Source organism: Mesorhizobium sp. M0802, assembly GCF_040320115.1.
Classification (GTDB): domain Bacteria; phylum Pseudomonadota; class Alphaproteobacteria; order Rhizobiales; family Rhizobiaceae; genus Mesorhizobium.
Genome location: NZ_JAMYOY010000003.1, coordinates 284,536 through 339,321 on the forward strand (window position 1 = coordinate 284,536; position 54,786 = coordinate 339,321).

A 54,786-nucleotide genomic window follows, 5' to 3' on the forward strand; every position below is an offset into this window, starting at 1 on the left:
TTCCTGTCCAAACAGGACATCCGTCCTGTTTGATTTCTGCGACCGCCTCCGGCCGGCAAGTTGCGTTGTCCTTAGACGAGGCCCCTCGCCCCGTCCATGCGTCAAATGTCAGCGGTAGGGCGAGTCCAGCGAGATGTTGCGCGCCAGTTCGCGCTCCCAGCGGTCGCCATTCGCCAGCAGCCTGTCCTTGTCGTAGTAAAGCTCTTCGCGCGTCTCCGTCGCGAACTCGAAATTCGGCCCCTCGACGATGGCGTCGACCGGGCAGGCTTCCTGGCAGAAGCCGCAATAGATGCACTTCACCATGTCGATGTCGTAGCGCACGGTGCGGCGAGTGCCGTCATTGCGGCGCGGGCCGGCCTCGATGGTGATCGCCTGCGCCGGACAGATCGCTTCGCACAATTTGCAGGCGATGCAGCGTTCCTCGCCATTGGGATAGCGGCGCAGCGCATGCTCGCCACGGAAGCGCGGGCTGGTCGGCCCTTTCTCGTGCGGATAGTTGATCGTTTCCTTCGGCGCGAAGAACTGGCGCATCGACAGGAAGAAGGCGCTGACGAAATCCTGCAGCAGCAGCGATTTTGCGGCCTGGCCAAAAGCGGACATCACGCAAACCCCGTGATTTTGAGGAAGGCCGCGGTGGCAACGACCATGAACAGGGAGATCGGCAGGAACACTTTCCAGCCCAGCCGCATCAGCTGGTCGTATCGGTAGCGCGGCACGAAGGCCTTCACCATGGAGAACATGAAGAACATCAGGCAGATCTTGAGCACGAACCAGATCACGCCGGGCACCCAGGTGAAGGGGGCGAAGTCGAAGGGCGGCAGCCAGCCGCCGAGGAACAGGATGGTGGCCAGCGCGCACATCATCACCACGGCGACATATTCGCCGAGGAAGAACAACAGGAACGGCGTCGAGGAGTATTCGACCATATGGCCGGCGACGAGTTCCGACTCGGCTTCCACCAGGTCGAAGGGCGGGCGGTTGGTCTCGGCCAGGGCCGAGATGAAGAAAATGACGAACATCGGGAACAGCGCCAGCCAGTGCCAGTCGAGGAAGCTGTTGGGCAGGCCAAGCTTGGTGCCCAGCCCATCCTGCTGCGACAGCACGATGTCCGACAGGTTGAGCGAGCCGACGCAGAGCAGCACGGTGACGATGACGAAGCCGATCGAGACTTCGTAGGACACCATCTGCGCCGCCGAGCGCAGCGCGCCGAGGAACGGGTATTTCGAGTTGGACGCCCAGCCGCCCATGATCACGCCGTAGACCTCGAGCGAGGAGATGGCGAAGACGTAGAGGATGCCGACATTGACGTTGGCGATCCCCCAGCCCGCATTGACGGGAATGACCGCCCAGGCCGAGATTGCCAGCACGGCCGACACCAGCGGCGCCAGCAGGAACACGCCCTTGTTGGCGCCGGACGGAATGACCGGTTCCTTGAAGACGAATTTCAGCAGATCGGCGAAAGCCTGCAGCGTGCCCCACGGGCCGACGACGTTCGGGCCGCGGCGCAATTGCACCGCCGCCCAGATCTTGCGGTCGGCGTAAAGCAGGTAGGCAACCCCGATCAGCAAAACGACGATCAGCACGACCGACTTTAAAAGGATGATCAGCGTCGGCAGCACGTAGAAGGAGAAGAAGGTGTCCATGTCTACTCTGCCGCCTGCCTGAAGCCGTTTTTCGCCAGCGCCGAGCATTCCGCCATGACGGCGGAGGCCCGCGCAATCGGGTTGGTCAGATAGAAATCCGTGACCGGCGAGGTGAAAGTGCCCTTGTTCAGCCGCCCGCCGAGCTTCGCCACCCTAGCGACGTCATCGGCATTGCCGGCTTCGACATGATCGATGCGGGCGAGATGCGGGTATTCGCCATAGAGTTTGGCGCGCAACTGCTGCAGCGAATCGAAGGGTAGTTTCTTGCCCAGCACATCGGACAATGCCCTCAGGATCGCCCAGTCTTCGCGCGCGTCGCCCGGCGCGAAGCCCGCGCGGTTGGTCTGCTGCACGCGTCCCTCGGTGTTGACATAGGTGCCGGACTTTTCGGTGTAAGCGGCTCCCGGCAGGATGACATTGGCGCGGTGCGCACCGGCGTCGCCATGCGTTCCGACATAGACGACGAAGGCGCCGCCGGTCTTGGACATGTCGATCTCGTCGGCGCCGAGCAGGAACAGAACCTCGCTCTCACCCAGCATGCCGGCAACGTTCTTGCCGCCCCTGCCAGGCACGAAGCCGACATCGAGACCGCCGACGCGCGCGGCTGCAGTGTGCAGCACGGCAAAGCCGTTCCAGTCGGCGCGGGCAGCGTTGACGGCGGTGGCGAGTTTCGCCGCCTGGCCGAGCACCGCCGCGCCGTCGGCACGCGACAGCGCGCCCTGGCCGACGATGATCAGCGGATGCGTCGCCTTCTTCAGCACCTGGAAGAACTTGCCATTGCCGTCGGCCAGGTCTTTCAGCGACTCCGGACCGGCGCCGAGCTGTTCGTAGTCGTAACGCGTGTCGCCGACCTCGCCGATGACGCCGACCGGCAGATTGCCGATCCGCCAGCGTTTGCGGATGCGGGCATTGAGCACCGAGGCCTCGAAGCGCGGATTGGCGCCGATGATCAGCACCGCGTCGGCCTGCTCGATGCCCTCGATGGTCGGGTTGAAGATGTAGCTGGCGCGGCCGAGCGCGGGATCGAGTGCGGCGCCGTCCTGGCGGCAATCGGTGTTCCTTGAGCCCAACGCAGCCATAAGCTGCTTCAGTGCGTAGATTTCCTCGACGGCGGCAAGATCGCCCGCAATCGCGCCGATTTTCTCGGGCGCAGCATTCGACGCCGCATCCCTGATCGCAACGAACGCTTCGGCCCAGCTGGCCGGCGCCAACTTTCCGTCCTTGCGGACATAGGGGCGGTCGAGGCGCTGCGTGCGCAATCCGTCCCATATGAAGCGGGTCTTGTCGGAAATCCACTCCTCGTTCACCGCTTCATTGACGCGCGGCAGGATGCGCATCACCTCGCGGCCACGGCTGTCGACGCGGATTGCCGAGCCGACGGCGTCCATGACGTCGATGGATTCTGTCTTGGTCAGCTCCCACGGCCGTGCCTGGAAGGCGAAAGGCTTGGAGGTCAGCGCGCCGACCGGGCAGAGGTCGATGACATTGCCCTGCAGCTCCGAGGTCATGGCGCTTTCGAGATAGGTGGTGATCTCGGCATCCTCGCCGCGGCCGATCAGGCCAAGCTCGGAAATGCCCGCAACTTCCGTGGTGAAGCGGACGCAGCGCGTGCAGTGGATGCAGCGGTTCATAACCGTCTTGACCAATGGGCCGATATACTTGTCTTCGACCGCGCGCTTGTTCTCGTGATAGCGCGAGGAATCGACGCCGAAGGCCATCGCCTGGTCCTGCAGGTCGCATTCGCCGCCCTGGTCGCAGATCGGGCAATCCAGCGGATGGTTGATCAAGAGGAATTCCATCACGCCTTCGCGGGCCTTCTTGACCATCGGCGTGTTGGTGAAGATTTCAGGCGCCTCGCCATTGGGTCCCGGACGGAGGTCGCGCACATTCATGGCGCAGGAGGCCTGCGGCTTCGGCGGCCCGCCCTTCACCTCGATCAGGCACATGCGGCAATTGCCGGCGATCGACAGCCGCTCATGGAAGCAGAAGCGCGGCACTTCCGCGCCGGCGTCCTCGGCTGCCTGCAGCAGCGTGTAGTGGTCGGGTACAGTGATCTCTTTCCCGTCGACCTTGAGCTTTGCCATCAATTGCCCCCGGCGGTCTGCGCCGTCTCATATGCCTGAAACAGATCGCTCAGCCTGATGCCATTGATCATCATGCCGGCGACTTCAGCGTTTTCTATCTTCAGATTGCTCATATTCACATTGCCGAAAAACGCGTTCGAGAGGTTCGCGTCGTCCACCACGGCCGCCGACAGGTCGACGTTGTGAAACTGCGTGTTCGACAAGTTCACATCGTCAAATCTGGAGTTGCTGACGATGGCATTGCGCACATCGAGAACATCGCTCCTGTCGTGGATCTCCATGCCTGCCACCCCTACTTCTTCGCCTTGGCGGCCAGCGTCAGCGCCGCGGCCTGGCGGGTCCACTCGTCGCGGCCGATACGGCCGGTGAGCGACAGGTAGTCCTCGACCCAGGCGATCTCTTCCGGCGCCCAGGCGGCGATCTGGGCAAAGGTCCAGATGCCGAGGCCGTTCAGCACTTTTTCCAGCTTCGGTCCAACGCCGGTGATCGCCTTGAGATCCGACGGCTTGGCCGGACGAGCCACGGCCTTGGGCTGTCTGAAATCCTCCGGCATCAATCCGATCGTCGCGCCTTCGGCGACGGCATCGGTCTTCTCCGGCTCGGCATCGACGGTGCGAGCGGCAATATCGGTCACATCCTGGGCAAAACTCTGCGCCTCGGCGATCAGGGTTCTGGTCGCCGCGCGCGCCTTGGTGGCGGGGGCGGTCTCGGCGAACCCTTGGCTGCGCTGTTCGAAATCGTCGATGATCGGCTGGAAAATCCGCTGCGATGCCTCGGCAGCACCCGACAAGGCGCCTAGCCACACGCCAAAGGCATGGTTGGCAAGGCCGAAGCCCAGCGCCGACATCGCGGCGGCACCAGCGACAGGATGCGCGAGAAGGTTGACGGCGCTGGCCATCTCCTTCGGCATCATCCTTGTCAAATCCTGGTTCATCTTCTCAAGCTGGTCCAAATTGGGCATCAAAGGGTTCGAATAGGGCGCCATAGACATCTCCTGGTCGTTTCTTCGTCAGCCCCGCCCCTATATTTCCGTCCGGGGCTTGCGCCCGATTTCAATCTACTCAGCAGCCACCATCACCGGTTCGGCCCGGTGCGCGTTGCGCGAAAACTCGTCGATGCGCCGCTCCACCTCGCCGCGGAAATGCCGCATCAGGCCCTGGATCGGCCATGCCGCGGCATCGCCCAGCGCGCAGATCGTATGACCCTCCACCTGTTTGGTGACGTCGAGCAGCATGTCGATCTCGCGCTTCTGCGCCTCGCCGCGCACCAGCCGCTCCATCACCCGCCACATCCAGCCGGTGCCTTCGCGGCATGGCGTGCACTGGCCGCAGCTCTCATGCTTGTAGAAATAGGAAAGCCTGGCGATCGCCTTCACGATATCGGTCGATTTGTCCATGACGATGACAGCCGCCGTGCCGAGGCCGGATTTCAGGTCGCGCAAAGCATCGAAATCCATCGGCGCATCGATGATCTGCTCGGCCGGCACCAGCGGCACCGAAGCGCCGCCCGGAATGACCGCCAGGAGATTGTCCCAGCCGCCGCGAATGCCGCCGCAATGGGTTTCGATCAGCTCGCGGAACGGGATCGACATCGCCTCTTCGACGGTGCACGGATTGTTGACGTGACCCGAGATGCAAAACAGCTTGGTGCCGACATTGTTGGGCCGGCCAAAGGACGAGAACCAGGCGGCGCCACGGCGCAAAATGGTCGGCGCCACCGCAATCGACTCGACATTGTTCACGGTTGTCGGACAACCGTACAAGCCGACATTGGCCGGGAATGGCGGCTTCAGCCGGGGCTGGCCCTTCTTGCCTTCGAGGCTTTCCAGAAGTGCTGTTTCCTCGCCACATATATAGGCGCCGGCGCCGTGATGCATGTAGATGTCGAAATCGTATCCGGACGTGTTGTTCTTGCCGATCAGCCTGGCCTCGTAGGCCTCGTCGATGGCGCGCTGCAGCGCCTCGCGCTCACGGATGAACTCGCCGCGCACATAGATGTAGGCGGCGACCGCGCCCATGGCGAAGCCGGCGATGAACGAGCCCTCGACCAGGGTGTGCGGATCGTTGCGCAGGATATCGCGGTCCTTGCACGTGCCGGGCTCGGATTCGTCGGCGTTGACAACGAGATAACTCGGCCTTCCATCGCTCTGCTTGGGCATGAACGACCATTTCAGCCCGGTCGGGAAGCCGGCGCCGCCACGGCCGCGCAGGCCGGACGCCTTCATCTCGTTGACGATCCACTCGCGCCCCTTGGCGATGATGCCGGGCGTGTTGTCCCAGGCGCCGCGCGCCATGGCGCCGGCCAGCGACTTATCGAACAGGCCGTAGATGTTGTTGAAGATGCGGTCTTTGTCAGCCAGCATGACTTACCTCTTTCCCCGCAAGACGATCGAGAACCACACCAGCACGCCCATGCCGGTCGCGGCCATCGATTCCAGGGTATCCGAAAACGGCAATTCGACGAGGCGCCGAAGCCCCTCCAGAAGGATGTTGGCAGCAGCGATGCAGACAACGCCGATGACAATGCTGCGCAGCGTCAGCAAAGATCCGGTGCTTTGCGCTTCAGCCATCAACGTGGCTCCTTGCCGAAGACGCGGATGTATTCGGCGACGCCGCCCTTGGCGAGCGCCTTGGCCTGCTTGCCCCAGTCGTCGCGCTCGATGCGGCCCTGGAAAGCGAGATATCCATCCACCCAGTCGCGCTCGGCCTTATTCCAGGATGCGACCTGTGTGAAGGTGAAGATGCCAAGGGAATGAAGGATGCCCTCGATCTTCGGGCCAATGCCCGAGATCAGCTTGAGATCGTCGACCGCAGCCGGCCTGTCGATTCCGGCCGGACGGTTCTTGTCCTCGAGCGACGGCTTTGCGGGCCTGGCTGCCGGCGCCTTGACGGCCGGGGCCACCGCGGCCTTGACCGCTGGCGCCTTGAATTCCGGCGCAGTGAAGGCAGTTGCCGGCGTGGCGGTGGTCTTCGGGCCATTACGCTGCTTGGCGACCTTCTCGACTTCAGGCGCCGCGGTGTTGGCGTTGGCGGCCGAATGCAGGGGCGCCGGGACGCTCGCCGCTTTTTCCGCCGCCGGTGCAACCTTGGCCCTGGAGGGCGACTTCAACGCCGAGCTGGTTTCCGGCGCATCGGTTTTCGGCTTGCCGGCGTTGGATGGCGCCACCGGGGCGGCCGCTGCAGGAGCGGCAGGCGCCGGAACAGGCGCTGCAATGATCGCGTCGGGCGCCGCGTGGGCAGCCTTGCTCGCCGCCCTGGCTTCCTTGTCGCGCGTCGCTTTGAGGATCGCCTTTTCGCTCTTCAGCGTCGTCAGGCCAGGCGCCGGCTCCGAGCCGGTTCTGCCGTTTTGCGGTCCCGTGGGAACCGAGGCGCCCTTGCCTGCATCATAAAGATCGATGATTTCGGCCAGCCGCTCAGGCGTCAGATCCTCGAACGTGTCCTTCAAGACCATCACCATCGGCGCGTTGACGCAGGCGCCGAGGCATTCGACCTCCTCCCACGACAGCGTGCCCTTGTCGTTGGTGTGGAACTGGTCGTGATGGATTTTCGAGCGGCACACATCCATCAGCGCTTCCGAGCCGCGCAGCATGCAGGGCGTGGTGCCGCAGACCTGGATATGCGCGCGCGTGCCGACCGGATTGAGCTGGTACTGCGTGTAGAAGGTCGCGACTTCGAGCCCGCGAATGCGCGGCATGCCGAGCATGTCCGAAATCGTCTCGATCGCCGCCTTGGTGACCCAGCCTTCCTGCTCCTGCGCAATCATCAGCAAGGGAATGATCGCCGACTGCTCGCGGCCCTTCGGATATTTCTTGATCCATTGCTTCGCAACCGCCGCATTCGCCCGGTTGAAGGCGAAGGTGGCTGGCTGGACGCTTGCTTCTGCGAGACGGCGGACTGACATTTAGCGATCGACCTCACCAAACACGATGTCGAGGGAACCCAGGACGGCAGTGACGTCGGCCAGCATGTGGCCACGGCAGAGGAAATCCATGGCTTGCAGATGCGCGAAGCCGGGCGCGCGCAGCTTGCAGCGGTAGGGCTTGTTGGTGCCGTCGGAGACGAGATAGACGCCGAACTCGCCCTTCGGCGCCTCGACCGCGGCATAGACCTCGCCCGCCGGCACGCGGTAACCCTCAGTATAGAGCTTGAAATGATGGATCAGCGCTTCCATCGAGCGCTTCATCGCCTGGCGCTTGGGCGGCACCACCTTGCCGTCGAGGTTCGACACCGGCCCGGTGCTCTCCTTGCCGAGCAGAAGGTCGACGCACTGACGCATGATCTTGGCCGACTGGCGCATTTCTTCCATGCGCACGAGATAACGGTCGTAGCAGTCGCCGTTCTTGCCGATCGGGATGTCGAAATCCATCTCGGAATAGCATTCATAGGGCTGCGACTTGCGCAAATCCCAGGCAGCACCCGAGCCGCGCACCATGACGCCGGAAAAACCCCAGGCCCAGGCGTCGGCCAGCGACACGATACCGATATCGACATTGCGTTGCTTGAAGATGCGGTTGCCGGTAAGCAGCTTGTCGAGGTCGTCAAGCGACTTCAGGAACGGGTCGATCCACTTGCCGATGTCCTCGACCAGCTTCGCCGGCAGATCCTGGTGCACACCGCCCGGACGGAAATAGGCCGCGTGCATGCGCGAACCGGAAGCGCGCTCATAAAACACCATCAGCTTTTCGCGTTCGACGAAACCCCACAGCGGCGGCGTCAGCGCGCCGATATCCAGCGCCTGCGTCGTCACATTGAGGATGTGCGACATGATGCGGCTGAGCTCGGAATAGAGCACGCGGATCAGCTGGCCGCGCTTCGGCACCTCGATGCCGAGCAACCGCTCGGTGGCGAGCGCGAAGGCATGCTCCTGGTTCATCGGCGCGCAATAATCGAGCCGGTCGAGATAGGGCACGGCCTGCAGGTAGGTCTTGTGCTCGATCAGCTTTTCGGTGCCGCGATGGAGCAGGCCGATATGCGGATCGACGCGATCGACCACTTCGCCGTCGAGCTCCAGCACAAGACGCAAAACACCGTGCGCCGCAGGGTGCTGCGGTCCGAAGTTGATGTTAAAGTTGCGGACGGAGGTTTCAGCCATTCTGGCGCCTCTGGCGAAGAGTCAGTAGTGAGTAGTGAGTAGTGATCATCAATCTCAATGCCTGCTTCATTCCGCCTGCTTGGCCTGCACCGTTGGGATAAGAGATCTCATCATTTTTCCAATCTCTTCGCATCGCAGCAGCAGCTCAATCTCATTGTCTTTTCGCAGCAGGCCAACCCGACATGCCAGCAGTATGTGCGTCTCCAGTTCCTTCAACGAGCCTTGCGCCATGCGCAAAAATTGAACGAACGACCCTCTGTTCTCCCGACCGTATCCCTCCGCGACGTTCGCTGCGACCGAAACCGCCGATCGGCGCATCTGAGAGGTCATGCCGTAAATCTCATCCCTCGGAAACTCTTTGGTGAAACGGTAGCAATCCTCAGCAAGCGTCATCGCCGATTGCCACACCTTCAAGTCGCGATAAGATTCGATCCGTTGCTCCAAATCTTTTCCTACTGACTACTCACTACTTCCTACTCACTGTTTCGCCTTCTCATCGCCCGGCAGGACGTAGTCCGTCCCTTCCCATGGCGAGAGAAAATCGAAGTTCCTGAATTCCTGCTTCAATTCCACCGGCTCGTAGATCACGCGCTTGGCTTCGTCGTCGTAGCGCACCTCGACGAAACCTGTCAGCGGGAAGTCCTTGCGCAGGGGATGGCCCTCGAAACCGTAATCCGTGAGGATGCGGCGCAGGTCCGGATGGCCGGAGAACAGCACGCCATAGAGATCGTAGGCTTCGCGCTCATACCAGTCGGCGCCGGGATAGACAGCGGTGAGCGACGGCACCAGCGTCTCTTCGTCGGCCTGCACCTTGATGCGGATGCGCAAATTCTGCTTCGGCGAAAGCAAATGATAGACGACATCGAAACGCTTGACGCGCGACGGGTAGTCGGCGCCGCAGATATCGATGATCGAAATGAACTGGCAGCCCGAATCGTCACGCAGGAAGCTTGTCACCTCGATCAGATTGTCTGTAGCAACCGAGATCGTCAGTTCGCCATAGGCAAGCACCGCATCGGTGACGCGGCCCGGCAGCTTTTCGCCGAGATAGGTCGACAGTTCGCTCAGGGATGCGGCCATGGGTCTACCGTTCGATCGTGCCGGTGCGGCGGATCTTCTTCTGCAGGAGAAGAATGCCGTAGAGCAGCGCTTCGGCGCTCGGCGGGCAGCCGGGCACATAGATGTCGACCGGCACGATGCGGTCGCAGCCGCGCACCACCGAATAGGAATAGTGATAATAGCCGCCGCCATTGGCGCAGGAGCCCATCGAGATGACGTAGCGCGGCTCCGGCATCTGGTCGTAGACCTTGCGCAAAGCGGGGGCCATCTTGTTGGTCAGCGTTCCCGCCACGATCATTATGTCCGACTGGCGCGGCGACGCGCGAGGAGCCACGCCAAACCGCTCCGAATCATAGCGCGGCATCGAGGTGTGGATCATCTCGACGGCACAGCAGGCGAGACCGAAGGTCATGAACATCAGCGAGCCGCTGCGTGCCCAGGTGATCAGCGCCTCGGTCGAGGTGACCAGAAAACCCTTGTCGGCCAGTTCATTGTTGATCTCGAGGAAGAACGGATCGTCGGAACCGACCGGACGTCCGGTATTGGGGTCGATCAGGCCTTTGGGCTTCGGCGCGACGAGCGTTCCGGAACTGTCGTTCAATCCCATTCCAGCGCTCCTTTTTTCCACTCATAGGCAAAGCCGATGGTCAGCACCGCCAAAAACACCATCATCGACCAGAAACCGAGCATGCCGATCTTCGAGAACGACACCGCCCACGGAAACAGGAAGGCCACTTCCAGATCGAAGATGATGAACAGGATCGACACCAGGTAGAAGCGGATGTCGAATTTCATCCGGGCATCGTCGAACGAGTTGAACCCGCACTCGTAGGCGGAAAGCTTCTCCGGATCGGGATTGCGATAAGCCACCAGAAACGGCGCGATGATAAGCGCCAGGCCTACAACCGCGGCCACGGCGATGAAGAGGACGATGGGCAGGTATGAACTGAGGAGTACGTTCATGCTCGGCTTTCCGTTGGCGGCCAATCCACTTTGATTACAGCAACCAACCCTAATGCGGAAGCGCGACAGTTTAACCGCTGAACCGTTTTAGGTGCCTTTGCTGCAACGCGGCGAGGGTTAGCGCACGGCTTTCAGCGAAGCAAGTCAAACCTTGTTCAAAAGACAGTGCTGGACGGCAGGCCGGGAAAAACTGGTCCGATCTCCTCCTGTTTGATTTCCTTCATCTTTCACTCCACTTTTGTCTCCTGACACATCTCCCGCCATTTGCCTGCTAGCATCACCGGAATCGCCGGCTAAAGTCGGGAAAATGGTTCGAGGCAAGACACTTTGACGAAGGACAAAATCTCACTCCCGACGGCCAGGCGCATCGCGCTCGCCGCGCAAGGATTTCTCGATCCGCGCCCGGGCGGCACGCCCGATCGCCGCCACCTCGCCCGCGTGCTGTCGCGCACCGGCCTGCTGCAGATCGATTCCGTCAGCGCCGTGGTGCGCGCCCACTATATGCCGCTCTATTCGCGCCTTGGCCCCTACCCGCTCACCCTGCTCGACAATGCCGCAATCACCCGCAAGCGCACCGTGTTCGAGTACTGGGCGCATGAGGCCTCGTTCCTGCCGGTCGAGACCTACCCACTGATGCGCTGGCGCATGCAGCGCGCTGAAAGCGGCGACGAAATGTATCTGGGCCTCGCCAAATGGGGCCGCGAGCACGCCGCCTATATCGAAGAGATCTACCGCGCGGTCGCCGAGCGCGGCCCGATTGCCGCTTCGGCACTGGAGGGCCAGAAAGGTTCGGGCGGCTGGTGGGGCTGGAGCCACGCCAAGCACGCCTTCGAATGGCTCTTCTGGGCCGGACGCATCACCACGGCGCACCGCCGTGGCTTCGAGCGTTTCTACGACCTGCCCGAGCGCGTGCTGCCGCAGGCGATCCTCGACCTGCCGGTGCCGGCGGCCGAGGACGCGCACCGCGAATTGCTGCGCATTTCCGCCCGCGCCCACGGCATCGCGACGTCGGGTGACCTGCGCGATTATTTCCGCTTGTCGCCGGCCGACATGAAGGGCCGGTTGGAGGAACTGGTCGAGATGGGCGAGTTGCTGCCGGTAAACGTCGAAGGCTGGGACAAGCCGGCTTACCTCTATAGGGACGCCCGCCTGCCGCGAAAGATCGAGGCCCGCGCCTTGCTGGCCCCCTTCGATCCGGTGGTCTTCGAGCGCGCGCGCACCGAGCGTCTCTTCGATTTCCGCTACCGCATCGAGATCTACACCCCGGCCGACAAGCGGCAATATGGCTATTACGTGCTGCCTTTCTTGCTCGGCGACAAGATCGTCGCCCGCGTCGACCTCAAGGCCGACCGGCCTGCGAGTGTCTTACGCGTCCACGCCGCCTATGCCGAAGCAGGCGCACCGCCTGAGACCACCGCACAGCTTTTCGAGGAACTAAAGGAGATGCAGGGCTGGCTTGGCCTTGAGCGCATCGAAGTGACGCCGGCCGGCAATCTGGGGCCGGCATTGGCTAGCGAGAGAGATGGCCAACCCTTGCAGCGTCTGTCATAGACGCCTCAATAAGCCTCGTAGGTTGTGCAATGGCATCGGACAAAGTGCTCGACATGATCCATGGCGCCCTCATTGCGCATGGAATAGATGCAGTCCGCAGAGATAGGGACGTCATGCTCCAATCGAAGCAGCTTCGGTTTGAGGCTGAGGTGTTCGAGACGAGTTCTGACCGGCTGGTCCTGGAAATCTACATTTTTTCTCCGCTGCTTGATGTTCAGCCGGTCATTGAATCCTTTGCTGGCTTCGGCGACACGCGCGAACAGGAACTGAACCAGGCGTTTGAAAAGTTTCTCCGTGGTGTTTTCCATGTGGCCATTGAGGGACTGGCCGATCACGTCTGCGAGAACATGCAGGCCGAAATAGAGCTTTGGCAGCGAAGCAGCGCCAGTTGGAAGATCTGGCGAAAAGATGCCCGCTGGAAAATCTATAGCGGCCCGGTCATTTCCCAGGCCACAACCGAGCTATGCTCGCTGACACCAGGCTATCCAGCATTCTATGCCAAGCTGGAAAAGCTGTTCACAGCTTCGGTACCCCCCGGAAGCCATTTTGTCCGGACCTTTCTGGCAGGCTTGAAGGGCACGCTGATTAGTGCCGAAGTCCTTCTGGACAACGCGGTTTGGCATGAGGGACAGAATCTGGCTGTCGGTCATGACTGGGACTATAGCGATGGCTATCAAGCTATCCGACAGGTCATCCTGGCACTGCCGGAAGCCGGGACATGACAGCCCCTGCCGACATCGCCATGTCGTAGCCGTGCGTTGACACCGCCGCCCGCAAAAGCCTAAATCCGCTGCAGACGGTCCCCTGCCCGCAACGGCAAGGGCCAAGAGGGAATGCGGTGCGGGATTTCGGTCCCAAATCCGCGGCTGTCCCCGCAACTGTAAGCGACGAGCCAAGGCCGAAAGCCACTGGGTAACACCGGGAAGGCGGCTAACCAAGGCGACGACCCGCGAGCCAGGAGACCTGCCGTCTGAGACAAAGTATCCGATCGCCTGGCGGGTTTCCGGGCAAGGAGCACGGTTTTTGGACCAGAACAGCAGTTTTTCGGCTGGCACAGCGGACATTGCGTCCGGGGACAACGACGCCCTGACCGGCGTGACCGTCATCGTCTGCGCCTCCTGCCGCGATGAGACCGGTTCCGACGCCCATCCGCGCGCCGGCGAATTGCTGGCTGAGGACACACGCCGCGCCGCTGCCGGCGATATCCGGGTCCGCACCGCCGAATGTCTCGGCAATTGCAAGCGCCGCCTCAGCGCCGCGATCCTGCGCGATGGCTGCTGGAGCTATGTCTTCGGCGATCTGACCGCAACCAGCGGCGCCGACCTCGTTACCGGCGCAAAGCTCTTCGCGACTTCGGCCGACGGCCTCATCCCGTGGCGCAGCCGGCCCGATAGCCTCAAGCGCGGCCTCGTTGCCCGCATCCCACCCCTCGACATGCTGAAGGACTGACGATGAACGCTTCAAACCCGGCCGCCAACCTCTCCCGTGTTCCCTGCACTGTCGTTACAGGCTTCCTCGGCGCCGGCAAGACGACGCTGGTCCGCCATCTCCTGGAAAATGCCGGCGGCAAGCGCATCGCCATCATCGTCAACGAGTTCGGCGACATCGGCATCGACGGGGAAATCCTGAAAGGCTGCGGCATCGACACCTGCCCCGAGGAAAACATCGTCGAACTGGCCAATGGCTGCATCTGCTGTACAGTCGCCGACGATTTCGTGCCCGCCCTCGACAAGATCCTCGCGCTGACACCGAAGGTTGACCACATCCTGATCGAGACCTCGGGCCTGGCTCTGCCCAAGCCGCTGGTCCAGGCGTTCCAGTGGCCGAGCGTGAAGAGCCGGGTAACCGTCGACGGTGTCATCGCCGTGGTAGACGGCCCGGCGCTGGCCGAAGGCCGCGTCGCCAACGACATGGACGCTTTGCAGGCACAGCGCGCTCAGGACGAGACGCTCGACCATGACGATCCTGTCGAAGAAGTGTTCGAGGACCAGATCGCCTGCGCCGATTTGATCATCCTGTCGAAGAGCGATCTGATGGACGCCCCCGGTTCGGCCCGCGCCAACGCCATCATCAATGAACATTCCGCCCGCGCGGTAAAAATCGTGCCGACTGCGCATGGCAAGGTCGACCCGTCGGTGCTGCTTGGCCTCGGTCTCGCCGTCGAAGACGACATCGAGAACCGCAAGTCGCATCACGACGGCGCTTTCGATCATGAGCATGACGATTTCGACACCTTCATCGTCGACATCCCCTCGATCGCCAATCCCGACGACCTGGCCAAGCGCGTCGCCACCGCCGCCGAACAGGAAAACGTGTTGCGTGTAAAAGGCTTCGTCGACGTCGGCGGCAAGCCGATGCGGCTTTTGCTGCAGGCCGTCGGCCCACGCGTCAACCATTACTATGACCGCGCCTGGACGGCCGAGGACGATCGCCGCTCGCGTCTCGTCGTCATTGGCCTGAAGGGGCTGAACCGTCCGGCGATCGAGCGTATACTCGCCGGTTGATCTCAGGCACGAGCCGCGATGCACATACTCACCACGACCTCCGCCTCGCTCGACGATCTCGCCGAGCCGGTTGATCTCCGGCAGACGCCGGCGGATATCGTGGCGCTGTCCTTCACCGACAGCGACCTCGCCGGCCTCGCGGCGGCCTGGAAGGCCGATGCCGCCCGCCTGCCGTCGATGCGGCTGGCGGCGCTGCGCGACCTGCGCCATCCCATGTCCGTGGACCTCTGGTTCGACAGCGTCGCCCGCCACGCCAAGGTGATTTTGGTGCGCATCCTCGGCGGCTACGACTGGTGGCGCTATGGCTGCGACCAGCTTGCCGCGACTGCCCGTGCGAACGGCATCAAGCTGGCGCTGCTGCCTGGTGAAAGCCACGACGAGGATCTCAGGCTGATCGAAGCCTCGACGCTGCCGCGCGAGGAGTTGGACGGCCTGCTTGGTTATTTCCGCGAGGGTGGCCCGGAGAATATGACGGCGCTGGTGCAGCGGCTAGCGGGGTTGGCTGGGTCCGATGTGGCGGCGGCTGAGCCGGTCAGCGTGCCGAAAGCTGGCTATTACGAGCCAGGCTGCGGCGTCGTAGGCAAGTTGGATTTGGCCGATGTCGGCGTTCCTTCACACCCCCCTCTGTCCTGCCGGACATCTCCCCCGCAAGGGGGGAGATCAGCCGGCGCGGACCTCGGCACTTTTTCTGCCCAGCCGATAATAGATTCCTCTGCAACATCCCCGATTGGCGAAAGCGTCGATGAGAGCACAATCTCCCCCCTTGCGGGGGAGATGTCCGGCAGGACAGAGGGGGGTGGGCGGGAACTCGGCGCAGACAACATCAACTCTCCCATCATCCCCATCCTCTTCTACCGCTCGATGCTGCTGGCCGCCGATGTCGCGCCAATCGATGCCCTCTTTGATGCACTCCGCCAGCGCGGCATGAGACCGGTCCCGATCTTCGTCTCCAGCCTCAAAGACCCGACCTCCCTGGCCTTCGTCGAAACTGCTCTGGCCGCGCTCAACCCCGCCGCCATCATCACCGCAACCGCCTTCGCCTCCGGCGCCGAACCCGGCGTCCAAACCCTGTTCGACCGCGCCGGCGTGCCTGTCTTCCAGGTCATCGTCGCCACCACCCGCCGCGACGTCTGGGACAACAACCAGCGCGGCCTGGCGCCCGCCGACCTCGCCATGCATGTCGTGCTGCCCGAACTCGACGGCCGCATCCTCGCCGGCGCGATTTCCTTCAAGGGCGAGAGCGAGACCGACCCGGCGCTCGGCCACCGCGCCTTCGCCAACCGCCCGGAACCGGATCGCGTGGCGCAAGTGGCGGAGCGCGTGGCGGCGTTCATCAAGCTGCAGCAGACGCCCCGGGCGACGCGCAACTTGGCGATCCTCATACCGGATTACCCGAGTGCGCCCGGCCGCACCGGTTACGCCGTGGGTTTGGATGTGCCGTCGAGCGTGCTGGCGATGCTGCATGACCTGAAGGAGCAGGGCTATCGGGTTGAAGGGATTCCGCAAACGCCGCGTGGGTTGCTGGATTCGTTGGAGCGGGGCGATGGTGGGCTGGGGCTGGAAGAGTATCTGGACTTCTCAAAGGATTTGCCGGCTGACGCACTGGCTGCAGTCGAGGCGGCATGGGGCGCTCCTTCACCCTCCCCCTTGTGGGGAGGGTCGGTTCGCGACATTCGCGAAGCGGATGGCGCGAAACGGGGTGGGGGTAGCGGTGCACCACCCCCACCCGGCCCTGCGGGCCACCCTCCCCACAAGGGGGAGGGTAAGAGCGGCTTCCCCTTCCGCGCCGCCACCTTCGGCAACATCACTGTCGCTCTCGCCCCCGACCGCGGCCGCTCGGCCGACCGGCGCGCCGATTACCACGACCCGACGCTGCCGCCGCGCCACGATCTGCTGGCCTTCGGCCTGTGGCTGCGCAAATCGCTCCGCATCCATGCTCTCATCCATGTCGGCGCCCATGGCACGCTGGAATGGCTGCCCGGCAAGACGGTTGCGCTCTCACAAAACTGCTTCCCCGAGATCGTCACCGGCTCGCTGCCCGTCATCTATCCCTTCATCGTCTCCAATCCCGGCGAAGCGGCGCAGGCGAAGCGGCGTATCGCCGCCGTCACGCTTGGCCATCTGCCGCCGCCGCTGACCGGTGCCGGCCTCGACGAAGGGCAGCACAAGCTCGAACGCCTCGTCGACGAATATGCCCAGGCCGACGGCCTCGACCGCCGTCGCCGCGACCGCCTGGCAAAACTGATCGTCGACACGGCGCAAAAGACCGGCCTCGCCTCCGAAGCAGGTGTCGCCCAAACCGATGCGCCCGACGAGGCGCTGCGCCGCATCGACGCCTGGCTCTGCGACCTCAAGGATTTCGCCATCAAGGACGGCCTGCACATCTATGGCCGCGCTCCCGACGACGAGCCCGACGCCATGCGCGTGCAAAGCGCGGAGGCCGAGAAAGCAGCACTTCTTGCCGCGCTCGACGGCCGTCACATCAAGGCGGGTCCGGCGGGCGCACCGGCGCGTGGCCGCTCCGACGTGCTGCCCACCGGCCGCAACCTGTTCACCTCCGACCCGCGCACCATGCCGACGCCGACCGCCTACGATCTGGGAAAGGCGGCGGCAGAAGAAGTCGTGCGCGGCTATATGCAGTCGCATGGCGACTGGCCGCGCTCGCTGGTCATCGACCTCTGGGGCTCGGCCTCGCTGCGCACCGGCGGCGAGGAGATCGCGCAAGGCCTGGCGCTGATGGGCTGCCGGCCGCAATGGGATTCGGCCACCGGCCGCATCACCGGCATCGAAGTGCTGCCGCCGGCCACGCTCGGTCGCCCGCGCGTCGATGTCACCTGGCGGATTTCGGGTCTGTTCCGCGACATGTTCCCGACCCAGATCGCGCTGATCGACGCCGCCGCCAACGCCGTTGCCGCCCGCGACGAGGACGATACGGAAAACCCGCTCGCCGCCAGAACCCGCGCCGACGGCAAGATCAGCCCGCGCATCTTCGGCACCTCGCCCGGCACTTATGGCGCCGGCGTCGAGGACCTGCTGTCCAGCGGCGACTGGGTCGGGCGCGAAGAAATCGGCCGCGCCTATCTCGGTGCGACATCACATGCTTATGGCGGCGCCGAGGGCGAAGGCATCGCCTCCCCCGGCGCTTTCGAGACCCGCGTCGCCGAGGCCGATCTGCTGGTCCACACCGGCGACGATCCCGGCCGCGACATTCTCGAGGGCTCCGCCGACGTCGCCTTCATCGGCGGCTTTTCGGCAGCGCTGGCGGCGCTGGGCCGCAATGCCGATGTCATCGTGCTCGACACCACCGACCCGCAAAAGCCGAAGCCGCGCTCGGTCGGTGAGGCTGTGTCGCGGGTTGTGCGGGCGCGAGCCGTCAATGCGCGTTTCATCGCCGGCCAGATGCGGCACGGCCCGCGCGGCGCCTCCGAATTCGCCGAAACGGTCGACCGCCTCATCGGCTTCGCTGAAACCACGCACGCCATTTCAGGCGCGCTGATCGAGGCCGTGCATGATGCCTATGTCGGTGATCCCGATGTCCGCGCCTTCATCCTGCGCGAAAACCCGGCCGCAGCCAAAGTCATCGCCGAACGCTTCCTGTCGGCGCGCCGGCGTGGTCTCTGGCATCCCTTGCGCAACTCGGTCGACGACGATCTCGCGGCGTTGATCGCCGAGGCCGAGGCGCTCGGGGTCGCGGCATGAACGCCTTCTCGCGCCGCGGCGCCTGTCCGGCTCTCTCGGCGCCGATGCAGACCGGCGATGGCCTGCTGGTGCGGCTCAACCCGGTTGCTGGAGGGCTTTCCCCCAAGTCGCTGATCGGACTCTGCGAATCCGCCTTGAAGCGCGGCAACGGCATCATGGAAGTGACCGCACGCGGCAGCCTGCAGATACGCGGGCTTACGGCGGAAAGTGCTGGGCTGCTGGCGGCGGAGGTCGATGCGCTTGGCGTCGCCGTGCGCACCGGCGTGCCGGTCGAGGCCGGGCCGCTGGCCGGCATCGATCCGCGGGAGATTGCCGATCCGCGAGCTTTGGCTGAGCGGGTTAGGGCTGCGGTCGAGGAAGCTGGGCTGACGCCAAGGCTCGGACCGAAGGTGTCGGTGGTTGTCGATGGTGGTGGGCAGCTGACGATGGAGGGGGTGACGGCCGATGTCAGGCTGAAGGCGGTGCGGGACGGCGGCAACGTTATGTGGGCTTTGTCTGTTGCCGGCGATGGCCAAAGCGCGAGGCCGCTTGCGACGGCCGATGAGGATGCAGCGCGCGATATTGCGGTTGCTGCCCTCAGGATGACCGCGGAGAAAGGCCGGGAGGCACATGCGAGGGATTTGTCGGAGAGGCAGCTAGCGTCTCTCGCAGGTTGGCATTCCTTCGCGCCCCCCTCTGTCCTGCCGGACATCTCCCCCACAAGGGGGGAGATCAGCAGCTTCGCTGTCAGCTCTTCGCCTTCGACGTTGAAAACTGGCGAAACCGGCGGCGACAGCACAATCTCCCCCCAAGTGGGGGAGATGTCCGGCAGGACAGAGGGGGGCGCCGTAGAGCGCTCTCGCTCGCCGATTGGCCTCTTCGACTTGAACACCGGCCACGCCCTCGGCATCGGCCTGCCCTTCGGCAGCATGCCAGCGCAAAACCTTATCGACCTTGCCAGCCGAGCGTCGAACCTCGGCACCGCCGAAATCCGCCTCGCCCCCGGCCGCGCCTTGCTGTTCCTCGGCCAACCGTCGTCCGCAAACCACCCCCTGCGAGCCACCGCCGCCGCCCTTGGCTTCGTTACCACCGCCGCCGACCCGCGCACCCGCATCGCCGCCTGCCCCGGCACTCCTGCCTGCGCATCCGGCCGCATCACCACGCGCGATATTGCCGAGACAATCGCCGCCGAAAACGCTGATATCCTCGACTTCACACTGCACATTTCCGGCTGCGCCAAGGGCTGCGCGCACCCAGGCCAGGCGGCGCTGACATTGGTCGGCGGCGAAAACGGAGCCGGACTTGTCGTGAACGCGACGGCAAAGGCCCTTCCTGCGGGCTACAGGCCGGGCTATGACGCCGCACGCGGCGTCAGTAGCGTCGCGGCGATGGTCCGCAGCGCACGATTTCAGGGCGAAACCGCCGCCGCTTGCCTGACAAGGCTCAGGCCGGCGGCAATCGCCGAAAGCTACCGACAGGAATAAGCATGGCCGCCTACGATTACATCCATGACGGCAACGCCATCTATGAGCGCTCTTTTGCCATCATCCGCGCAGAGGCCGACCTGTCCCGGTTCTCCGAGGCGGAAGCCGACGTCGCCATCCGCATGATCCATGCCTGCGGCCAGGTCGAAGCATCAAGTCATTTTGTCTTCTCCAGCGATTTCGTCGCCGCTGCCCGCAGCGCCTTGGCGGCCGGCGCACCGATCTTCTGCGATGCCGAAATGGTCTCGCATGGCGTCACCCGCGCCAGGCTGCCGGCCGGCAATGAGGTGATCTGCACCTTGCGCGACCCGCGCACGCACGACATCGCCAAGCAGATCGGCAACACCCGCTCGGCCGCCGCGATCGACCTCTGGGGCGAACGCATGGCCGGTTCGGTCGTGGCCATCGGCAATGCGCCGACAGCGCTCTTCTATCTCCTGGAAAAGCTGCGCGATGGCGCGCCGAAACCGGCCGCCATCATCGGCATGCCGGTCGGCTTCGTCGGTGCCGCCGAATCCAAGGATGCGCTGGCTGAAAACTCCTACGGCGTGCCCTACGCCATCGTGCGCGGCAGGCTTGGCGGCAGCGCCATGACTGCAGCCGCCCTCAATTCGCTGGCGAGGCCCGGCCTGTGAACGCAGCCGTCAAAGAAGATCTGGCAAAAGGCCGTCTTGTCGGCGTCGGCACGGGGCCTGGCGACCCCGAGCTGCTGACGCTGAAGGCCGCGCGCGTTCTGGCCGAGGCCGATGTCGTCGCCTACTTCGCCAAGCGCGGCAACAACAGCAATGCGCGCGCCATCGTCGAGGCGCGCTTCCGGCCGGATATGCTGGAACTGCCGCTGCTCTACCCCGTGACCACCGAGATCGACAAGGATCACGACGACTACCGTTCGCAGATCACCGATTTCTACGAGGAGTCGGCCGAGAAGGTCGCCGAACACCTCGAAGCCGGCCGCATGGTCGCCGTGCTCTCCGAAGGCGACCCGCTGTTCTACGGCTCCTACATGCACCTGCATGTCCGCCTCGCCCATCGCTTCCCGACCGAGGTCATCCCCGGCGTCACCGCCATGTCCGGCTGCTGGTCGCAGACCGGCGTGCCTATCGTCCAGGGCGACGATGTGCTGACGGTTTTGCCCGGCACGATGAGCGAGTTCGAGCTGACACGCCGTCTCGCCGACACGGATGCCGCCGTCATCATGAAGGTCGGCCGCAATCTGTCCAAGATCAGGCGGGCACTGGACGCCACCGGCAAGCTCGCCCGCGCCGTTTATGTCGAGCGCGGCACCATGGCCGGCAGCATCTCGATGAAGCTTGCCGACAAGCCGGACGACAAGGCCCCCTATTTCGCCATCGTGCTGGTCGCCGGCTGGTCCGGCCGGCCTGGCGTCATGGGAGCCAAGCCATGAGCGGCCGCCTCACCGTCATCGGCCTTGGGCCCGGCAATGCCGATCAAGTGACGCCGCAAGCCAGCCGCGCCGTCGCCGAGGCAAAGTTCTTCTATGGCTACAAGCCGTATCTCGACCGGCTTGATCTTCGCCCGGATCAAACCCGCGTCGCCTCGGATAATCGCGAGGAACTCGCCCGCTCCAAGGACGCGCTGGTAAAGGCGGCGGACGGCCATGACGTCGCCGTCGTCTCCGGCGGCGATCCCGGCGTGTTCGCCATGGCGGCCGCCGTCTGCGAGGCGATCGAGGCCGGTCCGGCCGAATGGCGCACCGTCGATGTCACTGTCGTGCCCGGCGTCACCGCCATGCTGGCGGTTGCCGCCCGCATCGGCGCGCCGCTCGGCCATGATTTCTGCGCCATCTCGCTGTCCGACAATCTGAAGCCGTGGGACTTGATCGAACTGCGCCTGCTGGCGGCGGCCGGCGCCGGCTTTGTCATTGCGCTCTACAACCCGATCAGCAAGGCGCGCCCTTGGCAGCTCGGCCGTGCCTTCGAATGCCTGGCCGCCATCCTGCCCGGCACCACGCCGGTCATCTTCGGCCGCGCCGCCGGCCGCCCGGACGAGCGCATCGAGGTCTTTTTGCTGGCCGATGTCGACGCGCAAAAAGCCGACATGGCGACCTGCATCATCATCGGTTCGCCGGAAACACGGATCATCAAGCGCGGCGACAAACCGGCGCTGGTCTACACGCCGCGCTCCGCGACGGGGTCGAGACCATGATCGATCATCGCGGCCAATGCTTCGACAGTTTCGGCCGACGGCACCTCCGGCAGGATGGGCCTGCGCACCATCACCACCTCGATACCGAGCGCCCGCGCCGCCGCGATCTTGCCGTAGGTGGCCTCGCCGCCGCTGTTCTTGGATACGACGACATCGATGCGGTGCTCCTCGAGCAGCGCGCGTTCATCCGCCTCGCGAAACGGCCCACGCGCCAGCAGGTAGGTCGCATCAGGCACCGCCAGTTTCGGCTCGACCGGATCGACGCTGCGGACAAGGTAATGATGCTGCGGCGCCGCCTCGAAAGCCGCGACCTCCTGCCGGCCGAGCGCCAGGAAGGCGCGGCGCGGCGGCGATCCAAGCGCGTGCACCGCATCGCCTGTCGTATCGACCTGCGTCCAGCGGTCGCCATCTATTGGCTCCCAGCCAGGGCGGCGCAAAGCAAGGATAGGCACGCCGGTCATTTGCGCGGCTTGCGCCGCATTGGCGGAAATTCGCGCGGCATAGGGATGCGTCGCGTCGATCAGCAGATCGGTTCGCGTCTCCTTGAGATAGGCCGCCAGCCCGTCGGCGCCGCCAAAGCCGCCGCTGCGCACCGGCACGCCTTGCGCGACCGGGCTTTCGGTACGGCCGGCCAGCGACAGAGTGACGAGGAAATCTTCCACCAGTTTTCCGGCCAATTGGCGCGCTTCTGTCGTGCCGCCAAGGATCAGAATCTTCTTCATGAGCACCATGTTGAACAGCGTCTGCGCTGCCCCTCACCCCTACCCTCTCCCCCTGAAGAACGGGGAGAGGGAGGCGTCAGCGCCGGAGCGTCTCCCTTCTCCCCGTCACTACACGGGGAGGTGAGGAGTGGTCTGGCTGGCAGACGAAAAGTCAATTGCTTGACTTTTCGAACGACGAACGCCTCAGGCGGATGAGGGGCGGCGCGACATGTCAAAAAAACAGCCCACGCCAAAATGGCTTACAATCGTCGGCATCGGCGAGGACGGTTTAGCGAGTCTCGGCGACGAGGCCAAGCGGCAGATCGCTGACGCCGAGACCGTCTTCGGCGGCAAGCGGCATCTGGCGCTGGTGGCTTCGCTCATCAAGGGTGAGCAGCGCCCATGGCCGGTGCCATTCGATGCCGGCATGGCAGACGTGCTGGCGCTGGCCGGCCGGCGCGTCTGCGTGCTCGCCTCCGGTGATCCATTCTTCCACGGGGTCGGCGCCACCCTTGCCCGCAAGGTCAAGCCTGAAGAGATGCATGTCATCCCCGCGCCATCGGCGATTTCGCTGGCTGCCGCCCGGCTCGGCTGGGCGTTGCAGGACATCGAGACGATCTCGCTGCATGGAAGGCCGCTCGACCTGATCCGGCCGCTGCTGCATCCCAGGGCGCGCATCCTGGCGCTGACATCGGACGGCGACGCACCAGCGACAATAGCGCGCCTGCTCGTAGAGCTCGACTTCGGCGGTTCGCGGCTGACCGTTCTGGAAGCGCTGGGCGGACCGAACGAGAAGCTTCGCTCGGCACGTGCCGACGCTTTCGATCTCAGAGACATCAATCCGCTCAACGTGCTGGCGCTTGAGCTTGAATCGACACAAGAGGCCCGCATCCTGCCGCTGACCGTTGGCCGCGCCGACCATCTGTTCGAGCACGACGGCCAGATCACCAAGCACGACATCCGCGCCATCACGCTTGCGGCGCTGGCGCCGAGGCGTGGCGAATTGCTGTGGGACATCGGCGCCGGTTCCGGCTCCATCGGCATCGAATGGATGCTCGCTCACCCCTCGATGCGCGCCATCGCCATCGAGGCCAACAGCGACCGCGCCGCCCGCATCGTCCGCAACGCCGCGCATTGCGGCGTGCCCGGTCTTGTCGTGGTGGAAGGGTCGGCGCCCAAGGCACTGGCCGGGCTGGACACGCCGGATGCGATCTTCATCGGCGGAGGTGGCAGCGACGCCGGCGTACTGAACGCCGCCATCAAGGCGCTGCCATCCCGTGGCCGTCTCGTTGCCAATGCGGTGACGCTGGAGATGGAGGCGCTGCTTCTCGCGGAGCACATCAAGCGCGGCGGCGACCTTACCCGCATCACCATTTCCCGCGCTTCTCCTGTCGGTTCGATGCAGGCCTGGCGCCCGGCCATGCCGGTCACCCAGTGGAGCTGGGTGAAGCCATGATGGTGGCGGGCATCGGCAGCCGGAAGGGCGTGAGCGTCGAAGACGTGCTCGCGGCGATCGAAACCGCCCTCGAAGCGCACGGGCTGGCGATAACGGCGCTGTCGGCCTTGGCGACCGCCGCGCTCAAGAAAGACGAAGAAGCGATCTCTGCCGCTGGCCGCAGGCTCAACCTTCCCGTCATCATCGTTGATGACGCAGCACTTCAGGCCGTCTCGTCGGAGGCACTCAGCAAATCCGATCTCTCGCAGGATCTCGCCGGCACACCCTCCGTCTCAGAAGCCTCCGCCCTTGCCGTTGCCGGCCCCGGTGCAAAGCTGCTTGGTCCACGCACCGTGCTCGGCCCGGTCACCTGCGCCATCGCCATCAGCGGAGACGCGCCATGACCGTGCATTTCATCGGCGCCGGTCCCGGCGCCGCCGACCTCATCACACTGCGCGGCGCCAAGCTGCTGGCAAGCTGCCCGGTCTGTCTGCATGCCGGCTCGATCGTCGCGCCGGAATTGCTGCAACACTGCGCACCGGGGACCAAACTGATCGATACGGCGCCGATGTCACTCGACGAAATCGAGGTCGAATATGTGACAGCCCACCAGGCCGGCCACGATGTCGCCCGCCTGCATTCCGGCGACCTCTCGGTGTGGAGCGCCGTGGCCGAGCAGATCCGCCGGCTGGAAAAACACGGCATTCCTTACACGCTGACGCCGGGCGTTCCCTCTTTCGCCGCCGCAGCCGCAGCCCTTCGCCGCGAACTGACCATTCCCGAGGTGGCGCAAAGCCTGGTGCTGACCCGCGTCTCCGGCCGCGCCTCGAAAATGCCGCCGGGCGAAACGCTGGCCGGCTTCGGCCGCACCGGCGCCACACTGGCCATTCATCTCGCCATCCACGCCATCGACCGAGTCGTCGCCGAATTGTCGCCGCATTATGGCGGCGATTGCCCGGTGGCGATCGTCTTTCGCGCTTCATGGCCGGACGAGCGCGTGCTGACCGGCACGCTAGCGACCATCGAGGCGCTGCTCGCCGCCGACCCGATGGAGCGCACGGCGATCATCTTCGTCGGCCGCTCGCTGGCAGCGGAAGGTTTTGGCGAGAGTTCATTGTACGACGCCCACTATCAGCGGCGTTTCCGGGGACGGGACGGATTGTGAGCGGTAAAAGCGAAAACACCACGCTCGAACAGGCCCTTGCCCGGCTGAACTTCAAGCCGCGCCGGCTTGAGCCGGGCCATGTCTGGCTGGCCGGCGCCGGCCCCGGCGATCCCGGCTGCCTGACGCTGGAAGTGCTGGCGGCATTGGCCGAGGCCGACGCCGTGGTCTATGACGCGCTGGTCTCCTCTGACGTTGTCGCCGTTGCGGACAATGCCCAGCTGTTCTTTGCAGGAAAACGCGGCGGCAAACCGTCGATGAAGCAGGACGACATCACCGCTCTGCTGGTGCGGCTGGCGCGCGATGGCCGCCGCGTCATCAGGCTGAAGGGTGGCGATCCCTATATTTTCGGCCGTGGCGGCGAAGAGGCGCTGGCGCTGGCGCGCGAAAAAATCCCGTTCCGCGTCCTGCCCGGCCTGACATCGGGGCTGAGCGCGCTGGCCGCCACCGGCATTCCCGCAACCATGCGCGGCATCAACAAGGCGATCATCCTGGCGACAGGTCATGCCGCCGGCACAGATGACGATCTCGACTGGGGCGCGATCGCCCGCACCGGCCAGCCGGTGGTCATCTATATGGGCATGGCCAATCTGCCTGTTATCGCCGCGTCGCTGCTCGAAGGCGGGCTGGCGCCGTCGACGCCGGCGGCTGTCATCGTTTCGGCGACGACACCGCAGGAGCGGACCGTCGTCGCGACACTCGCCACCATTTCCGAAGCGGCCGCCGCGGCGGAATTGGCCTCGCCGGCCCTCATTGTCGTCGGCGGCATCGTCGCCATGCGCGCGGCACTGGCGGGTAATGCATGACCCGCGCCATCATCATCGGCGCGCCGCGTTCCGGCTCCGGCAAGACCAGCGTCACCATCGGCATTTTGCGCGCGCTCGCCCGGCGCGGCATCAAGGTGCGCGGCGCCAAGTCCGGCCCCGACTATATCGATCCGGGTTTTCATACCGCCGCCACTGGCCTGTCCGGCGTCAACCTGGACAGCTGGGCGATGTCGCCTGACCTGCTCAACGCGTTGGCCGGCAATGCCACCGAGGACGCCGATTTTATCTTCCTCGAAAGCGCCATGGGCCTGTTCGACGGCATCCCGGCCGGACAAGGCCGCACCGGCTCGGCCGCCGATCTGGCGCGGCTCTACCACCTGCCGGTGCTTTTGGTGCTCGACGTCTCGGGACAGTCGACGACGGCGGCCGCCGTCGCCAAGGGTTTTGCCACCTACGACTCGGATGTGCGCATGGCCGGAATCGTGCTCAACCGTCTCGGCAGCGAGCGCCACCGCAAGCTGTGCAGCGAGGCGATCGAAACGCTCGGCCTGCCGGTCGTCGGTGCCATCCTGCGCGATCCCACGCTCAATTTGCCGGAGCGCCATCTCGGCCTCGTCCAGGCCGGCGAATATGCCGACCTGATGACGCATCTCGACCGCCTCGCCGACATGGTCGAGAAATCCCTCGACCTTGACGCCATCATGGCGCTGGCCGCGCCGTTTTCGCCGGCATCAGGCAGTTTCGAACATGCCTTGCAGCCGCCCGGCCAACGAATCGCGCTCGCCGAAGACGCCGCCTTCACCTTCCTCTATCCGCACGTCGCCGCCCACTGGCGTCAGGCCGGCGCCGAGATCGTGCCGTTCTCGCCGCTAGCCGACGAAGCACCGGTGCAGAATTGCGATGTCTGCTGGCTGCCCGGCGGCTATCCCGAGCTCCACTCCGGCAGCCTCGCGGCGGCGACCAATTTCCGAGCTGGCATGGCCAGGTTTGCCGAGACCAAGCCGATCCATGGCGAGTGCGGCGGCTTCATGGTGCTGGGCCAAGCGCTGGAGGACGCGGCCGGCGAGACGCACGCCATGCTTGGCCTGCTCGGCCATTCCACCAGCTTTGCCAAGCGCAAGATGAACCTCGGCTACCGCGAGGCACGCCTGCGCGTCGCCTGTCCGCTGGGGCCGCAAGGCGCGCTGATCCGTGGCCATGAATTCCACTATGCGCAGATGATTGCGACCGGCAATGACGAGCCATTGGCCGATCTCGCCGACGGTCAGGGCAATCCGCTCGGCGCCTCCGGCTATCGCCGCGGCCATGTCAGCGGCACCTTCTTCCACGCCATTGCGAGGGGTGCATGACCTCCGTGCCCTCGCCCCGGCAAGCGTTCGACGACGTCGCGCTTTGCCTCGTCTTCTTCACCCGGCTGCCGCTGCCGGTCTTCGACCTTCGTGGCCGCAGCCTGGCCGATGCGATCTGGGCGGCGCCTGTCGCCGGCCTCGCCGTCGCTGTGGCTGGTGCTGTCGTCTACGCCGCGGGCGTACAGCTCGGCCTTGCCCCCGGCCCGGCAGCAGCCCTTGCGCTTGCAGCAACCCTGCTCGCCACGGGCTGCCTGCATGAGGACGGGCTTTCCGATGTCGCAGATGGCTTTGGCGGCGGCAAGACACGCGATAAAAAACTGGAGATCATGCGCGACAGCCGCATCGGCGCCTATGGCGCAGCAGCTCTTGGCCTGTCGATGCTCATCCGCTGGAGCGCGCTGTCGCAACTGGCCAATCCGACAGGCGTGCTCTTCGCGCTGATCGCCGCCCACGCCGCATCGCGCGGCCTGCTCGGCGCGTTCATGCATCTGGCGCCGGCGGCGCGCAGTGACGGCCTGTCTGCCGGCGCCGGGACCGTCTCGACCCAGACAGCTGTTCTCGGCGCCGTGCTCGGGGCCATCCCGCTTCTGACGCTGGGGCTCGGCGGCGCCTTTGCCGCACTGATCCTGCTCGCTCTCGTGTTCAGCGCCTTGCGCGCGCTCTGCCTCAACCAGATTGGCGGCCACACCGGTGACACGATCGGCGCCCTGCAGCAGTTGGGCGAGATCACGGTCCTGCTCGTCGCTTCCATTTCCCTGTCCTGATTCTTCCCCGGAGATTCCTTCCCCATGCCCTTCAAATCATTCGATGAACTGCGCGCCGCCTGTTTCGATCTGCCTGCCGGCAGTGATACCGCCGCCAATGCAGTCGCCCGCCGCCAGGACACGCTGACGAAGCCGCAAGGCAGCCTGGGCCGGCTGGAAACCCTCGCCGCCTGGCTGGCACGCTGGCAGGGCCGCGACATGCCGAAACTCGATCGCGTCAAAGTCTTCGTTTTCGCCGGCAATCACGGCGTCACCGCGCAGGGCGTGTCGGCCTTCCCGTCGGAAGTGACCGTGCAGATGGTGGCGAATTTCGCCAGCGGCGGCGCCGCCATCAACCAGCTTGCCCGCATCGCCGGCGCGGAACTCGACGTCATCCCGCTCGATCTCGATCATCCGACAGGCGACTTCACTGACGTGCCGGCAATGGACGAAAAAAACTTCCTCGCCGCCGTCTCGGCTGGCTATGACGCGGTGACGAACGACCTCGACCTCGTCTGTTTCGGCGAGATGGGCATCGGCAACACCACGCCGGCGGCCGCCATCTCGACCGCCCTGTTCGGCGGCGGCGCTGAAAAATGGACCGGGCGCGGCACCGGCGTCGACGATGCCGGGCTGAAGCGCAAGGTCACCGCCATTGAATCCGGCCTCAAGCGCCATGCCGACGCGCTGTCCGACCCGCTGAAGATCGCCGCCGCCCTTGGCGGCCGCGAACTCGCCGCCATCTTCGGCGCCACGCTCGCCGCCCGCCGCAAGAACGTCCCGGTGCTGCTCGACGGCTTCGTCTGCACGGCAGCGGCAGCGCCCCTGGCGCGACTGCACCCCTCAGGCCTCGCCCACACCATCGCCGCCCATGTCTCGGCCGAATCCGGCCACCGGCGCCTGCTCGAAGCGCTCGGCCTGCCGCCGCTGCTCGACCTCGGCATGCGGCTCGGCGAAGGCTCCGGCGCCTGCCTAGCCGTCAACATCGTCCGCTCGGCGCTGGAGTGCCACACGGGCATGGCGAGCTTTGCCGAGGCTGGTGTTTCGGAGAAGTAGCTAGAGCGATTTGACGGGAGGGCGCCGGCCCGAACCTTCACTGACCATCGTCGGGCCGATCACTGGCATTCCGGGCTGGTGGCTCGAACAGCACGGCCGCTGAAAGATTCCCCACCTGGGGGTTGGCCCGCTGCTTCTGTGGTGGGCTCTTTTTACTGGCACTATTCGCCGCCGTTGCCGACAAAATGTGATTGACGTAACGGTGACCAGGCGCAATCATTACGGATTGGGCAGGGTGAGGGCGTTTTCAATGAAACTCGTTGTCTTTGGCGTAGCAATAGTATTGGCCGCTACCGGAGCAGCTGCTGCGAAAGAGAAGAAAAAGGTGGCCACCGCTCAGGCTACAACCTCGTGTTCTACAGCTCATAAGAAGGCTGGCAGCAAGCCGACCGCGAAACCGGATTGCAAATCGACAGGCACCGTGGTTGCGCGACCGTCAAATAGGGCCGAAAACTTCCTGGATCATTATAATCCGCGCTTAGGGTATGACACCAGTCCGTGGTTTCAAACTGGCTTTAATTGATGGCGGCTTCGGCTTCCGGGCTTTTCTTAATCCAGCGCGGCCTTCACTCCTTCGCCAAATAGCGCACCGGCTTACCGGCCGCCGAGTTTAAGGCAAACCTGCCCCAGCATGTCGAGGCGCGTCAACGCGTCCGGCATTCCAAGGTCTTCCACCAACTCTTCTAGAAATTTGGTGGGTGCGCACAGGATTGAACTGTGGACCCGCTGATTAAGAGTCAGCTGCTCTACCAACTGAGCTACGCACCCACTCGACCGGTAAAACCGGCGTTGGCGGGCATATAGCCGCCGATACCGGTCCTGTCCAGCCCTGCCGGAATCATTTCCCGACAAATCGCTGAACTGCCGCAGGCGGTCACACGAACAGCCTGCCTTCCGCCACCTTGATGGCATGGCCGCCGATGCGCGCGGAGGCCAGTTTTCCGCCTTCGACAGTGAGTTCCAAGCGGATACGTGACGGGCGGCCCATCTCCAGCCCCTGCTCGATCCACAGCTGCGAAATGCCGTCGGTGGGCGCATCGAAATGCATGATGGCGCCGGCAAAGGCCGCCGCCGCCGACCCGGTCGCCGGGTCTTCATAGGACGGCGTGCCCGGCACGATCATGCGGACATGGAAGGCGCTGTCATGGTTCACCGTCTGGCGGCAATAGACATACGGGCTGGCGAAGGCCCATTCGCTCTTGCGCGGCGCCAGTTCCGACCAGGCCTGGTTGTCGAGCTTGATCCGGCCGGCAGCCTCCAGATTGGCAACCGGAATGGTGACGTAAGGCACGCCTGCCGACCAGAACGACACCAGGTGATTCTCGAAGCCGATCTCGTGCGGCGCCAGCCCGAGGGCGGCGCCGATCGCCTCCGGGTCGGCATCGAGCTTCAGCGGCTCCGGCAGCTTCGCCAGGTCGAACTCGGCAAAGGTGGCGCCATCGTGCCGGCTGACGGCGCAGCGCACCGGGCCGATATTCTCCTCCAGCACGAAGATGCCGGCTTCGCCCTCGCCTGTCAGTTCGGCCAGCGCGATCGCAGCGCCAACTGTCGGATGTCCGGCGAACGGCATCTCATAGTCGGGCGTGAAAATGCGGATGCGGTTGCGATGTTTTGGATTGTCCGGCGGCAGTACGAAGACCGATTCGGACAGGTTGAACTCGCGCGCAATGGCCTGCATGGCGGCTGTATCCAGCCCTTGGCTGTCGAGCACGACAGCCAGCGGATTGCCGGCCAGCCGCTCCGTCGTAAACACATCGTAGAGCAAGTAATTGCGGGTCTGCATCTTGAAAAACCTTCCGCCTCAATCCGAACATGGCCGAAATTTAATTTGATATTCGAACCACCAAGCCTGATCTGTGCACAACTAGGGACATTACGCTTTCATAGGGGTCAGGCGTGGACCAGCTTGTCAATCTGCCAAAGACGGAATCGGATTCCGCCATCGAGGCGGCGCTTGGGCTTGACCAGAGTGGTGTGCGCAAGACGCGCCGTCGTGGCTGGCTTTACGCGCTGCTGGCGCTGATCGCACTTGCCGCCGGGTTGGCTGGCTACCAGTGGTTTGCCGGCTCCCCGGCCAAGATCGACTACACCACCACGCCGGCTACCATTGCCGACCTCACCGTCGCGGTTTCGGCGACCGGCACGCTGCAGCCCCTCACCCAGGTCGACATTTCAAGCGAGCTGTCCGGTATCATCCGCTCGGTCTCGGCCGAAGAGAACCAGCAGGTCAAGAAGGGCGACGTGCTGGCGACGCTCGACACGGTGAAACTCGAGGTCCAGATCGAACGCGCCGAAGCCTCGGCCAAGGCCGCTGCCGCCAATGTCGAGGACGCCACGGTAACCCTGAAGGAGAACGAAAGCGCCCTCACCCGCGCGGCCGAACTGACCAGGCGTGGCATGGCGACCGATCAGTCGCTCGAGGCGGCGACTGCCACGCGCGACCGCTCCAAGGCGGCGCTCGATAGTGCGCAGGCCAATCTCGCCATCGCCCAGGCCGATCTCAAGGCGCAGCAGACCGACCTTGCCAAGAGCACCATCTATGCGCCGATCGACGGCATCGTCTTGACGCGTTCCGTCGACCCCGGCCAGACGGTCGCCTCCTCGCTGCAGGCGCCGGTTCTGTTCATCATCGCCGCCGATTTGAGGAACATGGAATTGGTGGCGGCGGTCGACGAGGCCGATATCGGCGCGGTCAAACCAGGCCAGCATGCACGCTTCACCGTCGATGCCTTTCCCGAGCGGCCGTTCGACGCCGAGATCCGCGACATCTCCTACGCCTCGGTCACCACCGACGGCGTCGTCACCTACAATGCACGGTTGGAAGTCAACAATAACGAGCTTTTGCTGCGGCCCGGCATGACCGCCACGGTTTCGGTCGTCACCAGGCAGGCCAAGAGCGTGCTCACCGTGCCTTCAACAGCGTTTCGCTATCGGCCATCGGCACCTGCTGCCCGCGCGTGGAGCCTCAGCGATCTGTTCACCGGCCGCATGGGCCGTGGCGGCAACCGCCGCCAGCCGGTGAAGGCGCCCACCGACGGCTCACGCACGCTCTATGTGCTGGAGAACGGCCGGCCGCACCCGGTCAACGTGAAGATCGGCTCCACCGACGGCGAACTGACCGAGATCACCTCCGGGCTGGATGAAGGTGCAGAGGTTATCACGACCTCGCAGCTGCGGAGCTGACGCCATGGCCGCGGGCCTCATCGGTTTCGACACGGTCTGGAAGAGCTATGGCCAGGGCGAAGCCAAGGTCCATGCGCTGGCCGGCGTCGACCTCGCCATCCAGCGTGGCGAATTCGTCGCCATCATGGGCCCGTCCGGTTCGGGCAAATCGACCGCGATGAACATCATCGGTTGCCTCGACACGCCGACGGCCGGAACCTACTCCTTCATGGGCATCGACGCCGGGCGGCTCGACCGCAACCGCCGGGCGCTTCTGCGCAATCTCTATATCGGCTTCGTCTTCCAGGGTTACAATCTGTTGCCGCGCACCACGGCGGCGGAAAATGTCGAGCTGCCGCTGATCTATCGCGGCGCGCCGGCCCGCGAGCGCCGCGATCTTGCCATGCAGGCGCTGGCGGAGGTCGGCCTGGTCGGGCGCGAACACCACACGCCGGCCGAACTCTCCGGCGGCCAGCAGCAGCGCGTGGCGATCGCGCGCGCCATCGTCACCAGGCCTACGCTGCTCGTCGCCGACGAGCCGACCGGCAATCTCGACACCGCCCGCACGCATGAGATCATGGAGTTGTTGACGCGGCTGAACCGGGAGCTCGGCTTGACCATCGCCATGGTCACCCACGAGGCCGATGTCGCCGATTATGCCGAGCGCACCATCCGCTTCCTCGACGGCCACGTCGCGTCCGACACGGCCAAGTCGGAGTTGGCGTCATGATCTGGGAAACCGTCCGCCTCTCTCTGCGCTCCATCCGCCGCAATGTGCTGCGCTCGTTCCTGACGCTGCTCGGCATCGTCATCGGTGTCGCCGCCGTCATCGCCATGCTGACCATCGGTTCGGGCACCACGGCCAAGGTCAAGTCGGACATCGCCAAGCTCGGCTCGAACCTGCTCGTCGTCCGTTCCGGCCGCCCGGCAGGCACCGGCGGACCAGGCGGGCTCGACCAGGCGGTACGGCCTCTGGCCGACAAGGATGTAGCCGCCCTCGTAGCCCACCTGACCGGAGCGCGCGCCATTGCGCCGGCGTCGCAGAAACAAGTCCGCGTCATTTTCGGCACCGAGAGCTTGACCTCGGGCGTCACCGGCACCGACAGCGCCTATCTCGACGCCCGCGACTGGAAGCTGGTGTCGGGCCGCCCGTTCTCGGATTCGGAAACACGCTCCGGCACCGGCGTCTGCCTGATCGGCGAAACGGTGCGCCAGCAATTCTTCGGCGCCGGCGAACCCGAGGGCGAGATCATCCGCGTCAACCGCACCTCGTGCAAGATCATCGGCCTGCTCGAACCCAAGGGCTATACCGGCTTCGGCCAGGACCAGGACAATGTCGTCTTGATGCCGCTTGCCGCCTATCAGCGCCGCATCGCCGGCAACCGCGACATCGACAACATCTACGTCGCCGCCGACGACCGCACCCCGACCACCGAATTGCAGCCGCGAGTCGAAGACATTTTGCGCGACACCCGCCGCATCACGCCGGACCGCGAAGACGATTTCTCGATCCGCGACATGACCCAGATCGCCGACGCCATGGCCAGCGCCACCACCACCATGACCGGCATGCTGGGCGCCGTCGCGGGCGTCAGCCTGCTGGTCGGCGGCATCGGGATCATGAACATCATGCTGGTCTCGGTCACTGAGCGCACCCGCGAGATCGGCATCAGGCTCGCCATCGGCGCGCATGAAAAGCACATCCTCATCCAGTTCCTGGTCGAGGCGACGGTGCTGTCGCTGCTCGGCGGCATTATCGGCATCCTGATCGGCCTGGCGCTGGCCGGCCTCGCCTCGGCAACGCTGGCCATACCGTTTGCGCCGAGCCCGGCGGTCATCCTGCTCGCCGTCGGTTTTTCGGCGCTGATCGGCATGGTGTTCGGCTTCTTCCCGGCGCTGCGCGGCGCCAGGCTCGACCCGATCGACGCGCTGCGCCACGAATAAGCGCCAGATCAGCTCCACCGCAACCAACCGCTAAGGATGGGTGCTTGTCGACATCGGCAATACTTGTTGTCATCCGGTCTGCGATGCTAATTTTAGAGCAAAGCATCTGGTCAAGGAGTTGCAATGAGCAAGAAGGCGCGGCTGATTCTGACGATGGTGATCATCGAAGGCGCCCTTGCGGGACTTTGGTGGTATCTCGCCCGCTACGGCATGGCCAATCCCGATCGTGTCACCGCCGATTTTCAGGCAGTCGTCGGCCAGACGATGGGCATGGTCATGGGTGGATTGCTGGGCATCGGCGTCATCCTGTTCCTCGTCGCCGCCCGCAACGACCGCAAGGCGGCGCAGAACAATCCGCGCCGTTAGCCCCCGCCACCGCCAAAATGCCACTCGACCAGCGGCTTCATATGCGGTGCCAGCCCTTCCGGCAGGTCGGCGGCGTGGCGGATGATCACCGGCCCCTCGATCTCCGGCTCGGTCTCGGTCGCGACGAAGGCGCCGATGCGCCGCGCAATCTCGTCGGCCGGCGCATCGACGTGGTAGCGGCGGAAGAGGACCGTGCCGGTCGAAGTCGACAGCGCATGGTAGCGCTTGCCGCGCGCAGCGCCTGTCAGGTCAAGCCCGGTCTCCTCGCGCACTTCACGGATCATGTTGAAATCGACATCGACGCGGCCATCGCGAAAATCGATCGGCTCGAACGAGCCGGCAGCGAAGTAGACACTGCCGGCCGGGACCGTGTGCGCGCCCATGCGGATCGCCACCAGGGCGTTGTCGCCGGCGACCAGCATGGCGTGACCATAGGCATGCTCGGCGCCCGTCCCCTGCCGGTTCTTTCGCCACAGCAGGAAGGTCGAGTACTTCACCGCGTGACAACGCCCGACGATCCGGTTGTCGCGCCAGGCGAGCGCCGAGAGCAGCACCACCGTGCCGTCGAACAACGCCGGATTGGCCGTGACCTCGCGCCGCCAGTTGTCAGTGATCGCCTGCGCGTTGTCGCGCTCGAACGGATGCGGGCCGGGGTCGAGCCGGACGTCGATTTCGTCGACGGGCAGGATGACGTTGCGCGGCAGGTCGAAGCTCACCGTGCTCAAGCCATGTCCAGGGTAATTGCGACGGGACAATGGTCCGACGCCTTCGGCCGGTCCCAGCCGGCGCGCGGAAAGCGCTCCACCGCCTGTCCGGCCGGAAAGATGGTGCGCCAGGGCTGGCCGTTGCGGATGATGTCGGGAACCGCCGTCGCATTCTTCGCCGCCAGCCCTTTCGACAGCAGGATGTAGTCGAGTTGGCACAGATGCCGCTCCTTCGGCCCGCGCGTGTGGTAGAAACTCCAGCGGTCCATCTCCGGCCGGCGTTCGACGACATTCTCGCAAAACCCGCCGGCGGTGAGCACATCGATACAGGACTGGCTCTCGTCGATCACCTGGAAGCGGTAGCCGTCGACAGCGTCGCCCTCGATCTTCACCCGCTGGCGGTAGTCGTTCATGTCGCCGCAGATCGCCCAGTTTTTATCGGCTGCGTGCTCTTTGCCGAAGCGCTCGTCGATGATGCGGCGCACGGCTTGCGCCTCGGCGATGCGCACCGGCATCGTCGCCTCGCGTCCGTCGAGCCCGTTGCGCGGCGAGCCCATCGATTTGAAATGGACGAGGTAAAGCGTCAGCGGCACGCCGCCGACCTTGATGTCGATCTCCAGGCAATCGCGCCGGAAGATGCGTTCATTGGCCAGGTTGCCGAGCGCCTCGAGTTCGGGCGTGTGCAGCCCGAACTGCTCGAACGTGACATAGGCATGGCTGGTCATGCGCACGAATTCGATCGGCTGACCTTGCGCGGTCTCGTTGCGCATCATCACGGCAACGTCGATGCCGCGCGAATCATTGCCGGCGGTGGTGTATTTCTGCCGGTAACCCTCGCCCACCATCTTGAAGAGATAGCCATACTCGAACGCCTTCAGCGCCTCGATGTTGTCGACCTCCTGCATGCAGATGATGTCCGCGCGGGTGGCGGCGATGGCGAGCGCGGTCAACTGGCGCGTATCGTCGGATTGCGCGATGGCGCGCGCCTGCTCCAGCATCCGGTATTCGGCTTCGCTCTGGATGTCGAAAAGCGCCAGCGTGCGGTCTTCGTTGAGCTGGTTGCGGAAGCCCGAGTAATCGAACCTGTTCATCAGGTTTTCGACATTGAAAGTGGCGAGGCGCAGCGACATGGACTGACCTTTGCCTGCAAGCGCCCATGAAAACAAGGGCTGCTTGTCATGGCTGATGGAACCTTTCCGTTCATCCTCCGTTCAGACGCCAAGGTCCATCAATAGGCCACTTCCCTGGGGTATCCGGGCGTGGGGCCTGTATCACTTGGAGAGTGCAATGAGCTCGCTCTTTTCGTCCACAGTCAAATCCGGGCTGTTAGCGCTCGGTCTTTTCTCGGGTCTCACGGCGCCATCCGCCGCGGGCCCGATCCTGCAGCCGGACTTGTCGGTGCCGGCAAGCACCGCATTGTCTGACATCACACCGGTTCGCGACAGCTGGGCGGGCGGCAATGACCGCCGCTCCTTCAACGATTGGCAGTGGCGCCGCCACGACGGCCGTCGCTTTGCCCGGTCAGGCAACTGGAACAACGGCAACTGGAATGGCGGCAACTGGAACGGCGGCGACAACTGGCGCTGGCGCCATCACCGCCACCATCGCGGCCGTGATTTTGACACCGGCGCCGCAGCAGTTCTCGGCCTCGGCCTGGGTCTCGGCCTCGGCAGCATCTACAACAACGGCTACTACAACAACGGCTATTACAATGACGGCTATTACGTGCAGCCGGCGCCCCGCCGCTATTACCGCACGCAGCGTCTGTCCAGCGCCCATGTACAGTGGTGCTACGACCGCTATCGGTCCTACCGGGCCTGGGACAACACGTTCCAGCCCTATGGTGGCCCGCGCCAGCAATGCTGGTCGCCCTACAGCTGAACTATAAACGACAATACACGACGGCGCCGCCCCATCGCGGCGCCGTTTTCATTTGGGAAAGACGGCTGGTCTCGGTCACCGCTAACCATATGTTTATCGGCTCAGCCTATCCGTGATATCGTGCCCCATCTGACGATCGCGCCGATCCGGTCGCGAAGGACGTGCGGTCATGGCCGACAACGAATTGCGAAACAAACACCGGCAGCGCGTGCTGAAAGGCGCGACGATTCTGACCGGCCTCACCAATTCCGAGGTCAAGTGCACGGTGCGCAACATGCATGCCGGCGGCGCCGAGCTGAAAGTGTCTATAGACGCGCGCGTGCCGGACGAGTTCCTGCTCTATGTGCCGGTCGACGGCATCGGCTACAAGGCCATCGTGCGCTGGCGCCGCGACGACCGCATCGGCGTCGAGTTCACCGGCACCGAGCCGAAGCCGCATTGGCACTATGGCTGAGCGTCCTGATCGATAAACCGGCATGAAAGAGCCGGCGGATCGCTCCGCCGGCTCTTTGCTCCCAATCCTGACGACTGCGGGTTAGTTCTTGGCCTTGTCGACCAGCTTGTTCTTGGAAATCCAGGGCATCATGGCGCGCAGCTTGGCGCCGACTTCCTCGATCTGGTGGCTGTCATTGTTGCGGCGGATGCCCTTGAAGCGCGACATGCCGGCGCGGTATTCCTGCATCCACTCCGAGGTGAATTTTCCGGTCTGGATGTCCTTCAGCACGCGCTTCATCTCGGCCTTGGTCTCGGCGGTGATAATGCGCGGGCCAGAGACATATTCGCCCCATTCGGCCGTGTTCGAGATCGAGTAGTTCATGTTGGCGATGCCCCCTTCATAGATCAGGTCGACGATCAGCTTGACCTCGTGCAGGCACTCGAAATAGGCCATTTCGGGCGCATAGCCGGCTTCCACCAGCGTCTCAAAACCGGCGCGGATCAGTTCGACCAGGCCGCCGCAGAGCACGACCTGCTCGCCGAACAGATCGGTCTCGCATTCCTCGCGGAAATTGGTCTCGATGATGCCCGAACGGCCGCCGCCGACGCCGCAGGCGTAGGACAGAGCGAGATCGAGCGCGTTGCCGGAAGCATCCTGGTTGACGGCGACCAGGCACGGCACGCCGCCGCCCTTCTGGTATTCGCCGCGCACCGTGTGGCCGGGGCCTTTCGGCGCGATCATGACGACATCGACGGTCGACTTCGGCTCGATGAGGCCGAAATGCACGTTGAGGCCGTGCGCGAAGGCAATCGCGGCGCCGTCACGTATGTTTGGCGCGATTTCGTTTTTGTAGATGTCGGCCTGCAATTCGTCAGGCGTCGCCATCATCATCAAATCGGCCCATTTGGCAGCGTCCGCCACGCTCATCACCTTGAGCCCGTCGGCCTCGACCTTCTTGGCCGTCGCCGATCCCGCCTTGAGGCCGATGGCGATTTCCTTGGCGCCCGAATCCTTGAGGTTGAGCGCATGCGCCCGGCCTTGGCTGCCATAGCCGATGATGGCGACCTTCTTGCCCTTGATCAGATTGAGATCGGCGTCGCGATCGTAATAGACACGCATCTTTTGCTTCCTTCCCGTAGAGATTAGAGGCCTTGCGGCCCGGTTTTTGCTCCATAAAGAGCGAGAAACTGCTGCGTTGCCCGGACGGCATCGCCGCCGATCGCCGCTTCAGTCAATTCCAGCCTGTCGCCGAGCAGGAGACGGATCTGCACGTCGCGGGCGACCAGCCCGAAAAAGGTCCGGAACGCCATTTCGGCATCCGTAAAGTCGAGCAGCCCGGCCTGCTTGCCGGCAAGCAGCACCGGCTTCAGCCGTCTGGCCAGCGCGAAACGGCCATTCTCCAGCACGATGGCGCCGAGATCGTCCTTTCCGGATCCGGCATGGCCGACCGCGACGCGGTTCAGCGCGATCGAGGTATCGCTCGAAATCACCTTCAGCCAGTCCGAGGCGAAGCCTTCCAGGCTTGCCGTCAGCGAGGCAAGATCGAGCCGCTCACCGTCGACCGGCACCACGCGCACTTTCGATGCCTGCCACTGCACGGTCGCCGTCAGCAGTCCGTCGCGGTCGCCGAACCATTTGTAGAGCGTTTCCTTCGAGCAGCTGGCGCGGCGCGCCACCGCCGTCATGGTCAGATTGTCGCCCTCCTCGACCAGCAGCCGCAAAGCCGCGTCCAGGACGGCCTTTTGCCGCTCTGTCAGCACTTCGCTGGTATCGATCTCGGCCCTTGCCTGCAACAATTTCCTGCCCATTCGATGAGGTCGCCGGGTCGCCTCAAACGGCGTACCGTACGTTACGGTTCGGCATATTGCGCAATCCTATGCTCGACGCAAGGGGTCAGGTAGAAAAATCGTCGACGTGAGAGCCGCCGAGCAAACCACGAGATTCTGACGGATCAATCATCGGCGGGCGGATGGCGCAGCTCTCCAAGCAGGCTCGCCAGTATCTTCAGCTCCTCGGCGGAGAGTTTTGCGCCGACCAATTCCGCAATCGACCGTCGATAGACAGCCCACATCCGTCGCCGCGTCTGACGGCCCTTGGCCGAGATGCGGATGGTCTGGCCGCGGCCGTCATCGGCAGCCCTGAGCTTCTCGACCAGTCCGTCTGCCTCGAGGCGCGCCAGAAGCCGCGAGATGTTATACTGCGCAAACAGTGTGCGCTCGGTCAGCTGGAATGGCCGCAGCCCGCCCTCACCCGCCTCGGCGAGTTCATGCAGCACGTCATACCAGTCGAGCGGCGGCAAGCCGCTAGTCTTCAAAGCCTCTTCCGCCTTTTCGATGAGCTGGCGCGAAACCCGCATCAGGCGGGCCCAGGCCTTGACGGCTTCGGGCGAAGGCGTGGTTGTTTTGATCATGACCCATCCTAGGCGGTAGATGCAGTTGCATCAAGCTTGACGGTCAATGCACTTGCGTCTATATGCATGCAACTGCATCGATCCGGGAAAGATCCATGAAACACGAAATTTGCAAAGTCGCCGACGTCCCACAGACGGGCAGCCTGATCGCACCGTTCTTCGGCCGCGAGGTCCATGTCTGGCGCAGCGGCGAGCGTGTCCGTGCCGCCGCCAATGTCTGCCTGCATTTCGGCGGGCCGCTCGGCTGCAAGGACGGCAAGCTGGTCTGCCAATGGCACGGTGCCGCCTTCGATATGGAAAGCGGCGATCGGCTTGAAGGTCCGGCGCTAAAAGCGTCGCGACTGATGTTCCTGTCGACGCGCGTCGAGGACGGCGCGTTGAACTATGTCTGGGGAGAGTGACATGCCTGAGAAGAATGAAATGACTGGCAAGCTCATTCTGGTCAGCCATCATCTGTGCCCCTATGTCCAGCGCGCCGCGATCTCGCTGACTGAGAAGGGCGTGCCGTTCGAACGCGTCACCATCGACCTCGCCAACAAGCCGGACTGGTTCAAGGCGATTTCGCCGCTGGGCAAGGTGCCGCTGCTGATCGTCCACGCAAATGGCGAGGAGACAGTGATCTTCGAATCCGGCGTCATTCTCGAATTCCTCGAGGAGACGCAAGCCAATCCTCTGCATCCGGCCGACGCCTACGCCCGCGCCAGGCATCGCGCCTGGATCGAGTTCGGCTCGGCGACATTGAACGCCATCGGCCGGTTCTACTCGGCATCGACGGAGGCCGCCTTCCTGGCGGAATCCGCAGCGCTGTCAGCCATGTTCGATCGTGTCGAGAACGAATTGGCCGACCAGGCCGGACCGTGGTTCAGCGGCCAGCGCTTTTGGCTCGTCGACGCCGTCTACGGCCCGGTCTTCCGCTATCTCGACGCCTTCGACCGGATCGGCAATTTCGGCCTGCTGGACGGGAAGCTGCGGGTCCAGGCCTGGCGCAAGGCGTTGAGCGAACGCGCCTCGATCAAGGGTGCCGTGGCGCCGGACTATCCGCAGCGGCTGCGTCTATTCCTGCGTGCGAGAAATTCGTTTCTCTCGACCCTGATCCCGCCGGATGATCTGGCCAGTGCACCTCCTCTAGCCCGATCCGCCTGAACGGATCGATCAGCGTGCCGGCCACCATCGAGGCAAGCACGCTTGGCACTGGCGGGATTTTGGCGATGGTTGCCACCAGCCTGTCGCGGAAGAAGGGCAGCATCGTGCCGTCCGACTGGTAGAACGGCGTCAGCGCCAGCGACAGCAGCTGGAAGATTCGGACATGCCATCGCCGCGCCCGGGCGTAGCTTTCCAGCGCTGCCTCGACGTTGCCCGTTTGTGCCAAGGCATGGCTGAGTGCTGCCGCGTCGAGCAGCGCCATGTTGGCGCCTTGCCCGAGCTGCGGGCTGGTCGAATGCGCGGCGTCGCCGATCACCGCCAGCCGGCGGCCGGCCGGCAGCTTCATCGTGTGATGGCCGTAGCGCGCCAGCGACAGCTGGTCGAAGCTGTCGATCTGGCTGGTGAACGCCTCGCACTGTGGCCACAGCGAGACCAGTCTCGCCTTCCAGGCGTCGAGCCCTGCCGCGCGCACGTTTTCGGCATCCGCCGGCTTCAGGCTCCAGAAGAACGCCGCCATCTTTTCCGCGCCCGGTTCCGGTCGGCCGATCGGCAGGACGCCGATCATCACGCTGGCCTTGTCGTAGCGCTGCAGCAGCGCATTTTCGTCGAAGCCTTGGCGCCAGCCGAGCGAGGCCCAGAACGCGCCGTAAGTGAGCTGCCGCGGCTGGGCCGGATCGTTGAGGCACCGGCGCAGCTTCGAACGCGAGCCGCTGGCGTCGACCACGAGGTCGAACGGCCCTGCCCTGCGGCCCCCGACCGTTCGGCTCTTGTCGAAGATCAGGATCGCCCGCTCACCGACGTCCAGCGTCTCGATCTCGACACCGGTTTCGATGGCGATGCCTTGGCGCTGCGCGGCGCGAAACAACATGTTGAACAACGCCGCCCGGTGCACCGCCAGCCCGAAACGGCCGCCAGGATGCGCATCGTAGCGCACGGCGAGCACGGTGCGGCCGCTCGAGGCATCGGCGCCATGCAGACGCTCGATGCGGCTCCCCAGCGCCAGAATGTCGTCGAGCAGGCCGAGATCGGCGAGCACGCTCAGCCCGGTCGGCTGCAGGATCAGTCCGGAACCGACGGGCTTGGGTTCCTCGAAACGTTCGAAGATGGTGACGTTGTGGCCCGCGCGCTTGAGATAGAGCGCGGTGGCGAGCCCCGCCGGGCCGGCGCCCGCAATCGCGATGTCGAGAGATTTTTCCATTGCCCGCCCAACTACTGGCCGGACAATCCTTCAGCGCCATTGTCAAATCAAGCCTTTGCTGCATGGACCAAAATATCAGCCACCGGCGTCGAAGGCAGCGCGCGCCTTGCGCACCGCACCATGGTTGAGTTCGGCCCACAGGATCAATTGATGCAAGGCGCCGAACATCGAACGGCCGAGATCGGTCAGGCTGTATTCGACGCTTGGCGGCTTGGTCGGGAACACTTCGCGATGAACAAAGCCGTCGCGCTGCAGATCGTGGAGCGTCTGGGTGAGCATGCGCTGCGAGATGTCGGGCACCAGGCGCCGCAACTCGCCGAAACGATAGGGCTGCTCTGCGAGCGCCGCCATCAGCAGCGAACTCCATTTGCCGTTCACGCCCTGCATCACGTCGCGAACCGGGCAATCGGCAATGTTTGCGCCATCGCTGGTGGCTTTGAATATATTGAGCTTGGTTCTCAGATTGACGACCTTGCCGTCCATGGCTGCTGGTTCCCTGGCGGTGCCTACCTCCCTAAAAACTGCCTTCTTTACGGTGGCCGGTCAATTCTTATTTTAGTGCTGGTCTCTTTTTGAGACTGTCAGAAGCACCCGCCACCCGGCGCAATTTCAGGATCCCCCATGACCGCAACCCTTCTCGTCACCGGCGCTTCCGGCCAGCTTGGCCGCGGCGTCATCAACCACCTGCTGGACACATTAAAGGTCCCCGCAAACCGCATCATCGCCACCACCCGTACACCCGCCAACCTTGCCGATCTGGCGGCGCGCGGCGTCGTCGTCAGAGCCGCTGACTTCAACGACCCGCAATCGCTTGCCGAGGCCTTCGCGGGAGCCGACCGGGCACTCGTCATCTCGACCAACGAACTTGAGGTACAGGGGAAGCGGCGCGAGCAGCAGCTTGCGGCGGTGACGGCGGCCAAACAGGCTGGCGTCGGCCACCTGCTGTACACCTCGATGCCCAACCCCGAGCCTGGTTCGCCAGTTGTTTTCGCGCCCGACCACTACGACACCGAACAGGCGATCAAGGCGAGCGGCATCCCCTACACGATCTTCCGCAATGGCTGGTATAACGAGAACCTGTTCATGGCCTTGCCGCAGGTTCTGGCATCGGGTCAGTGGTACACCTCCGCCGGCGACGGCGCCATTTCCTACGGCACGCGCGACGATTTCGCGGCGGCGATCGCAGCGGGGCTCGCCTCGGACAGCAGCGAAAGCGCGACTTACACGCTGACCGGCCCCAGTGCGTATACGGCTGCCGAAGTGGCGGCGTTGGTCACCGAAGTCACCAGCAAGCCGATCCAGGTCATCCAGCTTTCCGACGAAGCCCTGACCGAGGGAATGAAGTCGGCCGGCCTGCCTGAACCCTTCGCCAAGGTGCTGGTTTCATTCGACGCCGCCGCCCGCGCCGGTGACCTCGGCATGGTGACCGACGCGGTCGAAAAACTCTCCGGCCGAAAGTCGGTGCCGCTGAAGCAGTTTCTGGAGACGAACAAGGCTGCACTGGCCGGCTGAAAGCTGCCATTGCGGGACGCCGAGCCCTTAAGGTTCGGCCTCCCGCACAATTACCTACGTCGCTTGACCAGTCCCAGCCGGATCAGGCTTTCGCCCGTGGCAATCAAAGCATCTTCGCGCGAGCGTGGCGCCCAGCCGAGCACGCGCACCGCCTTGGCGTTGGTGGCGTTCTTGATCTTGCCCAGTTCCGTTGCGAGTTGTGCCGCTTCCGGATTGAACAGCCCGATGATGCGCACCAGCCAATCGGGAAACTCCCGCGTCGAGACGCGCGACGCCGCCGGCCCGAGCCGCGTCTTCAGGGTCTGCGCGATCTCGCGCACCGTCATGAAATCGCCGGCGACAGCGAGGAACCGTTCGCCCTTGGCGGCGGGGTGGGTCATGGCGCGAACATGCAGATCCGCCACGTCGCGCGCGTCGACGACGCCGAAGGACAGGCGCGGCAGCCCAGGCACGGCGCCGTTCAGCATGCGCTGGACAAATTCGGTCGAGGTCGAATGGTCCGCGCCGAGCACCGGTCCAAAGATGCCAACGGGATTGACGACCGCAAGCTCCAGCGCGCCGCCCTGCTCGGCGATGAAATCCCAGGCCGCGCGCTCGGCGAGCGTCTTGGGCTTCACATAGGCGCTGACCTTGCCTGCCGGATCGGTCCAGTTTTCCTCGTTGAAAGGCTGCCCATCCGCGCGCATCTTGCCATAGCCGACGGCCGCGAAGGATGAGGTGAGCACGACGCGCCTGACCCCGGTATCCCGCGCCGCCCGCAGCACGCGCAACGCGCCCTCGCGCGCCGGAAGGATCAGGTCATCCTCATGCGTGGGCACGCCGGGCGGAAAAGGTGATGCGACATGCAGCACGTAATCGCAGCCGGCCACCGCCGCCGGCCAGCCTGCGTCGGCCATCAGATCGGCATGGGCGAATGAAAGGGCGTCACCGGGCTCCGTGCCACCTGCCTTGAGCATGGCGAGCACATCGGCTTCGCGCCTGGCCGATCGCACGGAGGTGCGGACGCGGTAGCCGGCCTTCAACAGTTCGAGGATGCAGTGAGCGCCGAGGAAGCCGGACCCGCCGGTGACCAGCACCAATTCGCCGCTCATATTAGCCTCCTCGACGATTTATCCGTTCGAGACCCTCAGATCGCCACCTGCGTGCCGATCTCGACCACACGTCCGGTCGGGATCTGGAAATACTCCGTCGCATCGGCCGCCGAGCGGGCGAGCCCGATGAACAGCTTGTCCTGCCACACCGGCATGCCGGAATTGGGCGATGCCTTGAGCGAGCGCCGCGACAGGAAGAACGACGTCGTCATGATGTCGAACTTCCAGCCCTGCTTGCGGCAGATCGCCAGCGCGCGCGGAATGTTGGGCTGCTCCATATAGCCGAAGGTCAGCGTCACCCGCATGAACAACTCGTTGACTGTCTCCATCTTGACCCGCTCGCTGTCGGGCACCAGCGGCTGCGGTGCGGTGACCACCGACAGAATGACGTTCTGCTCGTGCAGCACCTTGTAGTGCTTCAGGCTGTGCATCAGCGCTGTCGGCGCGCTTTGCGGATCGCTGGTCAAGAACACGGCGGTGCCGGACACCAGCTGCGGCTTCTTCTTCAGCAGATTGCCGGCGAGGAAATCGAGCGGGATTTCGTTGCGCCGGGTCTTGTCGAACAGATAGCGGCTGCCGCGCACCCAGGTCCACATCGCCAGAACGATGGTGAAGGCCACCGCAAGCGACGCCCAGCCGCCCTCGAACACCTTCACGATGTTGGAGGCGAAGAAGCCGATGTCGATGAAGCCGAACAGCGCCGTCATGGCGACCGCCACCCACAGCCGCCATTTCCAGATGCGGGTCATGACGACGAACAGCAGCACCGTCGTCACCAACATGTTGCCGGTCACCGAGATGCCATAGGCGGAGGCGAGCTTGCTCGATTCGCCGAAACCGACGACCAGCAACATCACCGCCAACGCCAGCAAAACATTGACGCGCGGCATGTAGATCTGGCCCGACTGCCGTTCCGACGTGTGCAGGATTTCGAGGCGCGGCAGCATATTGAGCTGCACCGCCTGCCTGGTCAGCGAGAAGGCGCCCGATATGACCGCCTGGCTGGCGATGACCGTCGCCGCGGTTGCCAATACCACCATCGGGATCAGCGTCCAGCCTTCGTTCATCTCGAAGAATGGATGGCCGACGTGACCGTTCTTCGCCAGCACGAAAGCGCCCTGCCCGGCATAGTTTAGCAGTAGGCAGGGAAACACGATGGCCAGCCAGGCGAGCACGATGGGCTTGCGGCCGAAATGGCCGAGATCGGCATAAAGCGCTTCGGCGCCGGTGACGGCGAGGAAGATGGCGCCGATGGTGACGAAGGCGACATCGGGCGAATTGATCAGGAAGGCGACGATGTAGTGCGGGCTGACCGCCCACAGGATTTCGGGATCGGCGATGATGTGGTTCAAGCCCGAAAGACCGATAGCCAGGAACCAGACCGCCGTGATCGGCCCGAAGATCAGCGCCACACCGCCGGTCCCGAAGCGCTGCACCGAAAACAGGATCGCCAGGATGACCAGCGTCAGCGGCACGACGTAGGGCTGGAAGGTCGGGGTAACGACATTCATGCCTTCAACCGCCGAAAGCACCGAGATTGCCGGCGTGATGACGGCGTCACCGAAGAACAATGACGCGCCGACAATACCGATGGCCAGGATGATCGCCGAGCGGGTCGGGAAACTGCCGCGCGCCAGCGCCATCAGCGACAGCACGCCGCCCTCGCCTCGGTTGTCGGCTCTGAGCACAAACATGATGTATTTGATGGTGACGATAATCGTCAACGACCAGATGATCAGCGACAGCACGCCCAGAATATCGCCGCGCTCGGCGATTTCGCCGCCGGAGGACGCAACAAGCGCTTCCCGGAAGGCGTAGATCGGGCTGGTGCCGATGTCGCCATAGACCACGCCGAGCGCGCCCAGCATCAGAACTTTGGTGCTGTGCTGTTCGATTTCGGGATGGCTCGATTGTTCGACGGGTTCTGCCTCAATACCAGCATTGGTAAGGGCCATGGACGACACTCCGATAAGCGCGCGGTGCTCTACGCTTGCTGCGATGCAATATCAAGTGCCGTGACGGTAGGGCTACCATGTTCCCAGCGCAGGGCTTGCCCCGCAATGACCGGTGCGTGGCGTCAAAGGCTGCCGGAAACCTCAGATCGCCACCTGCGTGCCGATCTCGACCACACGTCCGGTCGGGATCTGGAAATACTCCGTCGCATCGGCCGCCGAGCGGGCGAGCCCGATGAACAGCTTGTCCTGCCACACCGGCATGCCGGAATTGGGCGATGCCTTGAGCGAGCGCCGCGACAGGAAGAACGACGTCGTCATGATGTCGAACTTCCAGCCCTGCTTGCGGCAGATCGCCAGCGCGCGCGGAATGTTGGGCTGCTCCATATAGCCGAAGGTCAGCGTCACCCGCATGAACAACTCGTTGACTGTCTCCATCTTGACCCGCTCGCTGTCGGGCACCAGCGGTTGCGGTGCGGTGACCACCGACAGAATGACGTTCTGCTCGTGCAGCACCTTGTAGTGCTTCAGGCTGTGCATCAGCGCTGTCGGCGCGCTTTGCGGATCGCTGGTCAGGAACACGGCGGTGCCGGACACCAGCTGCGGCTTCTTCTTCAGCAGATTGCCGGCGAGGAAATCGAGCGGGATTTCGTTGCGCCGGGTCTTGTCGAACAGATAGCGGCTGCCGCGTATCCAGGTGGTCATGATCAGCCCCATGAGGCAGGCAACGGATATTGACACCCATCCGCCTTCCACGATCTTGACGACATTCGCCAGGAAGAAACCCATGTCGATGGTGCCGAACAGCAGCGCCAATGCCAGGGCGAGCCCAAGCTGCCATTTCCACAAATTGCGCATGACAACGAACAGCAGAATGGTTGTCATCAGCATCTCGCCGGTCACCGAAATTCCGTAAGCGGAAGCCAGCGAACTCGAGCTGCCGAAGCCGACAACCAGCAGCATCACTCCCAGGGCGATGAGCAGGTTGACGCGCGGCATATAAATCTGGCCGCTCTGCATTTCGGACGTGTGCTGCACCTCGATGCGGGGCAGCAGGTTGAGTTGCACTGCCTGACGTGCCAGCGAAAAAGCACCCGAGATCACCGCCTGACTGGCGATCACGGTGGCGGCCGTTGCCAAGCCGACCATTGGCATCAGCGCCCAATCCGGCAACATCTCGAAGAATGGATTGGTCGGCCTGCCGCCATTCGCCAACACAAAGGCGCCCTGGCCGAAGTAGTTGAGCAGCAGGCAAGGAAACACCACGGAAAACCACGCGAGCACGATCGGCTTGCGCCCGAAATGTCCAAGGTCGACATAAAGCGCCTCGGCCCCCGTTACCGCCAGGAACACTGCACCAACGGTCACGAAAGCGGCGGTCGGCGTGCCGGCTAAGTAGGCGATCGCATAATACGGGTTGATCGCCAACAGCACCGAAGGATCATCCATCAGGTGGTAGAGCCCGGAAACGCCGATGGCCAGGAACCATAGCGCCGTCACCGGCCCGAATACTGCCGCCACCTTCCCCGTGCCGAAGCGCTGCACGGAGAACAGAAACGCCAGGATGACCAAGGTGATCGGAACGACATAGGCCTCCAGCGTCGGTGTCACCACTTCCAGGCCCTCAACTGCCGACAGCACGGAAATGGCCGGAGTTATGATAGCGTCTCCGAAAAAAAGCGACGCCCCGCAAAGTCCGATGCCGAGGATAAGCTTGGCGCCTTTTGGATAGGCGCTGCGCGCCAGCGCCATCAGGGACAGCGTGCCGCCCTCGCCCTTGTTGTCGGCGCGAAGCACGAAAGCGACGTATTTTATGGTGACGATAATCGTCAGCGCCCAGACGATCAGCGACAGCACGCCCAGGACATCTATGCGCGTGTCGGTACCAGGCGAAGCGTGAAGCGCCTCGCGGAAGGCATAGATCGGGCTGGTGCCGATATCGCCATAGACGACGCCAAGCGCGCCCAGCATCAGAACTTTGGTGCTGTGCTGTTCAGTGTGGGAGTGGTTCGGTTGTTCGACGGGTTCAGCCTCGCTACCGATGCTGGAAAGAGCCATCGACTACTCCCCGATCACCGCGCGGTGCGCCTTGCTTGCTGTCATGCGATATCACCTTCGACACGAGCCTTCCACCGCTACCAACCGCAAGCCTTCAGAAACCGCCCCACCGTGCCGGCCATGCCATACTCCAACGCATCGGCTGTCAACCCGTGTCCGATAGACACTTCGGCCAATGCCGGAATGCGCTTTGCCAATGCCGGAAGGTTGTTCACCACCAGATCGTGCCCGGCATTGACCTGGAGCCCGGCGGCGAGTGCGGCATCCGCGGTTTTTCCCAATCTTTCCAGCTCCTTCCGCGCCTTGGCGGAATCGGAATGGTAGCTGCCGTAGGGCCCGGTATAGAGCTCGATGCGGTCGGCGCCGGTGTCGCGCGCGGCATTGACGCCGGTGGGATCCGGATCGGAAAACAGCGACACGCGGAAGCCCCCTTTTTTCAGACGCTTGACGATCGGGTTAAGGAACGCCGCCTCGGCGGCAAAGTTCCAGCCATGGTCTGATGTCGCCTGCGCCGGATCGTCGGGCACCAGCGTCACCTGCTCCGGCTGGTGCCTTTCCACAAGCGCCAGAAAATCCTCGGTCGGGTAGCCCTCGATGTTGAACTCCGCCTTGGGAAACTCGTCGTCGATCAGCGCCCGGATCTCCGGCAGGTCGGAATGCCTGGTGTGGCGCTCGTCGGGCCGCGGATGAACCGTCAGCCCGTGCGCGCCGGCCGCCAGCGCCAGGCGGCCGAGCCCGGTGACGCTCGGCCACGGCAGGTCGCGGCGGTTGCGCAGCATGGCGATGGCGTTGAGATTGACCGAGAGTTTCGCGGGCATGGCGTGAGGTCCGGCTGTTTGTGCAGCGCATCTATACTGCCTTTGATGGGAACAGACAGGGGCTTTCGGGTGTTCCAGTGATGACATCTGCTCGCAAGGGGGAACCCAGCCAATGAATTTTCTCCAATCCGTGCCCGCGATCCGCCGCCTCGAAACCGACCGTGAGGACCTTTTCGCCATCGACGTCGTCGGCCATGTATCGGCCGCCGACGGCGAAAATCTGTTCGGATTGCTGGAGGCTGCCTACGCGCTGCACCCGAGGATCGATGTCTTGGTGCGGCTGGTTGATCATGAGGGCGTCGACTGGATCGATATGGACGACGAGACGCTGAAACAGGGCACGGTGCACGCCCTGGAGCATATCGCCCGGTGCGCGACGATCGGTGAGCCCGACTGGATAGCGGATGCGCGGAACTTCCTTCCGGCTTCGCCACCCATCGAGTTCAGGCACTTCGCGGCCGAGGATGAAGCGGATGCCTGGCAATGGCTGGGTGCGACGCCACTCAGCCCTGCTGCGCCGGCTGCTACCTGACGCCGGCTATCTAACGCCAGCTATCTAACAATCGTCAGCCGCTCTGCCGCCCGCGTGATGGCAGTATAGAGCCAGCGCTGGCGGGTTTCCTTGAACGCCCAGCTCTCGTCGAACAGCACGACATCGTTCCACTGCGAACCCTGCGCCTTGTGCACGGTCAGCGCGTAGCCATAGTCGAAATCGTCAAAGCGCTTCTTCTGCTGCCAGGGGATATCGGCGTCCGGATCCTCGAAAGCCGACTTGAGCAGCTTGATCTTGGCGACGCCGCGGTCGGGATCGTCCTCCTCGGGCGAGACCAGAAGGTTGATGCCCGGCTTCACCGTCTCGCGCGACGAGGTCATCACCTTCCACAGCGAACCGTTGAGCAGGCCCTTGGCGGGGTCGTTGCGCAGGCAGACCAGCTTGTCGCCGGCCTGCGGATAATCGGCATTGAAACCCTTCAGCTCGCGCAGGCGCTGATTGTAGCGGCGGCGTGTGCGGTTGGTGCCGACCAACACCTGGTCCGCCTTCAGCACCAGCTCCTGGGTGACGTCCTCCTTGCCGATGACCTGCGCGCTGCCGTAGTCGCCGCGCATGAACTCGCGGCCCTCGCGCACGTCGAGCGCCAGCTGGATGATCGGATTGTCGCGCGCCTGGCGGTGGATTTCGGTCAAGAGCACATCCGGCTCATGCTCGGTGAAAAAGCCGCCGCCCGAGATCGGCGGTAGCTGCGCCGGATCGCCAAGCACCAGGATCGGCGTGCCAAAACTCAGAAGGTCGCGGCCAAGCTGCTCGTCGACCATCGAGCATTCGTCGATGACCACCAGCTTCGCCCGTGAAATAGGGCTTTGGCGATTGAGCGAGAAGGTCGGCGACATCGAGGTCTTGCCGGTCACCTCGTCCGACACCGATTCCTCGCCCTTCGGCCGGTAGATCAACGAATGGATGGTGCGGGCATTGACCGCGCCCTTGGAACGCAGCACCTGCGCCGCCTTGCCGGTGAAGGCGGCGAACTGCACCTGCCCGTCGACATGCTCGGCAAAATAGCGCGCCAGCGTGGTCTTGCCGGTGCCGGCATAGCCGAACAGCCGGAAGACCTGCGGCCGGCCCTCTTTCAGCCAGCGCGCCACCGCCTTCAACGCCTCATCCTGTTGGGGAGAGAATTCCATCGGTTCGACAGACCGGATTCGCGAGAGAAAGACAAGCTTGGTGCCAACCACCGCTTAAAACGATGGGATTGCCTCACCTTCAACGGGACAAACTAGCAGGCGCAAATGCGAACGTAAAGTGAACATGCAAGCGGATAACGAACGATTTGAGTTCAGGCACTTGAACCTAGATCGGGCAATGCCACTATCACGGACATGATCGAGATGCAGATCGGCGCAGACACCTATAAGCGAGGATATTGATGAGGTCGTTCGCAGACAGGCTGATCGGAAAGTCGATAAAGAAGATCGAAATCGGCGAACCTGGTTATGGCATCGTTGTCTCCTTGTCGGATGACGCAGGGTTCGCGATATATACCGAGGTCACGGCCTGTCTGAGTGACGAAAATGCCAGAACCATAGAACGTGTTACCATCAGCGACGAGCAAGTGATCCTCCACTTGGGTGACAACGACTTCGTCGCCATTTCCAAAAACCGTGGCCGCTTCGCCGTCGTTGAGGCGTTTGTCTATGGGGACGACGAAGGCATGGTCGTCGAAAATTAGTTGCATCGGCCGCCAGATTTCAAACACCAACCACAGGCGGACTATATGTTCGCGCCGCCGCCGCTACCTCTGGTCGGCCCCGGATCGTTCTCCAACAAAATCGGCTTGCCGTGCGGGGTTGCATGCGCGGCGCGTTCCCAGGCGGCGGCGAGCGTGTCGACGTCACTTTTTCCCGCGACGCCCTTGGCCGCCAGCAGCGTCTCCAGCGCAGCCAGCCAATGCTCGTAGTAGTCGTGGCCGTCGCTTGCGGCGCCCGGCTTCTTCACTTGCGCCGACAGCGCATCGGCCCATTCGCTCCACGAAAACAGGCCCTTGTCATGCAGCGCCACCGTCATGGCGAAGGCTTCGGCCTGCCAGGGTTCGGCGAATACCGGTTCGTCCAGACCCGCCGGCAATGCACCTTCAGGCCGGCTCAAGATAGCTCTCCCAGGCATCGATCGAGACGGTCAGCGTCGGGTCGGCGCCCTCGCCCCAGATTTCCGAGCCATCGAAGACCACGGTATAGACCCATTGCGGGTTTTCACCGTTGCCATGCGCGTTGCTGTCGGGGAACACAAAACCGTCACGCACGGCCTCGATAACTCCGTGCTTGCCGCGCGCATAACGCGGCAGCCTCGTGTGGGCGGTGGGATTGAAATTCCTTGTCCGCACCGGGTCGCCGGCCTTGAAGCGCGGCGCCGTCTCGACCGGCCGGTCGCAGGGACTGCCCTTGGCCAGTACCGCCGGCACGTTTTCGGCCTTCAACACCCTTTTGGGCGTCGCCGCCGGATCGACCGCCTTACCCTCCGTCAGATCGCGCTCGCTGACGAAGCCATGGCGCTTCAGCAGCACCTCGAGCGCTTTGATCCAGATCTGGTAGTAGCTCGAGGAATAATAGACGGCCGGATGCAGCGATTCCCTGGCGTGCCGGCTCTCGTCGATGTTCCACGCGCCCATGGCGCCGGCAGTCAGCGTGACGCCGAGCGCCCGCCTCTCCCAATCCGCATGAAAATACGGTTCGTCCTTTTCGGGCGCGACCGGCCCGAAACCCATCTGCCCACCGAGATCCTGCGGCCCGTTCATGCCGGTACCTTCTTTGTCCCGGGTTCTTTGGCCACCGCCGTGCCGATCATCGCATCGCGGCTGACCAGTTCGGCGAGCTGGTCCTCACTCCAGCCTTCGGTACCGCCAGGCCGCATCGGCACCACGAGATAGCGCAGTTCGGCAGTCGAATCCCAGACGCGGATGTTTTTCTCCGCCGGCAAGGTCAGCCCGAACTCCTCCAGCACGCCGCGCGGATCGATCACGGCGCGTGAGCGATAGGGCGGCGCCTTGTACCAGACCGGCGGCAGGCCGAGCACCGACCACGGATAGCAGGAGCACAGCGTGCAGACGACGAGGTTGTGCGTCTCGTCCGTGTTGAACACCGCCTGCATGTGCTCGCCCTGGCGGCCGGTGTAGCCCAGCGAGGTGATCGCCGCAGTCGCGTCGCGCTTCAGCCACTCGGCAAAGGCCGGATCGCTCCAGGCTTTCGCCACCACCCTGGCGCCGTTGCGCGGTCCGATCTTGGTCTCATAGGTGTCGACGATGACGTCGATTGCGGCCGGATCGATCAGGCCTTTTTCGGTGAGGATGGTCTCCAGCGCGCGCACGCGCGCCGCAAACGGGTCGAGCTCATTGTCGTGGTCATGATCATGGGACATGATCTCAGATTAGGATCGGCGGCCCATGGCCGCAAGCATGACAGCTTGGGCCACGGGCTATCCCCTATTCGGCGGCGGCCTTCTGGGGTTCGATGAGCCGGTCCTCGGGGCCGAACAGCGACGCCTGCTCGCCGCTCTCGACCGCATGCAGCGCCGGCTTGTTCTTCTTCGAAGAGAAGAAGCTCACCAGCCACCCGGAGAAATTCTCGAAATAGACATAGATGACAGGGGTGACGAACAGCGTCAGCGCCTGGGAAGCGAGCAGCCCGCCGACGACCGCGACACCGAGCGGCTGGCGCAGCTCAGCACTGGCGCCGGTGCCGAGCGCGATCGGGAACGTGCCCATCAGCGCCGCCAACGTCGTCATCATGATCGGCCTGAAACGCATCAGGCACGCCTTGTGTATGGACTCCTTGGCCGACATGCCTTCTCGTCGCAGCTCCAGCGCGACGTCGACCATCATGATGCCGTTCTTCTTGACGATGCCGATCAGCATCAGGATGCCGATCACCGCGATCACCGACAGGTCCATGCCGGCAAAGCGCAGCGCGACCACGGCGCCCAGCACCGCCGAAGGCAGGCCGGTCAGAATGGTCAGCGGATGGATGAAGCTCTCATAGAGGATGCCGAGTACGATATAGATGGTCAGAATGGCGCCGCCGATCAGCAGGCCCTGATTGGCCAGCGAGTCCTGGAAGGTCTTGGCGGTGCCGGCAAAGCTGGTCGAAATCGCCGGCGGCATGCCGATCTGCTCCTTCAGCGCGGCGA

Annotated in this window: 58 protein-coding genes, 1 tRNA gene, 1 pseudogene and 1 riboswitch (1 of these 61 only partly in view); of the genes and pseudogenes, 28 read left to right on the plus strand and 32 right to left on the minus strand. The window is 64.1% G+C overall.

All coding sequences use genetic code 11. From position 1 onward, the window contains the following. Positions 1–108: 108 nt before the first annotated feature. The 13 genes from nuoI to NKI10_RS07320 all read right to left on the minus strand — a co-directional run bounded on the left by nuoI (position 109) and on the right by NKI10_RS07320 (position 10,840). On the minus strand, positions 109–600 hold the full coding sequence (nuoI, locus tag NKI10_RS07260; RefSeq protein WP_023685203.1) for an NADH-quinone oxidoreductase subunit NuoI: 492 nt from the start codon (positions 598–600) through the stop codon (positions 109–111). Beyond that, positions 600–1,643 (minus strand): NADH-quinone oxidoreductase subunit NuoH, encoded by a 1,044-nt coding sequence (gene nuoH / locus NKI10_RS07265; RefSeq protein ID WP_023685202.1) that lies wholly within the window; start codon positions 1,641–1,643, stop codon positions 600–602. The genes nuoI and nuoH overlap by 1 nt, the downstream gene beginning before the upstream one ends. A gap of 2 nt (positions 1,644–1,645) precedes the next feature. Beyond that, positions 1,646–3,727 carry an NADH-quinone oxidoreductase subunit NuoG gene (nuoG, locus tag NKI10_RS07270; RefSeq protein WP_023823108.1) on the minus strand — a complete coding sequence of 694 codons (2,082 nt, stop codon included), beginning with the start codon at positions 3,725–3,727 and terminating at the stop codon, positions 1,646–1,648. Beyond that, positions 3,727–4,008, minus strand: a complete 282-nt coding sequence (locus NKI10_RS07275) for a pentapeptide repeat-containing protein (protein WP_023731233.1) — start codon at positions 4,006–4,008, stop codon at positions 3,727–3,729. Before NKI10_RS07275 ends, nuoG begins: the two co-directional genes overlap by 1 nt. An 11-nt stretch (positions 4,009–4,019) precedes the next feature. Further along, the gene (locus NKI10_RS07280; protein ID WP_023823109.1) at positions 4,020–4,712 is read right to left on the minus strand and encodes a helix-hairpin-helix domain-containing protein; all 693 of its coding nucleotides are present in this window, start codon (positions 4,710–4,712) and stop codon (positions 4,020–4,022) included. Positions 4,713–4,784: 72 nt separating this feature from the next. After that, positions 4,785–6,089 carry an NADH-quinone oxidoreductase subunit NuoF gene (nuoF, locus tag NKI10_RS07285; RefSeq protein WP_023670819.1) on the minus strand — a complete coding sequence of 435 codons (1,305 nt, stop codon included), beginning with the start codon at positions 6,087–6,089 and terminating at the stop codon, positions 4,785–4,787. A gap of 3 nt (positions 6,090–6,092) precedes the next feature. Next, complete coding sequence (locus tag NKI10_RS07290; RefSeq protein WP_156933925.1) at positions 6,093–6,299, minus strand: hypothetical protein; 207 nt, start codon at positions 6,297–6,299, stop codon at positions 6,093–6,095. Beyond that, on the minus strand, positions 6,296–7,627 hold the full coding sequence (locus NKI10_RS07295) for an NADH-quinone oxidoreductase subunit E (protein ID WP_023690952.1): 1,332 nt from the start codon (positions 7,625–7,627) through the stop codon (positions 6,296–6,298). The genes NKI10_RS07290 and NKI10_RS07295 overlap by 4 nt, the downstream gene beginning before the upstream one ends. Beyond that, entirely contained in the window at positions 7,628–8,818 is a 1,191-nt protein-coding gene (locus NKI10_RS07300; RefSeq protein ID WP_023670822.1) for an NADH-quinone oxidoreductase subunit D, read from the minus strand. Between the two features lie 66 nt (positions 8,819–8,884). Further along, positions 8,885–9,262 (minus strand): four helix bundle protein, encoded by a 378-nt coding sequence (locus NKI10_RS07305; protein WP_352859346.1) that lies wholly within the window; start codon positions 9,260–9,262, stop codon positions 8,885–8,887. 33 nt (positions 9,263–9,295) lie between these two features. Next, on the minus strand, positions 9,296–9,898 hold the full coding sequence (locus tag NKI10_RS07310; RefSeq protein ID WP_023670823.1) for an NADH-quinone oxidoreductase subunit C: 603 nt from the start codon (positions 9,896–9,898) through the stop codon (positions 9,296–9,298). 4 nt (positions 9,899–9,902) lie between these two features. Next, entirely contained in the window at positions 9,903–10,484 is a 582-nt protein-coding gene (locus NKI10_RS07315; RefSeq protein ID WP_023670824.1) for a NuoB/complex I 20 kDa subunit family protein, read from the minus strand. Then, on the minus strand, positions 10,475–10,840 hold the full coding sequence (locus NKI10_RS07320; RefSeq protein WP_023670825.1) for an NADH-quinone oxidoreductase subunit A: 366 nt from the start codon (positions 10,838–10,840) through the stop codon (positions 10,475–10,477). The genes NKI10_RS07315 and NKI10_RS07320 overlap by 10 nt, the downstream gene beginning before the upstream one ends. 327 nt (positions 10,841–11,167) lie before the next feature. On the opposite strand from NKI10_RS07320, the gene NKI10_RS07325 reads away from it, so the two are divergent. The 9 genes from NKI10_RS07325 to NKI10_RS07365 all read left to right on the plus strand — a co-directional run bounded on the left by NKI10_RS07325 (position 11,168) and on the right by NKI10_RS07365 (position 22,223). After that, positions 11,168–12,391, plus strand: coding sequence for a winged helix-turn-helix domain-containing protein (locus tag NKI10_RS07325; RefSeq protein ID WP_352859348.1), 1,224 nt, complete (start codon positions 11,168–11,170; stop codon positions 12,389–12,391). A 29-nt stretch (positions 12,392–12,420) separates the two neighbouring features. Then, positions 12,421–13,113 (plus strand): DUF6348 family protein, encoded by a 693-nt coding sequence (locus NKI10_RS07330; protein WP_023690307.1) that lies wholly within the window; start codon positions 12,421–12,423, stop codon positions 13,111–13,113. A 58-nt stretch (positions 13,114–13,171) separates the two neighbouring features. Next, a riboswitch (cobalamin riboswitch) is annotated at positions 13,172–13,376 on the plus strand. A gap of 38 nt (positions 13,377–13,414) precedes the next feature. Then, the gene (locus tag NKI10_RS07335) at positions 13,415–13,840 is read left to right on the plus strand and encodes a DUF1636 family protein (protein WP_352859350.1); all 426 of its coding nucleotides are present in this window, start codon (positions 13,415–13,417) and stop codon (positions 13,838–13,840) included. 2 nt (positions 13,841–13,842) lie between these two features. Beyond that, positions 13,843–14,895 carry a cobalamin biosynthesis protein CobW gene (cobW, locus tag NKI10_RS07340; RefSeq protein ID WP_023733810.1) on the plus strand — a complete coding sequence of 351 codons (1,053 nt, stop codon included), beginning with the start codon at positions 13,843–13,845 and terminating at the stop codon, positions 14,893–14,895. Between the two features lie 18 nt (positions 14,896–14,913). Continuing rightward, positions 14,914–18,594, plus strand: coding sequence for a cobaltochelatase subunit CobN (gene cobN / locus NKI10_RS07345; protein WP_352859352.1), 3,681 nt, complete (start codon positions 14,914–14,916; stop codon positions 18,592–18,594). Beyond that, positions 18,591–20,057, plus strand: coding sequence for a precorrin-3B synthase (cobG, locus tag NKI10_RS07350; protein ID WP_352859354.1), 1,467 nt, complete (start codon positions 18,591–18,593; stop codon positions 20,055–20,057). The genes cobN and cobG overlap by 4 nt, the downstream gene beginning before the upstream one ends. Positions 20,058–20,059: 2 nt before the next feature. Beyond that, positions 20,060–20,692 carry a precorrin-8X methylmutase gene (locus tag NKI10_RS07355; RefSeq protein WP_023746866.1) on the plus strand — a complete coding sequence of 211 codons (633 nt, stop codon included), beginning with the start codon at positions 20,060–20,062 and terminating at the stop codon, positions 20,690–20,692. Continuing rightward, positions 20,689–21,462, plus strand: a complete 774-nt coding sequence (locus NKI10_RS07360) for a precorrin-2 C(20)-methyltransferase (RefSeq protein ID WP_031197672.1) — start codon at positions 20,689–20,691, stop codon at positions 21,460–21,462. Before NKI10_RS07355 ends, NKI10_RS07360 begins: the two co-directional genes overlap by 4 nt. Next, a complete protein-coding gene (locus tag NKI10_RS07365) occupies positions 21,459–22,223 on the plus strand; it encodes a precorrin-3B C(17)-methyltransferase (protein ID WP_023700382.1) in 765 nt (254 codons plus the stop codon). Before NKI10_RS07360 ends, NKI10_RS07365 begins: the two co-directional genes overlap by 4 nt. Here the strand turns inward: NKI10_RS07365 and NKI10_RS07370 are convergent. Then, positions 22,187–22,945: a cobalt-precorrin-6A reductase gene (locus NKI10_RS07370; protein ID WP_032885524.1), complete on the minus strand. Its 759-nt coding sequence runs from the start codon at positions 22,943–22,945 to the stop codon at positions 22,187–22,189. The two genes, NKI10_RS07365 and NKI10_RS07370, sit on opposite strands and share 37 nt — an antisense overlap. A 208-nt stretch (positions 22,946–23,153) precedes the next feature. On the opposite strand from NKI10_RS07370, the gene NKI10_RS07375 reads away from it, so the two are divergent. The 8 genes from NKI10_RS07375 (at position 23,154) to NKI10_RS07410 (ending at position 29,959) form a co-directional block, all read left to right on the plus strand. Further along, a complete protein-coding gene (locus NKI10_RS07375; protein ID WP_023685184.1) occupies positions 23,154–24,380 on the plus strand; it encodes a bifunctional cobalt-precorrin-7 (C(5))-methyltransferase/cobalt-precorrin-6B (C(15))-methyltransferase in 1,227 nt (408 codons plus the stop codon). Beyond that, positions 24,377–24,763 carry a cobalamin biosynthesis protein gene (locus NKI10_RS07380; protein WP_352859357.1) on the plus strand — a complete coding sequence of 129 codons (387 nt, stop codon included), beginning with the start codon at positions 24,377–24,379 and terminating at the stop codon, positions 24,761–24,763. Before NKI10_RS07375 ends, NKI10_RS07380 begins: the two co-directional genes overlap by 4 nt. Beyond that, positions 24,760–25,524, plus strand: a complete 765-nt coding sequence (cobM, locus tag NKI10_RS07385) for a precorrin-4 C(11)-methyltransferase (RefSeq protein ID WP_023690316.1) — start codon at positions 24,760–24,762, stop codon at positions 25,522–25,524. Before NKI10_RS07380 ends, cobM begins: the two co-directional genes overlap by 4 nt. Further along, on the plus strand, positions 25,521–26,327 hold the full coding sequence (cobA, locus tag NKI10_RS07390; protein WP_023746870.1) for a uroporphyrinogen-III C-methyltransferase: 807 nt from the start codon (positions 25,521–25,523) through the stop codon (positions 26,325–26,327). Before cobM ends, cobA begins: the two co-directional genes overlap by 4 nt. Further along, positions 26,324–27,637, plus strand: a complete 1,314-nt coding sequence (locus NKI10_RS07395) for a cobyrinic acid a,c-diamide synthase CobB (protein ID WP_352859360.1) — start codon at positions 26,324–26,326, stop codon at positions 27,635–27,637. The genes cobA and NKI10_RS07395 overlap by 4 nt, the downstream gene beginning before the upstream one ends. After that, on the plus strand, positions 27,634–28,401 hold the full coding sequence (locus NKI10_RS07400) for an adenosylcobinamide-GDP ribazoletransferase (RefSeq protein ID WP_023822153.1): 768 nt from the start codon (positions 27,634–27,636) through the stop codon (positions 28,399–28,401). The genes NKI10_RS07395 and NKI10_RS07400 overlap by 4 nt, the downstream gene beginning before the upstream one ends. Positions 28,402–28,425: 24 nt before the next feature. Continuing rightward, entirely contained in the window at positions 28,426–29,436 is a 1,011-nt protein-coding gene (gene cobT / locus NKI10_RS07405; protein ID WP_352859362.1) for a nicotinate-nucleotide--dimethylbenzimidazole phosphoribosyltransferase, read from the plus strand. A 250-nt stretch (positions 29,437–29,686) separates the two neighbouring features. Then, on the plus strand, positions 29,687–29,959 hold the full coding sequence (locus tag NKI10_RS07410) for a hypothetical protein (protein WP_155923538.1): 273 nt from the start codon (positions 29,687–29,689) through the stop codon (positions 29,957–29,959). A gap of 169 nt (positions 29,960–30,128) precedes the next feature. Here the strand turns inward: NKI10_RS07410 and NKI10_RS07415 are convergent. Together NKI10_RS07415 and NKI10_RS07420 are read right to left on the minus strand one after the other, a co-directional pair. Beyond that, positions 30,129–30,204: transfer RNA gene (locus NKI10_RS07415), tRNA-Lys, on the minus strand. A 106-nt stretch (positions 30,205–30,310) separates the two neighbouring features. Next, the gene (locus NKI10_RS07420; protein WP_023685176.1) at positions 30,311–31,219 is read right to left on the minus strand and encodes a PhzF family phenazine biosynthesis protein; all 909 of its coding nucleotides are present in this window, start codon (positions 31,217–31,219) and stop codon (positions 30,311–30,313) included. A 113-nt stretch (positions 31,220–31,332) separates the two neighbouring features. Here NKI10_RS07420 and NKI10_RS07425 point away from each other — a divergent pair, with 113 nt between their 5' ends. From NKI10_RS07425 to NKI10_RS07440, 4 genes are all read left to right on the plus strand, one after another. Continuing rightward, the gene (locus NKI10_RS07425; protein ID WP_023744656.1) at positions 31,333–32,619 is read left to right on the plus strand and encodes an efflux RND transporter periplasmic adaptor subunit; all 1,287 of its coding nucleotides are present in this window, start codon (positions 31,333–31,335) and stop codon (positions 32,617–32,619) included. Positions 32,620–32,623: 4 nt separating this feature from the next. Further along, the gene (locus NKI10_RS07430) at positions 32,624–33,328 is read left to right on the plus strand and encodes an ABC transporter ATP-binding protein (RefSeq protein ID WP_023685174.1); all 705 of its coding nucleotides are present in this window, start codon (positions 32,624–32,626) and stop codon (positions 33,326–33,328) included. Then, complete coding sequence (locus tag NKI10_RS07435) at positions 33,325–34,542, plus strand: ABC transporter permease (RefSeq protein WP_023685173.1); 1,218 nt, start codon at positions 33,325–33,327, stop codon at positions 34,540–34,542. Before NKI10_RS07430 ends, NKI10_RS07435 begins: the two co-directional genes overlap by 4 nt. 123 nt (positions 34,543–34,665) lie before the next feature. Next, entirely contained in the window at positions 34,666–34,908 is a 243-nt protein-coding gene (locus tag NKI10_RS07440) for a hypothetical protein (RefSeq protein ID WP_023690325.1), read from the plus strand. Here NKI10_RS07440 and NKI10_RS07445 read toward each other — a convergent pair. Then, entirely contained in the window at positions 34,905–35,624 is a 720-nt protein-coding gene (locus NKI10_RS07445; RefSeq protein WP_023668380.1) for an NUDIX hydrolase, read from the minus strand. The two genes, NKI10_RS07440 and NKI10_RS07445, sit on opposite strands and share 4 nt — an antisense overlap. 5 nt (positions 35,625–35,629) lie before the next feature. Continuing rightward, positions 35,630–36,742 carry an endonuclease/exonuclease/phosphatase family protein gene (locus NKI10_RS07450; protein WP_352859365.1) on the minus strand — a complete coding sequence of 371 codons (1,113 nt, stop codon included), beginning with the start codon at positions 36,740–36,742 and terminating at the stop codon, positions 35,630–35,632. 157 nt (positions 36,743–36,899) lie between these two features. On the opposite strand from NKI10_RS07450, the gene NKI10_RS07455 reads away from it, so the two are divergent. Together NKI10_RS07455 and NKI10_RS07460 are read left to right on the plus strand one after the other, a co-directional pair. Further along, positions 36,900–37,493, plus strand: coding sequence for a BA14K family protein (locus NKI10_RS07455; RefSeq protein ID WP_023733828.1), 594 nt, complete (start codon positions 36,900–36,902; stop codon positions 37,491–37,493). A 169-nt stretch (positions 37,494–37,662) separates the two neighbouring features. Continuing rightward, on the plus strand, positions 37,663–37,947 hold the full coding sequence (locus tag NKI10_RS07460) for a PilZ domain-containing protein (protein ID WP_023685169.1): 285 nt from the start codon (positions 37,663–37,665) through the stop codon (positions 37,945–37,947). A gap of 81 nt (positions 37,948–38,028) precedes the next feature. Here the strand turns inward: NKI10_RS07460 and ilvC are convergent, their stop codons facing one another. From ilvC to NKI10_RS07475, 3 genes are all read right to left on the minus strand, one after another. Beyond that, entirely contained in the window at positions 38,029–39,048 is a 1,020-nt protein-coding gene (ilvC, locus tag NKI10_RS07465) for a ketol-acid reductoisomerase (protein ID WP_013531065.1), read from the minus strand. Between the two features lie 23 nt (positions 39,049–39,071). Beyond that, the gene (locus NKI10_RS07470; RefSeq protein ID WP_245264573.1) at positions 39,072–39,737 is read right to left on the minus strand and encodes a TetR/AcrR family transcriptional regulator; all 666 of its coding nucleotides are present in this window, start codon (positions 39,735–39,737) and stop codon (positions 39,072–39,074) included. Positions 39,738–39,880: 143 nt separating this feature from the next. Next, complete coding sequence (locus tag NKI10_RS07475) at positions 39,881–40,339, minus strand: MarR family winged helix-turn-helix transcriptional regulator (RefSeq protein ID WP_352859368.1); 459 nt, start codon at positions 40,337–40,339, stop codon at positions 39,881–39,883. A 95-nt stretch (positions 40,340–40,434) separates the two neighbouring features. Between NKI10_RS07475 and NKI10_RS07480 the strand changes: the two genes are divergently transcribed. Further along, the gene (locus NKI10_RS07480) at positions 40,435–40,740 is read left to right on the plus strand and encodes a Rieske (2Fe-2S) protein (RefSeq protein WP_352626226.1); all 306 of its coding nucleotides are present in this window, start codon (positions 40,435–40,437) and stop codon (positions 40,738–40,740) included. A gap of 1 nt (position 40,741) precedes the next feature. Then, positions 40,742–41,458 (plus strand): annotated as a pseudogene (locus NKI10_RS07485) (glutathione S-transferase family protein); the annotation flags it as partial. Here NKI10_RS07485 and NKI10_RS07490 read toward each other — a convergent pair. Both NKI10_RS07490 and NKI10_RS07495 read right to left on the minus strand, forming a co-directional pair. After that, positions 41,352–42,680: an FAD-dependent oxidoreductase gene (locus tag NKI10_RS07490; protein ID WP_502897535.1), complete on the minus strand. Its 1,329-nt coding sequence runs from the start codon at positions 42,678–42,680 to the stop codon at positions 41,352–41,354. The pseudogene NKI10_RS07485 and the gene NKI10_RS07490 sit on opposite strands and share 107 nt — an antisense overlap. 75 nt (positions 42,681–42,755) lie before the next feature. Next, positions 42,756–43,163, minus strand: a complete 408-nt coding sequence (locus tag NKI10_RS07495; RefSeq protein ID WP_023690335.1) for a winged helix-turn-helix transcriptional regulator — start codon at positions 43,161–43,163, stop codon at positions 42,756–42,758. A gap of 138 nt (positions 43,164–43,301) precedes the next feature. Between NKI10_RS07495 and NKI10_RS07500 the strand changes: the two genes are divergently transcribed. Then, positions 43,302–44,192 carry an SDR family oxidoreductase gene (locus tag NKI10_RS07500; RefSeq protein WP_023741658.1) on the plus strand — a complete coding sequence of 297 codons (891 nt, stop codon included), beginning with the start codon at positions 43,302–43,304 and terminating at the stop codon, positions 44,190–44,192. Between the two features lie 50 nt (positions 44,193–44,242). Here NKI10_RS07500 and NKI10_RS07505 read toward each other — a convergent pair whose 3' ends face one another. From NKI10_RS07505 to NKI10_RS07520, 4 genes are all read right to left on the minus strand, one after another. Continuing rightward, positions 44,243–45,283: an SDR family oxidoreductase gene (locus NKI10_RS07505; protein WP_352859373.1), complete on the minus strand. Its 1,041-nt coding sequence runs from the start codon at positions 45,281–45,283 to the stop codon at positions 44,243–44,245. 35 nt (positions 45,284–45,318) lie between these two features. Then, entirely contained in the window at positions 45,319–47,238 is a 1,920-nt protein-coding gene (locus tag NKI10_RS07510; RefSeq protein ID WP_286459217.1) for a potassium transporter Kup, read from the minus strand. 141 nt (positions 47,239–47,379) lie between these two features. After that, on the minus strand, positions 47,380–49,293 hold the full coding sequence (locus NKI10_RS07515) for a potassium transporter Kup (RefSeq protein ID WP_023823130.1): 1,914 nt from the start codon (positions 49,291–49,293) through the stop codon (positions 47,380–47,382). Positions 49,294–49,370: 77 nt separating this feature from the next. Next, positions 49,371–50,111, minus strand: coding sequence for a pyridoxine 5'-phosphate synthase (locus tag NKI10_RS07520; RefSeq protein ID WP_023702989.1), 741 nt, complete (start codon positions 50,109–50,111; stop codon positions 49,371–49,373). A 112-nt stretch (positions 50,112–50,223) separates the two neighbouring features. Here NKI10_RS07520 and NKI10_RS07525 point away from each other — a divergent pair, with 112 nt between their 5' ends. Continuing rightward, positions 50,224–50,643 carry a SpoIIAA family protein gene (locus tag NKI10_RS07525; RefSeq protein ID WP_023682069.1) on the plus strand — a complete coding sequence of 140 codons (420 nt, stop codon included), beginning with the start codon at positions 50,224–50,226 and terminating at the stop codon, positions 50,641–50,643. 20 nt (positions 50,644–50,663) lie between these two features. On the opposite strand, the gene NKI10_RS07530 is transcribed toward NKI10_RS07525, so the two are convergent. After that, on the minus strand, positions 50,664–51,791 hold the full coding sequence (locus NKI10_RS07530) for an ATP-dependent DNA helicase (protein ID WP_023682070.1): 1,128 nt from the start codon (positions 51,789–51,791) through the stop codon (positions 50,664–50,666). A gap of 242 nt (positions 51,792–52,033) precedes the next feature. Here NKI10_RS07530 and NKI10_RS07535 point away from each other — a divergent pair, with 242 nt between their 5' ends. Then, positions 52,034–52,336 carry a hypothetical protein gene (locus NKI10_RS07535; RefSeq protein WP_023668360.1) on the plus strand — a complete coding sequence of 101 codons (303 nt, stop codon included), beginning with the start codon at positions 52,034–52,036 and terminating at the stop codon, positions 52,334–52,336. Between the two features lie 41 nt (positions 52,337–52,377). On the opposite strand, the gene NKI10_RS07540 is transcribed toward NKI10_RS07535, so the two are convergent. The 4 genes from NKI10_RS07540 to NKI10_RS07555 all read right to left on the minus strand — a co-directional run. Further along, a complete protein-coding gene (locus NKI10_RS07540; RefSeq protein WP_023725319.1) occupies positions 52,378–52,752 on the minus strand; it encodes a nitrile hydratase accessory protein in 375 nt (124 codons plus the stop codon). After that, complete coding sequence (gene nthB / locus NKI10_RS07545) at positions 52,739–53,398, minus strand: nitrile hydratase subunit beta (RefSeq protein ID WP_023725320.1); 660 nt, start codon at positions 53,396–53,398, stop codon at positions 52,739–52,741. Before nthB ends, NKI10_RS07540 begins: the two co-directional genes overlap by 14 nt. Then, on the minus strand, positions 53,395–54,018 hold the full coding sequence (gene nthA, locus NKI10_RS07550) for a nitrile hydratase subunit alpha (RefSeq protein WP_023702993.1): 624 nt from the start codon (positions 54,016–54,018) through the stop codon (positions 53,395–53,397). The genes nthB and nthA overlap by 4 nt, the downstream gene beginning before the upstream one ends. 64 nt (positions 54,019–54,082) lie before the next feature. Next, on the minus strand, positions 54,083–54,786 hold the 3' end of the coding sequence (locus NKI10_RS07555) for an efflux RND transporter permease subunit (protein WP_023702994.1). Its footprint extends 2,461 nt past the window's final position; only the last 704 of its 3,165 coding nucleotides appear in the window; its start codon lies beyond the right edge, outside the window; it ends in the stop codon at positions 54,083–54,085.

Excerpts from the sequence above, each read along its gene's own strand:
- NKI10_RS07355 (WP_023746866.1), top strand. The coding sequence starts at position 20,060 with ATGGCCGCCTACGATTACATCCATGACGGCAACGCCATCTATGAGCGC.
- ilvC (WP_013531065.1), bottom strand. The coding sequence starts at position 39,048 with ATGCGTGTCTATTACGATCGCGACGCCGATCTCAATCTGATCAAGGGC.
- NKI10_RS07295 (WP_023690952.1), bottom strand. The coding sequence starts at position 7,627 with ATGTCAGTCCGCCGTCTCGCAGAAGCAAGCGTCCAGCCAGCCACCTTC.
- NKI10_RS07330 (WP_023690307.1), top strand. The coding sequence starts at position 12,421 with ATGGCATCGGACAAAGTGCTCGACATGATCCATGGCGCCCTCATTGCG.
- NKI10_RS07495 (WP_023690335.1), bottom strand. The coding sequence starts at position 43,163 with ATGGACGGCAAGGTCGTCAATCTGAGAACCAAGCTCAATATATTCAAA.
- nthA (WP_023702993.1), bottom strand. The coding sequence starts at position 54,018 with ATGTCCCATGATCATGACCACGACAATGAGCTCGACCCGTTTGCGGCG.
- NKI10_RS07310 (WP_023670823.1), bottom strand. The coding sequence starts at position 9,898 with ATGGCCGCATCCCTGAGCGAACTGTCGACCTATCTCGGCGAAAAGCTG.
- NKI10_RS07400 (WP_023822153.1), top strand. The coding sequence starts at position 27,634 with ATGACCTCCGTGCCCTCGCCCCGGCAAGCGTTCGACGACGTCGCGCTT.
- NKI10_RS07420 (WP_023685176.1), bottom strand. The coding sequence starts at position 31,219 with ATGCAGACCCGCAATTACTTGCTCTACGATGTGTTTACGACGGAGCGG.
- NKI10_RS07520 (WP_023702989.1), bottom strand. The coding sequence starts at position 50,111 with ATGCCCGCGAAACTCTCGGTCAATCTCAACGCCATCGCCATGCTGCGC.
- NKI10_RS07490 (WP_502897535.1), bottom strand. The coding sequence starts at position 42,680 with ATGGAAAAATCTCTCGACATCGCGATTGCGGGCGCCGGCCCGGCGGGG.
- cobG (WP_352859354.1), top strand. The coding sequence starts at position 18,591 with ATGAACGCCTTCTCGCGCCGCGGCGCCTGTCCGGCTCTCTCGGCGCCG.
- NKI10_RS07530 (WP_023682070.1), bottom strand. The coding sequence starts at position 51,791 with ATGGAATTCTCTCCCCAACAGGATGAGGCGTTGAAGGCGGTGGCGCGC.
- NKI10_RS07410 (WP_155923538.1), top strand. The coding sequence starts at position 29,687 with ATGAAACTCGTTGTCTTTGGCGTAGCAATAGTATTGGCCGCTACCGGA.
- NKI10_RS07505 (WP_352859373.1), bottom strand. The coding sequence starts at position 45,283 with ATGAGCGGCGAATTGGTGCTGGTCACCGGCGGGTCCGGCTTCCTCGGC.
- NKI10_RS07315 (WP_023670824.1), bottom strand. The coding sequence starts at position 10,484 with ATGGGATTGAACGACAGTTCCGGAACGCTCGTCGCGCCGAAGCCCAAA.
- NKI10_RS07365 (WP_023700382.1), top strand. The coding sequence starts at position 21,459 with ATGAGCGGCCGCCTCACCGTCATCGGCCTTGGGCCCGGCAATGCCGAT.
- cobN (WP_352859352.1), top strand. The coding sequence starts at position 14,914 with ATGCACATACTCACCACGACCTCCGCCTCGCTCGACGATCTCGCCGAG.
- NKI10_RS07450 (WP_352859365.1), bottom strand. The coding sequence starts at position 36,742 with ATGTCGCTGCGCCTCGCCACTTTCAATGTCGAAAACCTGATGAACAGG.
- NKI10_RS07500 (WP_023741658.1), top strand. The coding sequence starts at position 43,302 with ATGACCGCAACCCTTCTCGTCACCGGCGCTTCCGGCCAGCTTGGCCGC.
- cobW (WP_023733810.1), top strand. The coding sequence starts at position 13,843 with ATGAACGCTTCAAACCCGGCCGCCAACCTCTCCCGTGTTCCCTGCACT.
- NKI10_RS07460 (WP_023685169.1), top strand. The coding sequence starts at position 37,663 with ATGGCCGACAACGAATTGCGAAACAAACACCGGCAGCGCGTGCTGAAA.
- NKI10_RS07440 (WP_023690325.1), top strand. The coding sequence starts at position 34,666 with ATGAGCAAGAAGGCGCGGCTGATTCTGACGATGGTGATCATCGAAGGC.
- cobM (WP_023690316.1), top strand. The coding sequence starts at position 24,760 with ATGACCGTGCATTTCATCGGCGCCGGTCCCGGCGCCGCCGACCTCATC.
- NKI10_RS07300 (WP_023670822.1), bottom strand. The coding sequence starts at position 8,818 with ATGGCTGAAACCTCCGTCCGCAACTTTAACATCAACTTCGGACCGCAG.
- NKI10_RS07280 (WP_023823109.1), bottom strand. The coding sequence starts at position 4,712 with ATGGCGCCCTATTCGAACCCTTTGATGCCCAATTTGGACCAGCTTGAG.
- NKI10_RS07510 (WP_286459217.1), bottom strand. The coding sequence starts at position 47,238 with ATGGCCCTTACCAATGCTGGTATTGAGGCAGAACCCGTCGAACAATCG.
- NKI10_RS07455 (WP_023733828.1), top strand. The coding sequence starts at position 36,900 with ATGAGCTCGCTCTTTTCGTCCACAGTCAAATCCGGGCTGTTAGCGCTC.
- NKI10_RS07525 (WP_023682069.1), top strand. The coding sequence starts at position 50,224 with ATGAATTTTCTCCAATCCGTGCCCGCGATCCGCCGCCTCGAAACCGAC.
- NKI10_RS07275 (WP_023731233.1), bottom strand. The coding sequence starts at position 4,008 with ATGGAGATCCACGACAGGAGCGATGTTCTCGATGTGCGCAATGCCATC.
- NKI10_RS07535 (WP_023668360.1), top strand. The coding sequence starts at position 52,034 with ATGAGGTCGTTCGCAGACAGGCTGATCGGAAAGTCGATAAAGAAGATC.
- NKI10_RS07470 (WP_245264573.1), bottom strand. The coding sequence starts at position 39,737 with ATGGGCAGGAAATTGTTGCAGGCAAGGGCCGAGATCGATACCAGCGAA.
- nuoH (WP_023685202.1), bottom strand. The coding sequence starts at position 1,643 with ATGGACACCTTCTTCTCCTTCTACGTGCTGCCGACGCTGATCATCCTT.
- NKI10_RS07430 (WP_023685174.1), top strand. The coding sequence starts at position 32,624 with ATGGCCGCGGGCCTCATCGGTTTCGACACGGTCTGGAAGAGCTATGGC.
- NKI10_RS07435 (WP_023685173.1), top strand. The coding sequence starts at position 33,325 with ATGATCTGGGAAACCGTCCGCCTCTCTCTGCGCTCCATCCGCCGCAAT.
- nuoF (WP_023670819.1), bottom strand. The coding sequence starts at position 6,089 with ATGCTGGCTGACAAAGACCGCATCTTCAACAACATCTACGGCCTGTTC.
- nuoI (WP_023685203.1), bottom strand. The coding sequence starts at position 600 with ATGTCCGCTTTTGGCCAGGCCGCAAAATCGCTGCTGCTGCAGGATTTC.
- NKI10_RS07395 (WP_352859360.1), top strand. The coding sequence starts at position 26,324 with ATGACCCGCGCCATCATCATCGGCGCGCCGCGTTCCGGCTCCGGCAAG.
- NKI10_RS07475 (WP_352859368.1), bottom strand. The coding sequence starts at position 40,339 with ATGATCAAAACAACCACGCCTTCGCCCGAAGCCGTCAAGGCCTGGGCC.
- nthB (WP_023725320.1), bottom strand. The coding sequence starts at position 53,398 with ATGAACGGGCCGCAGGATCTCGGTGGGCAGATGGGTTTCGGGCCGGTC.
- cobT (WP_352859362.1), top strand. The coding sequence starts at position 28,426 with ATGCCCTTCAAATCATTCGATGAACTGCGCGCCGCCTGTTTCGATCTG.
- NKI10_RS07380 (WP_352859357.1), top strand. The coding sequence starts at position 24,377 with ATGATGGTGGCGGGCATCGGCAGCCGGAAGGGCGTGAGCGTCGAAGAC.
- NKI10_RS07480 (WP_352626226.1), top strand. The coding sequence starts at position 40,435 with ATGAAACACGAAATTTGCAAAGTCGCCGACGTCCCACAGACGGGCAGC.
- NKI10_RS07370 (WP_032885524.1), bottom strand. The coding sequence starts at position 22,945 with ATGAAGAAGATTCTGATCCTTGGCGGCACGACAGAAGCGCGCCAATTG.
- NKI10_RS07515 (WP_023823130.1), bottom strand. The coding sequence starts at position 49,293 with ATGGCTCTTTCCAGCATCGGTAGCGAGGCTGAACCCGTCGAACAACCG.
- NKI10_RS07375 (WP_023685184.1), top strand. The coding sequence starts at position 23,154 with ATGTCAAAAAAACAGCCCACGCCAAAATGGCTTACAATCGTCGGCATC.
- NKI10_RS07320 (WP_023670825.1), bottom strand. The coding sequence starts at position 10,840 with ATGAACGTACTCCTCAGTTCATACCTGCCCATCGTCCTCTTCATCGCC.
- nuoG (WP_023823108.1), bottom strand. The coding sequence starts at position 3,727 with ATGGCAAAGCTCAAGGTCGACGGGAAAGAGATCACTGTACCCGACCAC.